At 64.9% G+C, this 57671-nt stretch carries 53 protein-coding genes (1 of these 53 running past the window's edge); 14 read left to right on the forward strand and 39 right to left on the reverse strand.

What is annotated here, in order from left to right; genetic code table 11:
• Positions 1-326 (forward strand): transposase (locus tag BM118_RS31775; protein ID WP_143099555.1); only part of this gene is annotated, 326 nt, incomplete at its 5' end.
• A gap of 847 nt (positions 327-1173) precedes the next feature.
• Here the strand turns inward: BM118_RS31775 and BM118_RS31785 are convergent.
• The 4 genes from BM118_RS31785 to thiD form a co-directional block, all read right to left on the reverse strand.
• The gene (locus BM118_RS31785; RefSeq protein ID WP_092190713.1) at positions 1174-2157 is read right to left on the reverse strand and encodes a threonine/serine dehydratase; all 984 of its coding nucleotides are present in this window, start codon (positions 2155-2157) and stop codon (positions 1174-1176) included.
• A 63-nt stretch (positions 2158-2220) separates the two neighbouring features.
• Positions 2221-3279, reverse strand: coding sequence for a glycosyltransferase family 4 protein (locus tag BM118_RS31790; RefSeq protein ID WP_092190715.1), 1059 nt, complete (start codon positions 3277-3279; stop codon positions 2221-2223).
• On the reverse strand, positions 3279-4091 hold the full coding sequence (locus BM118_RS31795) for a UDP-2,3-diacylglucosamine diphosphatase (protein ID WP_011088645.1): 813 nt from the start codon (positions 4089-4091) through the stop codon (positions 3279-3281). Before BM118_RS31795 ends, BM118_RS31790 begins: the two co-directional genes overlap by 1 nt.
• A gap of 213 nt (positions 4092-4304) precedes the next feature.
• Positions 4305-5105, reverse strand: coding sequence for a bifunctional hydroxymethylpyrimidine kinase/phosphomethylpyrimidine kinase (gene thiD, locus BM118_RS31800; protein WP_092190717.1), 801 nt, complete (start codon positions 5103-5105; stop codon positions 4305-4307).
• A gap of 309 nt (positions 5106-5414) precedes the next feature.
• Here thiD and BM118_RS31805 point away from each other — a divergent pair, with 309 nt between their 5' ends.
• Entirely contained in the window at positions 5415-7394 is a 1980-nt protein-coding gene (locus BM118_RS31805; protein ID WP_143099556.1) for a PAS domain S-box protein, read from the forward strand.
• 116 nt (positions 7395-7510) lie between these two features.
• Positions 7511-7756, forward strand: coding sequence for an Lrp/AsnC ligand binding domain-containing protein (locus tag BM118_RS31810; protein ID WP_018642903.1), 246 nt, complete (start codon positions 7511-7513; stop codon positions 7754-7756).
• A gap of 38 nt (positions 7757-7794) precedes the next feature.
• On the opposite strand, the gene BM118_RS31815 is transcribed toward BM118_RS31810, so the two are convergent.
• From BM118_RS31815 to BM118_RS31860, 10 genes are all read right to left on the reverse strand, one after another.
• A complete protein-coding gene (locus tag BM118_RS31815) occupies positions 7795-8286 on the reverse strand; it encodes a GlcG/HbpS family heme-binding protein (RefSeq protein ID WP_092190719.1) in 492 nt (163 codons plus the stop codon).
• Positions 8283-9482, reverse strand: coding sequence for an amidase (locus BM118_RS31820; protein ID WP_092190721.1), 1200 nt, complete (start codon positions 9480-9482; stop codon positions 8283-8285). The genes BM118_RS31815 and BM118_RS31820 overlap by 4 nt, the downstream gene beginning before the upstream one ends.
• Before the next feature lie 54 nt (positions 9483-9536).
• Positions 9537-11150: an ABC transporter substrate-binding protein gene (locus BM118_RS31825; protein ID WP_092191134.1), complete on the reverse strand. Its 1614-nt coding sequence runs from the start codon at positions 11148-11150 to the stop codon at positions 9537-9539.
• Between the two features lie 45 nt (positions 11151-11195).
• Positions 11196-12650, reverse strand: a complete 1455-nt coding sequence (locus BM118_RS31830) for an amidase (protein ID WP_092191136.1) — start codon at positions 12648-12650, stop codon at positions 11196-11198.
• Positions 12640-13632 carry an ABC transporter ATP-binding protein gene (locus BM118_RS31835; RefSeq protein ID WP_092190723.1) on the reverse strand — a complete coding sequence of 331 codons (993 nt, stop codon included), beginning with the start codon at positions 13630-13632 and terminating at the stop codon, positions 12640-12642. The genes BM118_RS31830 and BM118_RS31835 overlap by 11 nt, the downstream gene beginning before the upstream one ends.
• On the reverse strand, positions 13629-14591 hold the full coding sequence (locus BM118_RS31840; RefSeq protein WP_092190725.1) for an ABC transporter ATP-binding protein: 963 nt from the start codon (positions 14589-14591) through the stop codon (positions 13629-13631). The genes BM118_RS31835 and BM118_RS31840 overlap by 4 nt, the downstream gene beginning before the upstream one ends.
• Positions 14591-15442: an ABC transporter permease gene (locus BM118_RS31845; protein WP_092190727.1), complete on the reverse strand. Its 852-nt coding sequence runs from the start codon at positions 15440-15442 to the stop codon at positions 14591-14593. Before BM118_RS31845 ends, BM118_RS31840 begins: the two co-directional genes overlap by 1 nt.
• Before the next feature lie 3 nt (positions 15443-15445).
• Entirely contained in the window at positions 15446-16459 is a 1014-nt protein-coding gene (locus BM118_RS31850; protein WP_092190729.1) for an ABC transporter permease, read from the reverse strand.
• Positions 16460-16763: 304 nt separating this feature from the next.
• Complete coding sequence (locus BM118_RS31855; protein ID WP_283806386.1) at positions 16764-17339, reverse strand: cupin domain-containing protein; 576 nt, start codon at positions 17337-17339, stop codon at positions 16764-16766.
• Between the two features lie 469 nt (positions 17340-17808).
• Positions 17809-18735, reverse strand: coding sequence for a c-type cytochrome (locus BM118_RS31860; protein ID WP_092190733.1), 927 nt, complete (start codon positions 18733-18735; stop codon positions 17809-17811).
• Positions 18736-18889: 154 nt separating this feature from the next.
• On the opposite strand from BM118_RS31860, the gene BM118_RS31865 reads away from it, so the two are divergent.
• Positions 18890-19309, forward strand: coding sequence for a CHRD domain-containing protein (locus tag BM118_RS31865; RefSeq protein WP_092190735.1), 420 nt, complete (start codon positions 18890-18892; stop codon positions 19307-19309).
• A gap of 96 nt (positions 19310-19405) precedes the next feature.
• On the opposite strand, the gene BM118_RS31870 is transcribed toward BM118_RS31865, so the two are convergent.
• From BM118_RS31870 to BM118_RS31885, 4 genes are all read right to left on the reverse strand, one after another.
• A complete protein-coding gene (locus BM118_RS31870) occupies positions 19406-20689 on the reverse strand; it encodes a cystathionine gamma-synthase family protein (protein WP_092190737.1) in 1284 nt (427 codons plus the stop codon).
• Between the two features lie 303 nt (positions 20690-20992).
• Entirely contained in the window at positions 20993-21439 is a 447-nt protein-coding gene (locus BM118_RS31875; protein WP_092190739.1) for a c-type cytochrome, read from the reverse strand.
• Between the two features lie 161 nt (positions 21440-21600).
• A complete protein-coding gene (locus tag BM118_RS31880; protein WP_092190741.1) occupies positions 21601-23910 on the reverse strand; it encodes a xanthine dehydrogenase family protein molybdopterin-binding subunit in 2310 nt (769 codons plus the stop codon).
• A gap of 288 nt (positions 23911-24198) precedes the next feature.
• Positions 24199-24474, reverse strand: a complete 276-nt coding sequence (locus BM118_RS31885) for a DUF1127 domain-containing protein (protein ID WP_092190743.1) — start codon at positions 24472-24474, stop codon at positions 24199-24201.
• Between the two features lie 562 nt (positions 24475-25036).
• Between BM118_RS31885 and BM118_RS31890 the strand changes: the two genes are divergently transcribed.
• A complete protein-coding gene (locus BM118_RS31890; RefSeq protein ID WP_092190745.1) occupies positions 25037-26437 on the forward strand; it encodes a DUF1963 domain-containing protein in 1401 nt (466 codons plus the stop codon).
• A gap of 52 nt (positions 26438-26489) precedes the next feature.
• Here BM118_RS31890 and murJ read toward each other — a convergent pair whose 3' ends face one another.
• The 5 genes from murJ to BM118_RS31920 all read right to left on the reverse strand — a co-directional run bounded on the left by murJ (position 26490) and on the right by BM118_RS31920 (position 33044).
• On the reverse strand, positions 26490-28016 hold the full coding sequence (murJ, locus tag BM118_RS31895; protein WP_092190747.1) for a murein biosynthesis integral membrane protein MurJ: 1527 nt from the start codon (positions 28014-28016) through the stop codon (positions 26490-26492).
• A gap of 226 nt (positions 28017-28242) precedes the next feature.
• Positions 28243-29394, reverse strand: coding sequence for a DegT/DnrJ/EryC1/StrS family aminotransferase (locus BM118_RS31905; protein WP_177234878.1), 1152 nt, complete (start codon positions 29392-29394; stop codon positions 28243-28245).
• 51 nt (positions 29395-29445) lie between these two features.
• Positions 29446-30450 carry a Gfo/Idh/MocA family protein gene (locus BM118_RS31910; RefSeq protein WP_092190753.1) on the reverse strand — a complete coding sequence of 335 codons (1005 nt, stop codon included), beginning with the start codon at positions 30448-30450 and terminating at the stop codon, positions 29446-29448.
• Between the two features lie 184 nt (positions 30451-30634).
• Positions 30635-32047, reverse strand: a complete 1413-nt coding sequence (locus tag BM118_RS31915; protein ID WP_177234879.1) for a mannose-1-phosphate guanylyltransferase/mannose-6-phosphate isomerase — start codon at positions 32045-32047, stop codon at positions 30635-30637.
• A 7-nt stretch (positions 32048-32054) separates the two neighbouring features.
• Positions 32055-33044 (reverse strand): SDR family NAD(P)-dependent oxidoreductase, encoded by a 990-nt coding sequence (locus BM118_RS31920; protein ID WP_092190757.1) that lies wholly within the window; start codon positions 33042-33044, stop codon positions 32055-32057.
• A 212-nt stretch (positions 33045-33256) separates the two neighbouring features.
• Here BM118_RS31920 and BM118_RS31925 point away from each other — a divergent pair, with 212 nt between their 5' ends.
• On the forward strand, positions 33257-34216 hold the full coding sequence (locus BM118_RS31925) for a lysylphosphatidylglycerol synthase transmembrane domain-containing protein (RefSeq protein WP_092190759.1): 960 nt from the start codon (positions 33257-33259) through the stop codon (positions 34214-34216).
• Entirely contained in the window at positions 34213-35232 is a 1020-nt protein-coding gene (locus BM118_RS31930; RefSeq protein ID WP_092190761.1) for an MraY family glycosyltransferase, read from the forward strand. Before BM118_RS31925 ends, BM118_RS31930 begins: the two co-directional genes overlap by 4 nt.
• On the opposite strand, the gene BM118_RS31935 is transcribed toward BM118_RS31930, so the two are convergent.
• The 6 genes from BM118_RS31935 to rfaD form a co-directional block, all read right to left on the reverse strand.
• On the reverse strand, positions 35220-36167 hold the full coding sequence (locus tag BM118_RS31935) for an NAD-dependent epimerase/dehydratase family protein (protein ID WP_092190763.1): 948 nt from the start codon (positions 36165-36167) through the stop codon (positions 35220-35222). The two genes, BM118_RS31930 and BM118_RS31935, sit on opposite strands and share 13 nt — an antisense overlap.
• A complete protein-coding gene (locus BM118_RS31940; RefSeq protein WP_177234880.1) occupies positions 36164-37384 on the reverse strand; it encodes a glycosyltransferase family 4 protein in 1221 nt (406 codons plus the stop codon). The genes BM118_RS31935 and BM118_RS31940 overlap by 4 nt, the downstream gene beginning before the upstream one ends.
• Positions 37385-37386: 2 nt before the next feature.
• Entirely contained in the window at positions 37387-39300 is a 1914-nt protein-coding gene (locus tag BM118_RS31945) for an SDR family NAD(P)-dependent oxidoreductase (protein ID WP_177234881.1), read from the reverse strand.
• An 84-nt stretch (positions 39301-39384) separates the two neighbouring features.
• Positions 39385-40671: an O-antigen ligase family protein gene (locus BM118_RS31950; RefSeq protein WP_092190770.1), complete on the reverse strand. Its 1287-nt coding sequence runs from the start codon at positions 40669-40671 to the stop codon at positions 39385-39387.
• Entirely contained in the window at positions 40668-42152 is a 1485-nt protein-coding gene (gene rfaE1 / locus BM118_RS31955; protein WP_092190772.1) for a D-glycero-beta-D-manno-heptose-7-phosphate kinase, read from the reverse strand. Before rfaE1 ends, BM118_RS31950 begins: the two co-directional genes overlap by 4 nt.
• 12 nt (positions 42153-42164) lie before the next feature.
• Complete coding sequence (gene rfaD, locus BM118_RS31960) at positions 42165-43145, reverse strand: ADP-glyceromanno-heptose 6-epimerase (RefSeq protein ID WP_092190774.1); 981 nt, start codon at positions 43143-43145, stop codon at positions 42165-42167.
• Positions 43146-43304: 159 nt separating this feature from the next.
• Here rfaD and waaF point away from each other — a divergent pair, with 159 nt between their 5' ends.
• Positions 43305-44375 carry a lipopolysaccharide heptosyltransferase II gene (waaF, locus tag BM118_RS31965; RefSeq protein WP_092190776.1) on the forward strand — a complete coding sequence of 357 codons (1071 nt, stop codon included), beginning with the start codon at positions 43305-43307 and terminating at the stop codon, positions 44373-44375.
• Between the two features lie 214 nt (positions 44376-44589).
• Here the strand turns inward: waaF and BM118_RS31970 are convergent, their stop codons facing one another.
• The 4 genes from BM118_RS31970 to BM118_RS31980 form a co-directional block, all read right to left on the reverse strand.
• Complete coding sequence (locus BM118_RS31970) at positions 44590-45081, reverse strand: DUF6941 family protein (RefSeq protein ID WP_092190778.1); 492 nt, start codon at positions 45079-45081, stop codon at positions 44590-44592.
• Positions 45078-45521 carry a helix-turn-helix domain-containing protein gene (locus tag BM118_RS42790; RefSeq protein WP_143099558.1) on the reverse strand — a complete coding sequence of 148 codons (444 nt, stop codon included), beginning with the start codon at positions 45519-45521 and terminating at the stop codon, positions 45078-45080. Before BM118_RS42790 ends, BM118_RS31970 begins: the two co-directional genes overlap by 4 nt.
• The gene (locus tag BM118_RS31975) at positions 45499-45891 is read right to left on the reverse strand and encodes a hypothetical protein (protein ID WP_143099559.1); all 393 of its coding nucleotides are present in this window, start codon (positions 45889-45891) and stop codon (positions 45499-45501) included. The genes BM118_RS42790 and BM118_RS31975 overlap by 23 nt, the downstream gene beginning before the upstream one ends.
• A 626-nt stretch (positions 45892-46517) precedes the next feature.
• A complete protein-coding gene (locus tag BM118_RS31980) occupies positions 46518-47555 on the reverse strand; it encodes a glycosyltransferase family 4 protein (RefSeq protein WP_092190782.1) in 1038 nt (345 codons plus the stop codon).
• 126 nt (positions 47556-47681) lie between these two features.
• On the opposite strand from BM118_RS31980, the gene galE reads away from it, so the two are divergent.
• The 3 genes from galE (at position 47682) to BM118_RS31995 (ending at position 51352) form a co-directional block, all read left to right on the forward strand.
• Positions 47682-48695, forward strand: coding sequence for a UDP-glucose 4-epimerase GalE (gene galE / locus BM118_RS31985; protein WP_092190784.1), 1014 nt, complete (start codon positions 47682-47684; stop codon positions 48693-48695).
• 117 nt (positions 48696-48812) lie between these two features.
• A complete protein-coding gene (locus BM118_RS31990; protein WP_092190786.1) occupies positions 48813-50615 on the forward strand; it encodes an ABC transporter ATP-binding protein in 1803 nt (600 codons plus the stop codon).
• Between the two features lie 35 nt (positions 50616-50650).
• A complete protein-coding gene (locus BM118_RS31995) occupies positions 50651-51352 on the forward strand; it encodes a fumarylacetoacetate hydrolase family protein (RefSeq protein WP_092190788.1) in 702 nt (233 codons plus the stop codon).
• 174 nt (positions 51353-51526) lie between these two features.
• On the opposite strand, the gene BM118_RS32000 is transcribed toward BM118_RS31995, so the two are convergent.
• The 4 genes from BM118_RS32000 to BM118_RS32010 form a co-directional block, all read right to left on the reverse strand.
• Complete coding sequence (locus BM118_RS32000) at positions 51527-51985, reverse strand: YybH family protein (protein ID WP_177234882.1); 459 nt, start codon at positions 51983-51985, stop codon at positions 51527-51529.
• 11 nt (positions 51986-51996) lie between these two features.
• Positions 51997-52926 carry an aspartyl/asparaginyl beta-hydroxylase domain-containing protein gene (locus BM118_RS32005; protein ID WP_092190790.1) on the reverse strand — a complete coding sequence of 310 codons (930 nt, stop codon included), beginning with the start codon at positions 52924-52926 and terminating at the stop codon, positions 51997-51999.
• 145 nt (positions 52927-53071) lie between these two features.
• Positions 53072-53227, reverse strand: coding sequence for a hypothetical protein (locus tag BM118_RS41850; RefSeq protein WP_177234883.1), 156 nt, complete (start codon positions 53225-53227; stop codon positions 53072-53074).
• A 145-nt stretch (positions 53228-53372) separates the two neighbouring features.
• The gene (locus BM118_RS32010) at positions 53373-54296 is read right to left on the reverse strand and encodes a LysR family transcriptional regulator (RefSeq protein ID WP_092190792.1); all 924 of its coding nucleotides are present in this window, start codon (positions 54294-54296) and stop codon (positions 53373-53375) included.
• Between the two features lie 213 nt (positions 54297-54509).
• Between BM118_RS32010 and BM118_RS32015 the strand changes: the two genes are divergently transcribed.
• Genes BM118_RS32015 through BM118_RS32025 form a run of 3 tightly spaced genes read left to right on the forward strand, consistent with a single transcriptional unit; the run spans position 54510 to position 56738 of the window.
• Positions 54510-55220, forward strand: a complete 711-nt coding sequence (locus BM118_RS32015; protein ID WP_092190794.1) for an SDR family NAD(P)-dependent oxidoreductase — start codon at positions 54510-54512, stop codon at positions 55218-55220.
• A 16-nt stretch (positions 55221-55236) separates the two neighbouring features.
• A complete protein-coding gene (locus BM118_RS32020) occupies positions 55237-55473 on the forward strand; it encodes a tautomerase family protein (RefSeq protein WP_028173203.1) in 237 nt (78 codons plus the stop codon).
• A gap of 32 nt (positions 55474-55505) precedes the next feature.
• Positions 55506-56738: a YbfB/YjiJ family MFS transporter gene (locus BM118_RS32025; protein WP_177234884.1), complete on the forward strand. Its 1233-nt coding sequence runs from the start codon at positions 55506-55508 to the stop codon at positions 56736-56738.
• A gap of 25 nt (positions 56739-56763) precedes the next feature.
• Here the strand turns inward: BM118_RS32025 and BM118_RS32030 are convergent, their stop codons facing one another.
• On the reverse strand, positions 56764-57405 hold the full coding sequence (locus BM118_RS32030) for a hypothetical protein (RefSeq protein WP_244550285.1): 642 nt from the start codon (positions 57403-57405) through the stop codon (positions 56764-56766).
• A protein-coding gene (locus BM118_RS32035) for a ParA family protein (RefSeq protein WP_092190802.1) crosses the window boundary here: on the reverse strand, positions 57374-57671 show its 3' end. It continues 365 nt past the right edge of the window; only the last 298 of its 663 coding nucleotides appear in the window; its start codon lies off the right edge, out of view — the gene reads right to left on this strand; its stop codon occupies positions 57374-57376. The genes BM118_RS32030 and BM118_RS32035 overlap by 32 nt, the downstream gene beginning before the upstream one ends.

The raw sequence follows: 57671 nt of genomic DNA on the forward strand, positions 1-57671 counted from the left end.
AGATCGCGACCCTCTACAAGAGCCGATGGCAAATCGAGCTGTTGTTCCGTTGGATCAAGCAACATCTCGACATCCGCAAATTTCTCGGCGCCAACGACAATGCGGTCCGGCTCCAGGTGTTTGCCGCAATGATCGCCTACCTGTTGCTGCGTATCGCCGCCAAAGCCAACTGCCTCGCCATGCTTCCGATCAGGTTCGCTGAACTCGTCAGCCAGCTTCTATTCACGCGCCGGGCCATCGCCGCAATCGACAAGCCTCCACCCATCAACCCAAGCAAACGCAGATCCCACAGCCACCCAGACCAGATCGAGCTATCCTATGCCTAACTTCCCCGGACAGCCCTGCGCTTGCGGGGGAGGGCTGGGGTGGGGGGTCTCTCCGCAACGGGAAAGTTGATGGCCTACTGAGAATATCCCCGTTTGGAGAGAGCCCCCACCCGGCGCTGCGCGCCGACCTCCCCCGCAAGCGGGAGAGGTTGCACCGAGCAAGCGGCAAGTCCGAACCCAACATGACGGCAAATAAAGAAGGGGCAGAGCGGAAACGCTCTGCCCCTTCTTAGTGTTCGCGGCACGAGAACTACGGGCCGGCGAGAAGCTGGCCGCTCCGATAGTCAAATAGGTACACTGATCGATTAAAATCGACGACCTCGATGCCGTTCTCCAAGCATCTGAATCCTTCCGAGAAAATGTCTGCGCCATCAGCGCTCCAAATCTCGTCTCCTGCAAGGGAGAGGCGGGAAATTTGAAGTTCACCGTGGGATATGAGCGCTTCGTGAGGGCGATACCAATGGATTCCGAAGCATGTCGCAAAATCGACGCAACGTGACCACTCCATCAAACCTGTCGCAAGGTTTAGGCAGACCACTCGATTACCCACTGCAAGATATAACCGGCCGTCTACCTCGACGGCGGAGTATTGGTGGATAACGGTGTGCCCCCACTGGCGGCAACAACCGTGGACCACTTCCCGTCAATTCTCACGCCGTGAACGGTGCTTAGGTCCTCACCATCAAGACAGATTTCAGTATCGTACTTTCGTAGATTGTCCGTGGACATAAACGAGTATGTCGACTCATTGATAATCGTGACTTGGCCCTCAAGGGTCTCCAAAACGAGGCTGGTCAGCAGTGCTCCCATCGCAACGCTTCAGCGGTTAGCGGAGACTCTCAGACAATCAGGCCACCAGCTCCGCAAACAAATCCGCGTCGACATTACCGCCCGACAGCACGATGACCACGTTCTTGCCGGCGACGTCGAGACGTCCCGCAAGCAGCGCGGCAAGGCCGACGGCCCCTCCCGGCTCCACCACCAGCTTCAGCTCGCGATAGGCAAACGCAACCGCCGCGCCGACTTCCTTGTCCGACGCCGTGACGCCGCGCGCGAGCAGCTTGCTGTTGATCGCAAAGGTCATCTCGCCGGGGATCAGCGCCATCAGCGCGTCGCAGATGGTGCGGCCCGCGGGCCCATGCGGCTCGCGATGGCCTGCGGTCAGCGAAATGCCGTGATCGTCGAACGCCTCGGGCTCGGCCACCACGATCTCGGCCAGCGGATAGCGCGCCTTCACGGCCGTTGCGACGCCCGCGATCAGGCCGCCGCCGGAGGCCGGCGCCACCACGATGTCGGGGCTGAGGCCGAGCGTTGCCATGTCCTCCGCGATCTCGCGGCCGGCGGTGCCCTGCCCTGCGATCACGAAGGGATCGTCATACGGTCTGACCAGCGTCGCGCCGCGCTTCTCGGCGATGCCGCGCGAGATCGCCTCGCGGTCGTCGCGGTCACGGTCGTACAGCACGACCTCGGCGCCGTAGGATTTGGTGCGCTCGCGCTTGGACAGCGGCGCGTCCGCAGGCATCACGATGGTGGCCTGCATGTCGAGGATCTTGGCCGCCGCCGCCACGCCCTGGGCGTGGTTGCCGGAGGAGAATGCCACGACGCCGCCGGCGCGCTGGTCCTGCGGGATCGAGGCGACCTTGTTGAATGCGCCGCGGAACTTGAAGGAGCCGGTGCGCTGGAGCATCTCCGGCTTCAGAAACACTTTTGCGCCGACGCGCTCGTTGAGCACGGGAAAGGACAACAGCGGGGTGCGGATGGCGAAAGGCGCGATCACCCGCGCTGCGGCATCGATATCGGCAGGGCCGATCGGAAGGGGCTGCTCGGTCATGGCTGACCTTATCGCGGCGGACGAGGCGCGGGCAAGACACCTCCCCGCGAGGATTCCTCCTCTTCAGGCGACGAAGCGTGGCTGTTCCCCGCCGTTCCGGCCGGGCAGCACCGCGCCGACCGCCATTATGCTGTCGATAAAGGCCCTCGCCGAGGCTTCCCAGGTGTAGTTGGCGGCGAATTCGACGCAGGCCTGCCGGGAGATGTCGAGCGCGGCAAAGCAGGCATTGCGCAGATCGTGATCGAGGGCGCCGACCGGCGCATCGCCGATCACGTCGCGGGGGCCCTTCACCGGGAAGGCCGCGACCGGCAGGCCGCTCGCGAGCGCTTCCAGCAGGACCAGGCCGAACGTGTCGGTCTTGCTGGGAAACACGAACACGTCGGCGGCCGCATAGATTTCCGCCAGTGCCTCGCCGTGCTTCTCCCCGAGGAAGATCGCGTCGGGATAGGCCTCTTCGAGCGAAGCCCGTGCCGGGCCGTCGCCGACGACCACCTTGGTGCCGGGCAGCTTGAGGTCGAGGAACGCTTCGAGATTTTTCTCCACCGCGACGCGGCCGACCGAGAGGAACACCGGGGCCGGCAGGCAGAGATCGATCGCGCGGGGATGGAACAAGTGCGTGTCGACGCCGCGCGGCCACAGCACGACATTGTCAAACCCGCGCTCGGTCAGCTCGCCGGCGAGCGCCGGGGTCGCCGCCATCACGGCCCGGCTGGGCGCATGGAAACGGCGCAGCGCCCGCCAGATCAGCGAGCCCGGAACCGGCACCCGGGCGCGGACATATTCGGGAAAGCGGGTGTGGAAGCTGGTCGTGAACGGCAGCTTGCGCTGGCGGCAATAGCGGCGGACCATCAGGCCGATCGGCCCTTCGGTCGCGATATGGATGCTGTCGGGACGGGCTTCCGCGATCAGCTTCGCGATCCGCGCCGGGCGCGGCATCGCCAGCCGCACGTCGCGATAGCTCGGCATCGCGAAGGTGCGGAACGATTGCGGCGTCAGGAACGTGAACTCGACGCCAAGACCTTCAACGTTAAGCCCTTTGGCGGCGTCAGCAAGCTTGGTCAGCGTCCGAACCACACCGTTGACTTGCGGGTGCCAGGCGTCGGTCGCGACCAGGATGCGCATCAAGCGGCCCTTGCTGCGACCTGCGGGACGGCTGCCGGCTTTTGCGCCTGATCCGCCCAGGTGATGATCTCGAAATGGCCGTCGTCGTGCTCGACCAGCGCGGTGCAGCTCTCCACCCAGTCGCCGCAGTTCATGTAGCGGATGCCGGCCTCGTCGCGGATCACGGCATAGTGGATGTGGCCGCAGATCACGCCGTCGGCGTCGTGACGGCGCGCTTCGGCGGCGAGCGCCTGCTCGAACGCGCCGATATAGTTGACGGCGTTCTTGACCTTCTGCTTGGCCCATTGCGACAGCGACCAGTAGGGCACCTTGAACATGCGCCGGAAGAAGTTGACGAAGCGATTCATCTGGATCGCGAAGTCGTAGGCCTTGTCGCCGAGATGGGCGAGCCAGCGCGCGTTCTGCACCACGAGATCGAAGATGTCGCCGTGGATGACGAGATAGCGCTTGCCGTCCACGCCGGTGTGGACGGTGTTCTCGACCACGTCGATGCCGCCGAAATGCGTGCCGTAATAATTGCGCAGGAACTCGTCGTGATTGCCGGGGATGTAGATCACCTTGGCGCCCTTGCGCGCCTTGCGCAAAAGCTTCTGGACCAGGTCGTTATGCGATTGCGGCCAGTGCCAGCTCGACTTCAGCGCCCAGCCGTCAACGATGTCGCCGACGAGGTAGATCGTCTCTGCGTCATGGTAGCGCAGGAAGTCCAGCAGAAGGTCGGCTTGTGAACCGCGGGCTCCGAGATGAACGTCGGAGATGAACAAGGTGCGAAAGCGCCTTTCAGGGCTCTCGTCACTCACATCGTAGCTTCCCATGCGACAGCCTGTAACAATATCCCGTGACAGGGGGATGACCGATTGAACCTTTGAGGCACCTCAGATACGAATCAAACCTCGCCTCGCCCTCCCCGCGAATATCAGTCGCATGCGACAATCAGGCGACATGAAGCGGCCATGGCTGTCCGCAAAAGCCCGGCCCCCTCGCCTTATTGGTTAACGGCGGGGCCGGCGCGCAGCTCGAGGCCGGCGTCAGTAGAACTCGTGGAAATGATGGATCGGCCCGTGGCCGTGGCCGACGCTGAAGCTGTCGGCAGCCGCGATCGCGGCGCTGATCCAGGCCTTGGCGTTGCGCACCGCCTGCTCGAGAGTCTCGCCCCTGGCAAGACCTGCCGCCACGGCCGACGACAGCGAACAGCCGGTGCCGTGGGTGTTCTGGGTGGCGATGCGGGGCGCGGCGAGCGCGATCGTGCTTTCGGACGTGACGAGATAGTCGATGCTCTCGGCACCCTCGCCGTGCCCGCCCTTGATCAGGACGGCACGGCAGCCGAGCGCCAGCAGGCGGCGCCCCTGGCTTTCGATCCCGGCCTCGCTGGCCGCGACCTGCTCGCCGAGCAGAGCCGCCGCCTCCGGCAGGTTCGGCGTGATCACCGAGGCGAGCGGCATCAGTCGTGTGCGCAGGGCTTCCACGGCCTCGGACGCCAGCAGGCGATCGCCTGACGTTGCGACCATCACGGGATCGAGCACCACGTGGCGGGGCTTCCAGCGCGCCAGCGCGGCCGCGATCGCATCGATGCTGGCGGCCTGGGCCACCATGCCGATCTTCACCGCGCCGATGTCGAGATCGGAGAACACCGCGTCGATCTGCGCGGTGACGAAATCAGCCGGCACCGCGTGAATGCCGGTGACGCCGCGCGTGTTCTGCGCCGTCAGCGCCGTGATCGCAGAGGCGCCGTAGACGCCGAGCGCCGCGAAGGTCTTCAGATCCGCCTGGATGCCGGCGCCGCCGCTCGAATCGGAGCCGGCAATGGTGAGCGCCACGGGCGTGGTCATCGCAGGACACATGCGTTTGAGAGGAACACCGCCATGGCCTGTCCTAGCGCGCCCCTGCAACGCCAGCAAGCCGGACCGCCGCGGCAGCGGTGATTCGCGACACCACCGATCCGGGCCCAGGCGAACCAGGCGGAGCCGATCCGGCGCAGCATTGTCGCCCCCGAATCAGGAACATGCTGCAATATATGGCCCGACACGGCCTCGGCCCTTGGCCTCCACCACCGATGAGTGAGACCTTGGGCGGCAGAGCCGTCCAATGGCACCAATGCTGCGGGCCGACCCGACCTGCAAGCCTCTCGGGGTGGAATCATGTGGGCCTTCTTCGAACGTCTCCTCGACTCCTCGATGTTCTCGCCACACGGGATCTGCCTGCTCTGGGAGCCCGAACTGATCTGGCTGCACGTCGTCTCGGACGCCTGCATCGCCGCAGCCTATTTCTCGATCCCGTTTGCGCTCGCGATCCTCGTCACCAAGCGGCGCGACCTCAAATTCGGGTGGGTCTACTGGGCGTTCGCGGTCTTCATCATGGCATGCGGCCTGACGCATGTGCTGTCGATCTACACGCTCTGGGTCCCGGTCTACGGCATCGAGGGCATGGTCAAGGCGGCGACGGCCATTGCGTCGGTCTTCACGGCCGGTGCGCTCTGGCCGCTGTTGCCGAAGATCCTGACGATCCCCTCGGCGTTCGAGTTCCGGCAGGTCCAGGCCGCGCTCGAGGAGGAGGAGACCAAGAACCGGGATGCAGCCCAGCTGCTCGGACAGGTCCGTGAAGCCCAGCGCGCGCTGCGCGAGAGCATGACGCGCCTCACCGCCGTTGTCGAGACCGCGGTCGACGGCGTCATCCTGTTCGACGCGCAGGCCCGCATTCTCCTGTTCAATCCCGCCTGCGAACGGTTGTTCGGCTATCGCGCCGACGAGGTCATGAACCGCGACATCGGCATGCTGATGTCCAACGAGGAGAGGCCCTCATCCGCGGGTCATGCGCGGGGCTTCGCAACCGGGGAAGCCGGCGGCCTGCGCAAGGACGGATCGACCTTTCCGATGAATCTGTCGGTGGGCCAGGCGTGGCAGGACGGCGAGCTGATCTACGTCGGAATCGTCCACGACCTGACCACGCGCAAGCTGACCGAGCAGCAGCTTCAGCAGGCGCAGAAGATGGAGACGGTCGGCCAGCTCTCCGGCGGCATCGCCCACGACTTCAACAATCTGCTCACCGTCATCATCGGCAACGCGGAATTTCTCAGCGACCAGCTCAGGGCCCGTCCCGACCTCAGGCGTTTCGCCGACGATATCTGCCTGTCGGGCGAGCGGGGCGCGGAGCTGACGCAGCGGCTGCTCGCGTTCAGCCGCCGCCAATTGCTGCAACCGCGGGCGATCGAGTGCCGCGACCTCCTCGAGTCCATGCACAAGCTGCTCAAGCGTACCTTGCGCGAAAACATCGAGATCAAGACGGCGTTCGGCCCCGGCTCCATCATGGCCTTCGCCGACCGCGCCCAGCTCGAATCCGCAGTCCTCAATCTCGCGCTCAATGCGCAGGACGCCATGCCGGCCGGCGGGCATCTCACCCTGAGCACCGAGCTCGCCGCGATCGACGACGACTATCGCGCCCTTCACCCGGAAGTGGCGTCCGGCAGCTATGCCCTGATCTCCATCACCGATGACGGCGAAGGCATGACGCCTGACGTCATCGAGCATGCTTTCGAACCGTTCTTCACCACCAAGGAAGTCGGCAAGGGCTCGGGCCTCGGCCTCAGCATGGTCTATGGCTTCGCCAAGCAATCCGACGGCCATGTCGCGATCTATAGCGAGCAGGGCCTGGGCACGACGGTCCGGCTCTACCTGCCGCGCGCCGGCGCCGGACAATCCGTGGCCGACGTGCCGGAGAGCGAGGAGGCGGCGCCGCGAGGCTACGAGACGATCCTGATCGCCGAAGACGATCCGTTCGTGCGCTCCTCGGCCATCCGCAGGGTGGAATCTCTTGGATATCGCGTGATTGCGGCCGTCAACGGCAAGGAGGCCCTGCAGCGACTGCGCACCGATCCCAGCATCGACATGCTGTTCACCGATATCGTGATGCCGGGAGGCATGAGCGGCTGGGAGCTCGCCGATCAGGCCCGGCTCATTCGCCCCGGTCTTCCGGTCCTGTTCACGTCGGGCTACGCGCTGGAGACCCTCGTCGAGCAGGGCCGAGCGCGCACGCAATCGATCCTTCTGACCAAGCCCTATCGCAAGATCGAGCTTGCGCAGCGGCTCCGGGACGCATTCGCCGCGGCGGCCCTGGCCTCGTAGGGCAGGACCGGCGTCCGCGCACGAGGCGATCTCTCCCGGGCGCCCAGCAAGTTCGCTTGCCAAGCCCGGCCGGTTTTGGCCTATTAGCCGTCAGATATGCCTTCGGAGTGACTGCAATGGTTCCTTTTTTCGTCCAGATCAAATGCAAGCTCGGCCAGTCCTACACGGTCGCCAATGCGCTCGCCGAAGCCGAGATCGCCTCCGAGATCTACTCCACCGCCGGCCAATACGATCTGCTGGTGAAGTTCTACGTCGACAAGGACACCGACATCGGCCACTTCGTCAACGAGAAGGTGCAGGTGCTGCCCGGCATCCAGGACACGCTCACCATCATCACCTTCAAGGCGTTCGGCACGGGCTAGGACGCGGACTCGTTAGCGCGCAGCCATAGCCGCTGGCTTCAGACCTTCGGCTGAGGCGTCGTACCCCTGATGATCCCGGTATCTTCCGCGCCCATCGGCTTGAAATCGACGCACATGTCGGCTCCCGGGATCGCGGCCGCACCGGCCCGGGCGACAGCGAGATCCTGCGTGCCGGACCCGGAGCCCGCCGCCACTGCGCCGAGGATGAAGCCATCGACGCGGATCGGGAGACCACCGATCAGATTGGTCCAGCGGTTTTCATGCGCGAGCGTGACCTGGATTTCCACATCCGCGTGAGCGCCGCCAGTCGGCGAGCCCGACAACGCCGACGTCCGTGCCTTGTTGATGGACGAGGTCACGCTCAGTCCCTTCGAGCCGTCCATGCGCCCGAACGCCAGCAGATTGCCGCCGGTATCGACCACCGCGATGCACATCGGCTGCCCGATGCGGGTCGCCTCGGCGATTGCCGCGTTGAGCACCTTGAGTGCGCCTTCGAGCGTCAGCGTCCTTGTTTCCTTGACGTTGGTCATCGTCGTTCCTCGGACAGTCCAATTGAAAATTCCCGCGCCAGGGTGCGCGCTGCTGCGACCAGCGCCGCATCGCCGCCGCGCCAGCCGATGAGGGACAGCCCGACCGGAATAGAGCCGGATGTCGCGACGGGCAGGCTGACCTGCGGAAGGCCCGTCAGGCCCGCGATACCGGTCAGGTCGACAATCCGGTGCACCGCCGCGCGGATGTCCGACAGGCGCGCGTCGCGGCCGATCGGCAGGATCGGCGATGTCGGCAGGCAAAGCATGCGGCGCTCGTTGAGCAAATCGTCAAGCCGTTTCGATGCGCATTCACGGAAAGTCCTGGCCGCCGCGAGGTCGCTCGATGGAATGCGGCCTTCGTCGGCAAACGCGCCGGCCACCTCCGACGAGAAGCGTGGGTTCACGCGATCGATCCAATCCCGAAACGTGTCGTGGAATTCGCATCTCTGCAGGATGCGCTGGTGGCGCCCCCAGTCGAGAAGCTCGCCTTCGGCCAATGGCGACACGGTGATCGCCGCGGCTTGGCGCAGCCGATCAACAGCCGGCTGCAAGGCGCGCCTTATCGGCTCGTCGGCGAGAGCAAAACAGTCAGCCGCAACGATGATCTCGGGTGGCAAGGCATCGGGAATTTGCTCTCCGAGCAGCACCGCGCCAACCCGGCCGAAAGTCAGCGCATCGCGGGTGAAATAGCCGGCAGTATCGAACGATGGCGCCTGGGTCATCATGCCGGCGACGGAGATACGACCATGAGTCGGACGCAGGCCGTAAATTCCGCAAAAACTCGCGGGGATGCGCACCGAGCCGCCGGAGTCAGTTCCTAACGCAACATCGACCAGGCCGCCGGCAACGGCAGACGCGGAGCCGCTCGAGGAGCCGCCCGGTACACGGTCCGGCGCACGCGGGTTCAGCGGCGTACCGTAAAACTTGTTGATGCCAAGCAGCCCGAGCGAAATTTCGTCGGTGATTGTCTTGCCCGTCAGCGAGGCGCCGGCGCCCAGCAGGGTGTCGACGGCCCAGGCGTCGGCCTCTGCCGCCTTATGGGTCGCCGCCCAGTCGGGATTGCCGCAGCCGGTCACGCCGCCTGCAACATCGAACAGGTCCTTGGCCGCGAAGCTCAGGCCCGAAAGCGGGCCTGAGCGGTGCGGCGCCCGTTGGATGATGGGGCCTGGAACGAAAGCGCCGAGCGTGTCTTGCACGGTGTTTCCCCGATCAATGGCAAGCGCGCCCGATCGAGCGCGCTTGCCGTCCTCTCATTCCTTGTAGAGCTTGCGGAAGTCCGGATGCGTGTGAAACCAGTACTCAAAGCCCTTGACGTTCTTCTGCACCGCATAGTCGGCAAAGCGGGTGTAGAGCGGGATGCGAGGCAGGTCGGTCATGACGATGTCGACCATCTTGTTCAGGCTTGTCTTGTAGATCTCGGGATCGCGGGTGAAGCGCGCCTGGTCAATCACCTTGTCGAGGTCGGGATTGACGTAGTTGGCTGTGTTGAACACGGAGTTGTTGCCGCCGTGGAAGGTCCAGAAGAAGAAATAGTCGGGGTAATCGAGCCAGCCATAGAATTCGGCGATGACCATCGGCATCGTCTTGCTGGCCATCTGGGCAAACCAGTTCGAGCCCGGGACCTTCTCGATCGTGAGTTCGACGCCGATCGTCTTCAGCGCCTCCTGGATCAGGATGGCAGTCGGTTCGCGCACGGTGGATTCGCTGAGATCGATCGACAGCGTGGTCTTGAAGCCGTTGGGGAAGCCGGCCTCGGTCAGCAGCTGCTTGGCCTTCGCGAGATCCTGGCCATGCTTGACCGGAACCGGCCACGTCGCGTCGGGATAGGGTTTTGCGGGGTCGCCACCGAACATCGGCTTGGCGCGGTTATAGAGAGCGGAGCTGACGATCTCCTTGTAGGGGATGGCGTAGGAGATAGCTTCGCGCACCTTGGGATTGTCGAAAGGCGCCATCTTGACGTTCATGTCGACGAACACGAGGTCGTTCTGCACCGGCACGCCGATGATGGTGACCTTGCCCTGCTCCGCCAGCTCGGCGTAGTCCTTCGGCGGCAGACCGACCGACATATCGACGTCGCCCTTCTCCAGCAGCGCGCGACGCGTACCAGCCGAGGCGATCTGCCGATAGACGACGCGCTTGAGTTGGGGCAGCGGGCCGGACTTCCAGGCATCGAACCGGGTGAAAACAGTCTGCTGGCCGGGCGACCAGGATTCCACCTTGTAGGCGCCGCCACCGCAATCGTTGCGTGACACCCACTCGAACGCCCACGGGTCCTGCGCGGTCGCGTGCTTCTTGGCCAGTTCGGAATTGACGATGACGGGCACCGGCACGACGAGGTCAGGCATCGTCAGCTTGTTGAACTGATCGAACGTTGCCTTGAAGGTGTGATCGTCGATCACCGTGAACTGTTCGGGCTTGACCAGGGATCCCGCCGCCATTTGCACCGCCGGAAAGCCGCCGGCGGCGATGGCGCGATCGAACGACCATTTGACGTCCTTGGCGGTGACCGGGCTGCCATCGTGGAACGTCGCGTCCTTGCGCAGATGGAAAATGTAGGTCTTGCCGTCCTCGCTGGCTTCCCAGCTCTCGGCCAGCTCCGGCGTCATGACCTTGGCATCGTAGGATACCGTGCCGTCGGCCAGCTTTTTCTCGCCGTGGCTGACGAGCCGGTCGTAGGCCTGCCACACCACCATGCGGCTGTGATCGTTGGCGGTCGGCACCATCGTGTCGAGACCGTTGGGGCCCATTTCGGACACGATGACCATCGTGTCCTTGGCAATTTCCGCCGCATGCGCGGCAGCGCCGGGCAAGACAACGGACGCTGTGAGCAACGCCGCTCTAATGAGACTACGATCGAGCTTCATATCGTGCATCCTTTCTGGATTTTCGGGTGAAAAGTCGAGGCAGTGTCAGAGGCCGAGATCGCCCAACAGTTTCGGCCATTTGTGAGCCCACGGACGCGCTTGTTCAAAGGCGCCGGAGGCGGCGAGCACGGTACGATCCGCCAGATGGCGACCGATGATTTGCATGCCGACTGGCAAGCCGGTCTTGGTGAAGCCCGCGGGAATGGTCGCCGCCGGCTGGCCGGTCAAATTGCAGATGAAGGTGAAGCAGAGCCAGTCGCCGGTAGAGACCATCTTCTCTTCGATGATCTCGGGCCCCTGCATGTAGAGCGGGAAGGCCGGCACCGCGAGCGTCGGCGTGATCAGGAGGTCGTAGTTGGCCATGAACCGCCACATGCGGTTGCAGACCATCTGCCGGATCATCTTGGCATCGGTAAATTCTTCCGCCGTCCATTGCCGCTGCAATAGTCCGACGAGGTGCGGCGACATTTCCTTTTCACGTCCCTTCATCATGCGGCGCATGCCGGTGAGATCGGTGTCGCCGGCGACGATGGTCCAGAAATGCGGGAACGGATCTTCCCATCCCGGATGGGCGCGCTCGACCGTGCAGCCGAGATCGGTCTCGAACACGCGCACCGCTTCAGACACGACGCGGCGGACTTCCGGGTCGACCGGCGCGTAGCCCCAGTCTTCGCTGTAGGCAATGCGAAGGCCCTTGATGCTCTCCTTCACGGCACCGACATAGTCGAAGTCGGCGGCCGGGATGGAATAGCGATCGCGCGGATCTGGTCCGGTGATCGCCTTCAGCATCAGGGCCGAGTCGGTCACGGTGCGGCTCATCGGGCCGACGTGCTCGAGCGATTCCCAACTCGAGACGCCGGGATAGCGTTCATCCCGGCAACCAGGGTAGAGCGGCACCCGGCCCATCGAAGCCTTGATCCCGTACAGGCCGCAAAGCGCGGAAGGAATGCGGATCGATCCGCCGCCGTCGGAGCCGATTGCGAAAGGCGCGACGCCGGCCGCAACCGAAGCTCCGGAGCCGGCGCTCGATCCGCCGGATGTCATGTCGAGATTCCAGGGATTGCGCGTCGCCGGAAAAACCGGATTGTGGCCGACGCCGCTGTAGCCGAATTCCGGCACGTTGGTCTTGCCGATGATGACTGCACCGGCGTCCTTCAGCCGCTCGACGACGATGTCGTCCTCATCCGGCACGAAGTCCCGGTAGAGCGGAGAACCCATCACCGTCAGGATGTCCTTGGTGGCGACGAGGTCCTTGATTCCGATCGGCACGCCCGCCAGCAGGCCGGGATCCTTGCCGGCTGCGATCTTGGCGTCGACCGCGGCGGCTGCGGCGCGCGCCACGTCGGGCGTCGGTGTGCAGAAGGCATGGATGTGCGGTTCGAGTTTCTCCATGCGGCGCAGAACGGCCTCGGTGACCTCGGCGGCGGATAGCTCCTTGCTCCTGACCTTCGCCGCGACGGTCGCGGCGTCCATGCGGCAGATCTCATTGTCAGCGCTCATCGGTTCCTCCATCGGGTGAAAGAGCGAAGTGGCAGGCGGCGAAATGATCCGGGCCGACCGCGCGAAGCGGCGGCATGGCCTTGGTGCAGATGTCGGCCCCCTTGGGACAGCGGCCGTAGAAGCGGCAGACGTTGGGGTCCGGATCGATCGGGCTGGTCGGACTGCCGTCGAGCCGGGGCCGCGCTTCACCGCGCCGCGCCGGATCCGGTATCGCGGCGACCAGCGCCTGCGCATAGGGATGACGAGGCGCGGTGAACAGCGTCTCCGCCGGCGCGATCTCGACGATCTTGCCGAGATACATCACGACCACGCGCGAACACAGAAGCCGCACCACGTTGAGATCGTGCGACACGAACAGGTAGCTCATCGCCAGTCGGGCGCGCAGGTCGGCGAGCAACCGCAGGATCACCGCTTGCACCGACACGTCGAGCGCCGAGGTCGGCTCGTCGAGGATCAGCAGCGATGGCTCGACCGCAACGGCGCGCGCGATGCCCACACGCGCGCGTTGGCCGCCCGACAATTGATGCGGGTAGCGCTGCAGCAGTTCTTCCGGCAGTCCAACCAGCGCAGCGGTGGCGCGAACGCGCCTGTCCAGCTCGGCACCGTTGTTCATGCCGAGTAGCCGCTTCAACGGATCGGCGATTGCCTGGAAAGCGCGGAACGAGGGATTCAGGCTTTCGGTCGCGTCCTGGAACACCACCTGAATGCGCCGCCGGCTCGCCGAGGACGCGAACTTCGCCTGCGCAATCGCGGTGAGATCCTCACCGCCGAGCAGGATCTGGCCCGCCGTGGGATCGATCAGCCGGCCAAGCAGACGAACCATGGTGGATTTGCCGCAGCCGGATTCGCCGACCAGGCCGACGCTTTCTCCGGCGCCGATCGTCAGATCCACGTCGTCGACCGCGTGGAGCCTGGCGCCGCGCGCCGCCCGCTTGATCGGGTATGATTTGGACAGCGACCTGACTTCGAGCAGCGGCGTCATGACAGGGGAAACCGGCAGCGCACGACATGCGCGGGCGACAATTCGGTCCAGGGCAGCGCCGCCTCGTCACAGATCGGCTGCCGCCGCTCGCAGCGTCCGCTGAAGCGGCACGGCGGCAACGTGCCGCGCAGATCGGGCAGATGGCCGGGAATGGAATTGAGGTCGTCGAGACGCGATTCCGGAACGGGCGTGGCGGCGAGCAACTGGCGTGTATAGGGATGGGCCGGGTGATCGAGCAGTGCCTCGGTCGACGCGATCTCGACGATGTGCCCGGCATGCATGACGGCGATCCGGTCGCAATATTCGCCGGCGAGCCCGAGATCGTGGGTGATCAGCAGCGTCGACATCCGCGTCGAGCGGCTCATGTCCCTGATCAGGTCCATGATCACGGCCTGGGTTGTCACATCGAGCCCCGTCGTGGGCTCGTCCGCGATCAGGACCGACGGTGTGCAGGCCAGCGCCATGGCGATCATCACGCGCTGGCACATCCCGCCCGAGAGCTCGAACGGATAGGCTTCCGCGCGGCGTTCGGGATCGGGAATGCGGACCCGCGCCAGTGCGGCAATCGCCGCTTTCCTGAGATCGCGGCTCGGCAGCCCGGCATGCTCCTGCAGCACGTCCTCGATCTGCTTGCCGACCTTGCGGATCGGATTGAGCGCGGTGCGGGGGCTCTGGAAGATCATCGCCATCTCGCGCCCGCGCAGCTCGCGCATCGCTTCCGGCCGGGCCGCCAGAAGATCGATGCCGCCCATCGTGATGTTGCCTTTGGTGATCTGCGCTGCCTCATCGTTGAGGCCCATGACGGTGTAGGCCGTGACGGACTTTCCGGATCCGCTTTCACCGACCACGCCGACGATCTCGCCGCGGCTGACCGACAAGCTCACGCTGTCCAGCGCCCGCACCACGCCGTGACGGGTGCGAAACTCCACTGACAGATTGTCGATCTCGAGCTGCGCCATTACACGCGTTTCCTCGGATCGAGCAGATCGCGCAGTCCGTCGCCCAGCATGTTGAATGAGAACACCGCGAGCACGAGAGCGGCGCCTGGGAACATGAAGGCCCACCACTCGCCGGAAATGATGTAGCTGGCGCCTTCCGAGACCATGATGCCCCATTCCGGCGTCGGCGGCCGGACTCCGAGCCCGATGAAAGACAGGCCGGCGGCGTTGAGGATCGCCCATCCCATGTTGAGCGAAGCCTGCACCATCATCGGCGGCAGGACGTTGGGGACGATATGGTTGAGCAGGACGCGCAGCGAGCCGTTGCCGCCCATGCGCGCCGCCTCGACATAGCCGAGCTCGCGCCGCACGTTCACCTCGGCGCGCGCGAAGCGGCAATAGAACGGCAGATTGATGATCATCGTGGCAATGACGATGTTGGCGACGCTGTTGCCGAGTGCCACCACGATCCCCATGGCCAGCACAAACAGCGGGAACGCCATGATGGTGTCCATCGCACGGCCGATGATGCGATCGGTCCAGCCGCCGAAATAGCCGGCGAGCGAGCCGAGCCCTAGGCCGAGCACGAACGACAGCGCGACGGCCGAGACCGCCATGCCGAGGTCGAGGCGCGTCGCGACGATGACACGGCTGAGGATGTCGCGTCCAAGCGCGTCGGTCCCGAACGGATGCAGGGCGCTGGGCCGCGCCAGTTTGGTGGTGGCCGAGGTGACCAGAGGATCGTATGGCGCGATGTAAGGTCCGAAAATCGCGCACAGCGCCAGCAGCGCCAGGATGATCACCGCCATCAACGTCAGGCGGTTTTCGCCGAAGGCATAACCGGTGTTGCGGGCAACCGTGATCAGACTCATCGCTCAGCCCTCGAACCGGACGCGGGGATCGACCAGTGTCGCGAAAATGTCGACGGCGAGATTCAGCAGCACGTAAAGCACCGCCATCATCAGGACGAAGCCCTGCACCGCTGCGTAATCGGACGCGATGACGGCCGATACCGCGTAGGCGCCGACACCCTGCCAGCCGAACACCTGCTCGATCAGGACGTTGGACCCAAGCAGGAAGGAGAACACCATGCCGAGCACGCTGCTGACCGGCAGCAGCACGTTGCGGAATGCGTAGGTCATCAGGATCTTGCGCACCGGCAAGCCGCTGGCGCGCGCGGTACGGATGAAGTCGCTTCCGAGCGCCTCCAGCATGGCCGCCCGCGTGATGCGCGCGATCGGCGCCAGCGCGAACAGGCCGAGTGATATCGCGGGCAGGATCAGCTGGGCCAAGGACGCGCGGAGCACCGGCCAATCGCCCGCGATGAGGGCGTCGATGGTGTAGGCGCCGGTGACGTGCGGTGGCGGCGAGAAGGCGATCTCGTTCAGGCGGCCGAGCGGCTGCGGCGCCCAGCCGAGCAGGAAATAGAACACATAGACGAACAGCAGGCCGACGAAGAAAGTCGGGAAGGCGGCGCTGACGGTGACCAGCGCGCGGCAGGCATGATCGACCGGTCCGTTGATGCGGGTCGCGGCCCACACGCCCATCGGGATGGCGATGCTGATCGCGAACAGGAGCGCGAAGGACGACAATTCCAGCGATGCAGGCAGCCGCTCGAGCAGATCGGTCAACACCGGCTGTCCCGTGGTGAGCGAACGGCCGAGATTGCCCTGCGCGAGGTCACCGACATAGTGCACGAACTGCACCGGAAGCGGACGGTCGAGTCCCAGCGTGGCGCGGATGTTCTCGATCGAGGCGGCGTTCGCGGCCGGGCCGGCGAAATACGCCGCCGGATCACCCGGCAGGGCGTGCGAAATGAAGAAGGTGAGAACGACGACGCCGATCAGGCTCGGGATGGTGCCAAGCAAACGTTTCCAAACGAAAGCCATGAGCGGTTCGCCTGCCGTTATTCGCCGGTGCGACGGCCTTGCCGGAGCGCATCAACGTGTTCGGACCCCATCGACATCGGATACAGCCAGGGGCGATTGGCATGCATCACAGTCATGTCCAGGTTTAAGCAAGCGTTATGCCAGTCGGTCTTCTGGGCGTTTGAGCGCGAGAGCCGAGGAATCAGCGCATTCTGCTGCAAAGTTGCGGCGCGCGTGCACCAGGAAATGAAGCGGTTTTGAAACGCCCTGCTCCAGTTTTCGCCACATGCATGAAATTCATGCAACGTGAACCTGATCGCTCGGCTCAGTGAACCTGCGGGGTGTTGACCCAGACGATCCGCGCTTCGTCCGGCCCGACGTTGCGATAGCTGTTGGTCAGATACGCCTTGAAGAAGAAGGAATCGCCTGCCGTCATCAAATAGGTGGTGTCGTCGATGGTGAGCTCGATGGTTCCGGACACGAGATAGCCCACCGCCTCGCCCTGATGGGTGATGAGGTCGATCTTCTCGCCTCCCGGGGCCACCACGTGCACGTTGGCTTCGAGCAGATTGCCGGCGGCTACCGGCACCAGCCGCTCATACACGACGCCCGTGCCGCCGCGCAGCGCGTCGACAGGCACCTTGAGCCGATCCTCGGGCTTCTGCACCAGCTTGTATTCGTCGATCCTCAGACCAAAGAACGAGGCCATGTCGCGGTCGAGCGCGTCGACCATCTTGGCGAGCATCGGCAGCGACGGCATGACCTTCCCGGCCTCGATCTTGGAGATCATGCTCTCGTCGCACCCGACGACCTGCGCCAGGTCTCGCATGCGCAGGCCCTTGGACAAGCGGGCGCGCCGGAGACGCGGACCAATATTCAAAGTGCCGTTTTCAGAGCTCACGCAGCGTTTTCCAGCGATTTGGACCGGGCAAATGTATGCATTATAATCACATGATTTACCAGCATGTTGAGGCAAATCCAGAGGGGACGTTGGGAGACCGGGCGCTTCGCCCGCGTAAAGGCGAGGCTCGCCCTCGAGGCGGCACGCAAGAGTCGTTGGCTTCCATCGTCGAGGGGTCTTGGTCTCGCCAACGTCAACCGCTTTGCCTCGAGCGGCTGCCCATCAAGTCAAGGGCCCGCGAGCCAAGTCAAACAGGCCGGGTGCGCGAGCGGTAACTTGCTGGGTCAGGTTGTGGCCCGAAGGCTAGGTGCCGCGATGTCCGCTCCCGCGCCGCTGTTCGGGGAGAAGCAGACATCAGGTGGTCGACTCGCAGCAACCGACTTTATGAGTACGCCCCTAGCTGCCCGGAATCGACGCAAGCAATGGATGCTGGCGGATCCCTGCGTGCCAATCGGGGGAAGGACCGGCCTCAGGCGCCACCCTCCTTGCGTTTCGGGCGCGGCGGACCATCCACCGGCGGCAGCGACTTGACGTAATCCGCCATCGCCGCGATGTCCTCGTCCGACAATTGCGAGGTGTTCTTGATCACACGCGTCATCGCGCCGCCGACGCTGTCGCCGTCGGGCAATTCGCCGGTCTTCAGGAGATAGGCGATATCCTTCGCGCTCCACTCGCCAAGGCGCTTTTGCGTGACGTTCGGCACCCATCCCTCGCCTTCCGGATTGGGCCCGCCGGCAAAGCGCTGCGCGGCGATAATGCCGCCGAGCGGATTGCGCGGGCTGTGACACTCCGCGCAATGGCCGAAACCGTTGACGAGATAGGCGCCGCGATTCCATTGCGGCGACTTCGCACCGTCGGCGACGAGCGGCTTGCCGTCCATGAACAGCAATTTCCAGATGCCGACATTGCGGCGGATGTTGAACGGAAACGGCAGGTCATGGTCGCGCACCGTGCCGGACACCGGCGGCAGCGTCTTCAGATAGGCGAAGAGATCGCGAACGTCCTCCACCTTCGCCAGATGGTAGGATGTGTAGGGAAAGGCCGGGAAGTAGTGCTTGCCCTCGGGCGACACGCCGCGCATCACGGCACCGACGAAATCGGTCTCGCTCCAGCGCCCGATGCCGTCGGCGGGATCGGGGGAAATGTTGGGCGCATAGAACGTGCCGAATGGCGAGCGGAGCGCCAGGCCCCCGCCGAGCCGCAGGCGGTCGGGCTGGTTGGGCACGGCATGGCAGGATGAGCAACCGCCGACGTTGAAGATCGCCTGCCCGTTGGCGAGATCCGGCGCGCGGGATGGCAACGGCACGGCCGATGCAGCCGGCGCGGTCAGCCACCAATAGACGCCGAAGCCTGCAACGGCGGCCATCAGCATGACAAGAATTGTTCGTCGCAGCATCGAGGTATCCCATGGAGATCAGGCGAACTTACGGATTCGGCGGCGGCCGCTCCAGCCACGAATAATTTAGATGGTTTGAGCCCGATCCGGGAATAAACTCAAACGCGCACTGTTTGCAGGTTAATAGCGATCAGGCGTCAACAGGGAGAGACACATGAACAGAGCCCTTTTTGCCACGCTGGCACTCGGAGCTGCCGTCGCGTTCGCCGCGCCGGCCAGCGCGGAGAAACTGAAAGCGACGCTGAACGGCAAGTCCGAAGTGCCCGCCACCACCACCAGCGGCACCGGAACGGCCGACCTGGACTATGACGCTGCGAGCAAGAAGCTCTCCTGGAAGGTGACCTATTCGGGCCTCTCCGGCCCTGTCACCGCCGCTCATTTCCATGGGCCCGCCGAGGCCGGCAAGAACGCCGGCGTCTCGGTCGCGATCCCGAATGCGGCGTCGAGCCCGGTCGAGGGCTCCGCAACGCTGACCGATGCGCAGGCCGCCGATCTGCTGGCCGGCAAGCTCTACGTCAACATTCACACGGCGGCCAACCCGGGCGGCGAGATCCGCGGTCAGGTGACGAAGTAAGCTTTGACGGCGGCTTCGTCGGCGAAGGCCGGGTGCTGGAGGGGGCGCCCGGCCTTTTCGATTCAAGAGAAGCATCTGAAATCAGTGGCCCCGAGCTTAAGCCGCACTCAGCGCCTGCGCGAGGTCGGCGATCAGATCCGACGGATTCTCGATGCCGATCGACAGCCGGATCGTGGAATCGAGAACGCCGATTTTCTGGCGGATGTCGGCGGGAACGCCGGAATGGGTCATCGTCGCAGGCAGGCTGGCAAGGGACTCCGTGCCGCCAAGGCTCACCGCAAGCTTGAGGATTTGCAGCGCGTTGAGGAATTTGACCGCGGCTTCCTTGCCGCCGACGATGTCGAACGAGAACGTCGAGCCCGCCCCCAGGCACTGCCTTGCGAACACGCGTCCGGCCGGCGAGGCCTCTTCATGGTGACCGAGATAGTGGACTTTCGCCACCTTGTCGTGATCGCGCAGGTAATCCGCGACGAGCCGCGCATTCGCATCGGCTTTTTCCATCCGCAGGCTCAGCGTCTCGAGCGAGCGGTTGATCATCCAGCAGGAATGCGGATCGAGCTGGGTGCCGATGGCGCCGCGCAGCGCCTTGATGCCCTTCATGATCGCCTTCGCGCCGAGCGCGGCGCCCGCGATCAGGTCGGAGTGACCGCCGACATACTTCGTCAGCGAGTACAGCGAAAGGTCGGCGCCGTGCTCGATCGGCCGCTGAAACACCGGGCCGAGCAGCGTATTGTCGCAGGCGATGATCGGCGTGTGTCCCTGGGCCTTTCCGATCGCATCGGCGATGCGGCGAATCATCGCGACGTCGACCAGGCCGTTGGTCGGGTTGGCCGGGGTCTCGATCAGGATCATCGAAACCCGGCCCTTGCGCATCGCCTCCTCCGAGGCCTGCTGGACCACCGTCTCGTCGATGCCGTCGGCAAAGCCGACGGCGCCGATCGACAGGCGCGCAAGCGTGTTCGTCAGCAGGGTTTCCGTCCCGCCATAGAGCGGCTGCGAGTGCAGGATGACGTCGCCGGGGCGGACGAAGGCGAGGATCGTGGTCGCGATGGCCGCCATGCCGGAGGAGAACAGCGCGCAGCTCTCGGTGCGCTCATAGACCGCGAGCCTGTCCTCGACGATTTCGCTGTTGGGGTGGTTGAAGCGCGAATAGACCAGGCCCGCGCCCATGCCTTCCGGCGGCTCGCGCCGGCCGGCGACGAAATCGAAGAAGTCCTGCCCGTCCTCGGCCGTCCTGAACACGAAGGTCGAGGTCAGGAACACCGGCGGCTTGATGGCGCCCTCCGACAGCTGCGGATCATAGCCATAGGTCAGCATCAGCGTTTCCGGATGCAGCATATGGTTGCCGATGTGGGTCTTCGACGGGAACGGTTTGACCATGGCCTGTCTCGCTGTTCTTGATTGAGGTGCTCGTCGCGCATTGGAGCCCTCGCGATGGTGAAGCAATCAGAATCGGACGCGCTGGTTCCGACAGCTCACATCAACGCCGCGGCGGCTGGAGTGAAGATAGCTGCTCCGACAGCGATCCGTCAGGCCTCGCGAACAGTATTTCCTGTCCGCTCCACACCGACGCAAAAAGGGCGGCCGCTTTCGCAACCGCCCTTTCGATCCGTATCAGCCCATCATCGGGCGGCGCTTCGCGCCGACCCGTTGGCTCCATCCGGCTACGAACCTTTATTTCCCTCAGCCGTTCTTCACACGAAACGTCTCGTGGCAGCCGCCGCATTCCTTGCCGACGGCGGGGAAATTCGTCTTGAGCGAATCCAGGTCCTTGATCTTGCCCTTGGTCTCGCTGACGACCTTGGCGAAGCTCGCGATCTTCGCGTCGAAGCCGGCCTTGTCCTCCCAGATCTTCGGCGAGGCGCTGTAGTCGCCCTCGGGCTTCACGCCCTTGGCGCTGGCCGGAAACAGGTTCGGCAGCTTCTTGGCGGTATCCTCGAACTGCGCCAGGGCGCTATCCACTGTCGCCTGGTCGTAGGGCTTCTCGCCCTTGACAATCGCCGACACCGCGCCGGCGTTCTTGCCGTTGCCCTTCATGAGGGTCTGGACCTCCTTGACGGAGTCCTGCTGCGCCCAAACCGCGCCCATGCCGAGCAGCAGCGCGCCCCCAACGACCAACACTCGCTTCATTCGCAAAATCCCTTTCCCTGATGCAGGATCGTGCCGACCCCTCAATGGGCCAACACCGCTTGGCAGATTTCATTCCATCCAAAGCGAGACGATAAATCGTCGCACTTTGGATGATTGGTTGGCATGATTTCCCCGCAAACGCGTCCCGCGTCTGCTCGATATCACAGGCTGTGACGGCGGCGGTGCTCGCTGATGGCGATCCACACCCGCTCCGGGGTTGCCGGCATGTCGATGTGGTCGATCTTGTACTCGCGCCAGAGCCCGTCGACGATGGCGTTGACGACGGCCGGACAGGAGCCGATCGCGCCGGCCTCGCCCGCTCCCTTCACCCCCAGCGGATTGGTCTTGCAGGGGACGTTGTTGGTCTCGAACACGAAGGCCGGCCCGTCCGCTGCGCGCGGCAGCGCGTAGTCCATGAAGGTCGCGGTGATCAGCTGGCCGTCGCCCGCACCATAGACCACCTGCTCCATCAAGGCCTGGCCGATGCCCTGCATGGCGCCGCCATGCACTTGCCCGGCGAGCAGCAGCGGGTTGAGCGTCTTGCCGAAATCGTCGACGATCACGTAGTTGACGATCTTGATGATGCCGGTGGCCGGATCGATCTCGACTTCCGCCAGATGCGTACCGTTCGGATAGGTGCCGTCGGCGCTGGCGAAGGTCGCGCTGCCGTTCAGCTTCGACGGATCGGCGCCGGGGCGCTTGGCGAGGTCGGCGAAGGAGATCGAGCGGTCGGTGCCGGCGATCCGGATCACGCCGTCGGTGATCTCGAGGTCGCCCGCGCTCGCTTCCAGCGCCTGCGCTGCGAACTCCTTCAGCTTCTTGCCCAGATCACCCGCAGCGCGCTCCACGCAGACGCCGCCCGTGGGTATCGAGGCCGATCCGCCCGTGCCGAGACCCGTCGCGATCTCGTCGGTGTCGCCCTGGCGGATATGCACGCGCTCCGGCGGCAGCCCGAACTGCTCGGCGACGATCTGGGCATAGGCGGTCTGATGGCCCTGCCCGCTCGATTGCGTGCCGATCAGGACGGTGACGTCGCCATTGGGATCGAGGCGGACGTTGGCCGTCTCCTCACCCATCACGCCGCAAATCTCGACATAGCTCGCAAGGCCGATGCCGCGGATCAGGCCGCTCTTCTTGGCCGCCTTGGCGCGCTTGGGAAATTCCTTCCACTCGGCGATCTCCATCGCGCGCTTGAGATGCGCGGCGAAGTCGCCGGAATCATAGACCTTGCCCGTCGCGGTCTTGTACGGCAGAGCCTTCGGCTGGATGAAATTCTTGCGGCGGATCGCATCCGGCGTCATGTCGAGCTTTCGCGCGCAGGCATCGACCAGGCGCTCGATGACATAGGCCGCCTCGGGCCGGCCCGCGCCGCGATAGGCATCGACCGGCACGCTGTGGGTGAAGATGGTGCGTACCCGGCAATGGAAAGCCTGGATGTCGTAGAGGCCCGGCAGCATGCCGGCGCCGCCATGCGGAATGTAGGGCCCGAAGGTCGACAAATAGGCGCCCATGTCGCCCATCAGGTCGCAATCCATCGCGAGGAACTTGCCGTCTTCAGTCAGCGCCATCTTCGCGGTGGTGACGTTGTCGCGGCCCTGCGCGTCGCCCATGAAATGCTCGGAGCGGTCGGCCGCCCATTTCACCGCCTTCTTCAGCTGCCGCGCCGCAACCGCCATCAGGGCGTATTCGCGGTACGGAAACAGTTTTGTACCAAAACCACCGCCGACGTCGGGGCAGATCACCCGCATCTTCTCGGTCGGGATGTTCAGCACGTTCTGGCAGAGAATGTCGCGCAGGCGATGGCTGCCCTGGCTGCCGACCGTCAGCGTCAGATGGTCGCGCTTGGCGTCGTATTCACAGACCGCCGCGCGCGTCTCCATGAAGCTTGCGACCACGCGCGGATTGACGATGGCGATTTCGGCGACCGCATGCGCCTTGGCAAAGGCGGCTTCGGTCGCGGCCTTGTCGCCGATCGAGACGTCGAACAACACGTTGCCGGGCTTGTCCGGCCAGACCTGCGGCGCGCCCTTCTTCACGGCATTGACGACGCCGGTCACCGCCGGCAGCGGGCTCCATTTGACCTCGATCGCCTCGATCGCGTCGCGCGCCTGGTCGATGGTCTCGGCCACCACGAAGGCAATGGAATCGCCGACATGGCGCACTTCATCCTTCGCGAGGATCGGGTATGGCGGGCCGGTGAAGGGATCGGTCTCGAGATTGAACAGGCAGGGCAGATTGCCGAGATCCTTGACGTCGTCGGCGGTCAGAATCAGCGCGACGCCAGGCAAGCCGCGGGCGCGGCTTGCATCGATGGTGTATTTGGCATGCGCGTGCGGCGAGCGCAGCATCAAGCAGCGGAGCGCCGCCTGCGGCGCGTAATCGTCGGTATAGCGGCCCTTGCCGCGGATGAGCGCGTCATCCTCCTTGCGCAGCACACTTTGGCCGACGCCGAACTTGATGGGGGCTGCCATTTTTTTCTCGTCCCGTCCTATGGTTGTTTTGCCGGCATATTGCCGTGGAAAAAGTGGCAAGGCAAACGGGTTTAGCCATGCACAGCCCGCGAAGACGCGCCCGGCGCCTCGCCCGTCAAAGCGGGATGCGCCGAAAAGTCCGCAGCTTGGTCATTTCCCTGTGAAGAACGGTCCGGTTGATGGCATGATAGTTGCCGAACTCGTCCCGCAGTGCACTCCTAAAAAGAGCTAGTCGCGCTGACTCCCGCTTGTTCGCAAAGCGCATCTCCGCTTCTAACGGTTGATCACTTACATCACCCCTCGGCTCCATAGGGCCGTGGCGCGATCTCTCAGCGTATCGATAGCGCGTTCCGGCGTGATGTAGTCGATCTCGCCGCGCGTCAGGCCGATATCCATCAGCTCCCTGTCACTCAGGTCCTGCAATGTGACCGTGGGGCTCCGGCGCCGCTCTCGAAACGCGCGCCAGTATCGCTTGAGCAGGCTCAAGACGATGGAGAGGTCGCGGCGAAGCCGCGCGGCGTCGACCTCCGTCTCGCTTGTGATGTTCGTCTGTTGGGGTGGCATCGGATGCTCCTGCTTTTTTGTGCCGGCAGGGAGCGTGGCCAAAGAAAAGGCCCCGTCCGATGCCGGCGGGGCCTTGGTGGAAAGATGTCGTCGTCGAAATCCTAGCGCACGACTCCTTCCACGGCCCAGCCGAAGCGGGTCATGTGGTTGCGGTTGACGGTGCGCGAGCATTTAATCATGGGACGCATGTACCACAGCGATTGCGAGATATCAAGGGATGTGCGGAGGCCGGTTGCATCCTGGAGGCGAGCCCCCTCATGCTGGTGACGTTCCAGGCGCGCGCGAATACTTCGCGAGACCTACGGCTGCCAAAATCGCCAGGGTCACTTCGTCCCGGTAGTGCATCGCGCCCAGCAAAGAACCACTGAAGCGCAGATCGGCCAGAAGGGGCTGCGAGAATGAGGCCGGTCACCAGGAATTTGGAAGCGACACAAGTCGGGCACGGTCCACCACAAGCCCGTCACGACGCAGGACGGATAAGGTGCACTGCAATCTGAGGATGCTTTGTTAATCGATTGTAGCGTAATGACATGCCAACTCCTGGTTGAACAGGCCGATTGCGATGAGCTTTCTCAAGAACTCGCTTGGCAATCCTTCGCGCTATCGGAAGGTGGCGAGCGACGAGGACATACGCGCCCTGCTGCACGGGACGGCCGAGGAGTCGGTTGCCTTCAAGCATCAGTTCCCGCCGCGTTTCCCGATCGCCGGTCGCACCTATTTCGGCGGGCTGCCGACGGTCCCGGCGGATTTTCGCTGGCCCCGCGCACCGGGCGGCACGCCCTTCACGTTCATGGCGCAAGTCGATTGTTCGGAGCTTCCCGACTTCAGGCTGCGCAAGTTCCTGCCCGACAGCGGCGTGCTGCATTTCTTCGTGAATTGGGACCTCTTCAACGGTTTGCTTGAAGCCCAGTGCTGGCCGAACCAGGTCATTCTCAGCCGCGGCGCTGCCGAGCCTTGGGGTGAGGCGGCTCCGCCCGCCGATTTGCCGCCATGCTATGGAGCCGGGAACGCGGGATACCATTTTCCCTGGCTCAGATATTCCTTGGGCACCTATCCGAGGACATTCGCCAAGAAGGCCGTGACAATGGGCCTGCTCCGCAACTTCACCGAGGAATGTCCGCCCGAAGTGGACGATGCATGGACCTCGCGATACCAGGAGCTCTGGGAGCACGAGCAGACCGCGGAGCTCGCTCGCTTCTATGGCGACCCAGTCATCGCAGCGCAGCTCCCGCAACCGACAAGTGAATCTCCAGTCCGGCGAACGGCCGTTCAGCGACCGACCGCAACGTTTCCCGCCGCCTGGATCGATATCGAGATTTTTTGCGGCCTCCTGATCAAATGGCTGATCGAAACAGGCGCCAGACAACTCGACCGCGGCAAGAATGCCGGCGGCATCCCGTGGCCTCCAGACGCGGCTTCCGTCCGGACGGCTTATGACGATGCAACGACGAGGTCCCACGCTTGGATCGGGCAGGCGCGCAGTGCCGGACTCATTAACGCCGTGCCGGAGGCAGACCGGACGGCCTTCTGGAGTTGGCTCGAGGATATGAACGCTGCAACCGTCGACGAAATATCCGACATCAGGGCCGGTCAGCGACTGAACGAGTTGCTGTGGGAAGCAGTGCGCGCCAGCGCCCACATCCTACTGTCGGCGGGTGAAGCCGCGTCGTCCATGGTACCGGCGGAGATGATGGGGGAGTTGCAGATGGAGCACAGCGTGCTGGTGGCGGGCAGATGGCCTCGCCCGTCCGGGCGCCACCAGATGCGCGGTGCCGGCCGCGACGTGCAGGGCGCACCGCGCGAGGCGCTCGCAGCGGGCGACGTGTTGCTGCTGCAGCTCGATAGCGATTGGTCCATGCCGTGGATGATGGGCGATGTCGGCGTGCTGCAGTACTGGATTTCCGTGGGCGATCTTCGCGCCGGGAGATTCGACCGGGTACGCGTCACCCTCGAAGGGCACTGACCACCCCTCGCCGATGCCCAAAGGGATATGACGACAAACTTATTGGGACGGCCTAGCCGCGCACCAGCGAGACCAGCCAGCGGCGGCCGAACAACGCGAGAATCGCGACCGCGTAGACGATCGTGCCGCCGACCGCGAGCAGCACTAGCATCAGCTCATCGTGGAAGTGCATCGAGGCCAGGTAAGAGCCGCTGAAGCGCGCGATCAGCCAGAAAGCGGCAGCCAGGATCAGTCCGGTCAGCAGGAATTTGGCAAGCGACATCAGCCAGGCGCGGTCCGGCACGAGAAAGCCGCGCCGCACGGCGAAGAACAGCACCAGCAAGAGATTGGTCCAGACGCCGACGGCGGTTGCAAGCGCAAGGCCGATCTGGGCGAGCGATCCCATCAAGGCGAGTTTCAGGGCGACGTTGACCGCGATACCGGTCAGCGAGGCGCGCACCGGCGTCGCGGTGTCCTTGCGGGCGTAGAAGGTTGCGACTGCGCTGCGGATCAGCACGAAGGGGATCAGGCCGATGGCGTAGGCCGCGAGCGTGGCGCCGGCGGCGGCGGCATCGGCCTTCGAGAACGCGCCGCGGGCGAACAATGCGCGCATGATCGCGTCGGGCACGGTGATGAAGGCCGCGACGAAGGGCACCGAGAACAGCAGCGTGAAGTCGAACGCGCGGCGCTGCGCCTTCATCGCGCCGTCATGGTCGTTGGCGGTGATCCGCCGCGACATCTCCGGCAGCAGCACCGTGCCGATGGCGATGCCGATGACGCCGATCGGCAACTGGTTGAGGCGGTCGGCGTAATACAGCGCCGAGAGCGCACCCGCAGGGAGGAAAGTCGCGATGATGGTGTCGGCGAACAGCGCGACCTGCGTGCCCATCGAGCCCAGCGTCGCAGGTCCTAACGCCCTAAAGAAGCCGCGGACGTCTTCGTCGAGCTTGAGTGGCGCAAAGCGCGGCAGGCCGCCATGGCGGGCGAGATCGCCCGCGAGCAGGAAATACTGGAGGAAGCCCGAGATCAGGACGCCCCAGGCGGCGGCGTGGCCCGCGGTCGGAAACCAGGCGGCGAGCGCCAGCGTCATCATCATCGCGACGTTGAGGAAGATCGACGCGGCCGCGGCACTGGCAAAGCGCTGCATCACGTTGAGCATGCCGCCATAGAGCGTCACCAGCGTGATCAGCAGCAGATAGGGAAAGGTGATCCGGGTCAGCTCGATCGCGAGCTTGCGCTGCTCGGCGTCTTCACCGAAGCCGGGCGCAAGTAAGCTCATGGCCTGCGGCATGAACAGCCAGGCGGCGATCAGCAGCACGATTTGCGAGGCCAAGAGCAGCGTGAAGATGCGGTCGGCGAACAGTTTTGCCGCCCCCTCCCCGCGCTCGCCATGGACATGCGCATAGGCGGGCACCCAGGCCGCGTTGAACGCACCCTCGGCAAAGATCGCGCGAAAATGATTGGGCAGCCGCAGCGCCACGAAAAAGGCGTCGGCCACCGGGCCGGCGCCCAGGATCGCCGCGAGCATGATGTCGCGGGCAAATCCCGTCAGCCGCGAGAGCAGCGTGTAACCACCGACTGTGAAGATACGTCCGAGCATGCGTCTGTTCTAAAGACTTATCGGACAGAGGTCGATTGCATCTTGCGATGCGCATTGCTGTGCCCTCTCCCCTTGTGGGAGAGGGCAGCGCCGCGAGTAGACACAAATTCATTGGGGTGAGGGGTCTCTCTCCGTGCATTCCGTACGGAGAGAGACCCCTCACCCGTCTCGCCGCTTTGCGGCGAGCCACCCTCTCCCACAAGGGGAGAGGGTAAGAACGGCGAAATCAGCCCGCAATCGCGCCGCGCACGGCGGCGATGATTCGCTCCTGGTCGGCTTCGGTCAGGTAGGCGTGCATCGGCAGGCTGATGACGTCCTGCGACAGGCTCTCGCAAGCAGGCAGGCCGCCCTCGGCGACCGGATACTGCTTGTAGGCGGTCTGCTGATGCATCGACTTGCCGTAATAGATCGCGGTCGGCACGCCCTGGGCCTTCAGCGCGGCAGCAAAGCCGTCGCGGTCGGTCCCCTTCGGGAGGCGGATCGTGTACTGCGCCCAGACCGAGGTGTTGCCCGGCGCCAGACGCGGCACGGTGACGACGTTGGACAGCCCACGCGCGTAGCGCTCCGCAACCCTGTTGCGGGCGGCGATCTCGTCGTCGAAGATCTTCAGCTTCTCGATCAGGACCGCGGCCTGCATGGTGTCGAGCCGGCCGGTCAGGCCGAGGCGGACGTTGTCGTATTTGTCCACGCCCTGCCCGTGCACGCGAATGCTGCGCAGCTTAGCTGCGAGCTCGTCGTCGTCGGTCAAGATCGCACCGCCGTCGCCGAAGCAGCCGAGCGGCTTTGCCGGGAAGAAGCTGGTGGCGGTGGCGAGCCCGAAGGTGCCGAGCTTGCGGCCCTTGTAGCTCGCGCCAAAACCCTGGGCGGCGTCGTCGAGCACGAACAGGCCTTCGGCCTTGGCGATCTCGGCGATGGAATCGTGATCGGCGGGCTGGCCGAACAGGTCGACCGGAATGACCGCGACGGGCTTGAGGCCGGCCTTGCGTGCGGTCGCGATGCCGCGCTTCAGCGATTCCGGGCTCATGTTGAAGGTCGCCTCGTCCACGTCGACGTAAACAGGCGTCGCACCGGTCCGCGCCACCGGCGAGGCGGTTGCGATGAAGGTGAAGGACGGACACAGCACGGCATCGCCGGGGCCGACATCCTTCGCCATCATCACCATCAGGATCGCGTCGGTGCCGCTGGCGCAGCCGATGACGTGCTTGGCGCCGCAATAGGCCGCGAGCTGCTTCTCGAGCTCGGCCACTTCAGGGCCGTTGACGAACTGGCAATGGTCGAGAACGCGCTTGACGGCGGCATCGAGCGAGGCGCCGAGCCGGCGGCGCTGCGAGCCGACGTCGATGAAGGGAATGGGTTCGGAGCGCAGATGCTGGTTCATGGCGCCTTGCTGATTGTCCTGCGAAGTTGGAGAAGCCGACATGGATGGAGATCAGCCGGCGACGCGGCGCGGAGCCTTGCGGGCGGGCGACGTCGCGGCGGGGCGCGACGGCGTCTCCAGGCACTGCGTGGCGATCTCGAGGCTGGCGACGCCTTCGTCGCCGGTCACCGCCGGCGTCTCGCCGTGGCGCACGGCCTTGAGGAACGCGATCAGCTCGGCGCGCAGCGGCTCGTCGTGGCCAACCGGCAGATGCCGCATCGAATAGCTGCCGTCGGGCTTGAAGCCGAAGCACTCGGTAACCTGGCGCGTCAACAGATCGCCCATCACGTATTTGCCGCGGGTCGCGACCGTGACGCTGCGCGCCTTGAACGGCGTCAGCCAGTTGGTGTTGATGTGGGCGAGCACGCCGTTGGCGGTGCGGAACTGCAAGAGCGCGATGTCCTCGCGCTCGGCGACCGCGCTCGACAATTGCGGCTGCACCTCGACGATGTCGGATTCGGTGAACCAGCGGATCAGGTCGATGTCGTGCACGGCAAGATCGATGACGACGCCGACATTGGACATGCGCGGCGGGAACGGACCGACGCGGGTGATCGCGATCGAGAGGATGTCCTCGCCCGCGATCGCCTGCTTGACGGCGGCGACCGCCGGATTGAAGCGCTCGACATGGCCGACCATCAGCGTGACGCCGGCCTTTTGCGCGGCGGCGACGATCTCGCGGCCTTCCGCGACCGTGGAGGCGATCGGCTTCTCGACCAGCACGTGGATGTTCTTGGCGATGCAGGCGAGCGCGACCTCGTGATGCAGATGGGTCGGCGCTGCGATGGTGACGGCATCGACGCCGGCGGCGAAGAGCTGGTCGAGCGTCTCGAAGCCCTGGCAGTTGGCAAGCTCGCTGGTGCGCGTCAGGTGCGCCGGCGAGGGATCGACCACGCCGACGAGGGTGACGCCGGGAAGACCCGCGAGCACGCGCGCGTGGTTGCTGCCCATCACGCCGGCGCCAATGACGCCGACGCGCAAGCCTGCCTTGGCAGGTGCTGACCCTTTGGAACTCATTTGAGCAAACCCCGATTCAACGCAAATCCCCGGGCCGCTTCTAGCACGGGCGCCACATTTGTGGCGAATGCACAGCTTCCGGTCCGGACACGATTTGATTCAAAAAGTTACACGTTCCCCGGGCCTTAAGCCGCTGAAAGATACCGCTCTTTCGGCCCGGGTCGCGTGATTCGGAGTCTGCTGGTTACGACCTTTGATAGTCGTCTTCAATCCGGATGATGTCGTCTTCCCCCAGATAGCTGCCGGTCTGGACCTCGATGAGCTCCAGCATGATCTTACCGGGATTCTCCATCCGGTGCACCGCGCCCATCGGGATGTAGATCGACTCGTTCTCGTGCACCGTCTTCACGGTCTCGTTGACCGTGACCCGGGCGGCACCACGCACCACGATCCAGTGCTCGGCACGATGATGGTGCTTTTGCAGCGACAGCCGCCCGCCGGGCTTGACCACGATGCGCTTGACCTGGTGACGCTCGCCATTGTCGACCGACTGGTAGCTGCCCCAGGGCCGGTGCACCTTGAGATGCTCCTCGGTGACCTTCGGCGCGACCGCCTTGAGCTTGGTCACCAGGCGCTTCAGGCCGTTGGCATCCTTCTGGCGCGACACGAGGACCGCATCAGCGGTCGCGACCACGACGAGATCGTCGACGCCTTCGAGCGCGACCAGCGCGGCATCGGTGGTGACGTTGCAGTTGCGGGAATCCTCGAACACGGCGGCGCCGTGCGCGGCGTTGCCTAGCGCGTCCTTCTCCGACAATTCCCACACCGCGTGCCAGGAGCCGACGTCGGACCAGCCGCATGACACCGGCACGACGGCCGCGCGCGCGGTCTTCTCCATCACCGCGTAGTCGATCGAGATCGCCTTCGCCGAACCGAACGCCTCGGGCTCCAGCGTCACGAAGCCGAGGTCGCGGCCGGCGTTGTTGACCGCATTGGAGACCGCCTCCACGCTGGCCGCATCGACCTTGCGGTATTCGTCGAGCAGGACGGTCGCCGGGAACATGAAGTTGCCGCTGTTCCAGAGATAGCCCGAACTGACGTAGTCGGCCGCCTTCACCGCGTCCGGCTTCTCGACGAAGCGCGCAACCGCGTGCACCTCGCCGGAGATCACCTCGCCCGGGCTGATATAGCCGTATTCGGTCGCCGGCCGCTCCGGCTTGACGCCGAAGGTGACGATGCGCCCGGCGCTCGCGGCGGTGAGGCCTTCGCGGCAGGCCGCGACGAAGGCGGCTTTGTCCTGCACCACGTGATCGGCGGCGAGCGCGAGCACGATCGCATCACTGGCGCGGTTCTGCGCGAACACCGCGCCCGCGGCGATCGCGGGGCCGGAGTCGCGCCGCATCGGCTCGAGGATCACGTCGGCCTCGATGCCGATCTCGGCGAGCTGCTCCAGCACCATGAAGCGGTAGGACGCATTGGTGATGACGATCGGACGATCGAACAGCGAGGCGTCCGAGACGCGCAGCAGCGTGTCCTGGAAGGTCGAGCGCGAGCCGAACAGCGGCAGGAACTGTTTTGGGCGCACCTCGCGCGAGGCCGGCCACAGCCGCGTGCCGGCACCGCCGCACATGATCAGGGGGATAATGCGTTTGTCCATCGTCATCTCAAACCTTGAAGTAGTCCCGATACCAGGTGACAAAATTACGAACCCCGTGCTCGATCGGCGTTGACGGTGCAAAGCCGGTGTCGCGCATCAGGTCCTCGACATCCGCGAACGTTTCCAAAACGTCTCCCGGCTGCATCGGCAGCAATTCTTTGATCGCCGTCCGACCCAGCTCCTGCTCCAGAAGTCCGACGACATGCATCAGCTCCTCGGGGCGGTGGTTGCCGACATTGTAGACCTTAGACGGCGCATTTGCGGCAGCCGGGTCATCGGCGGGCACCCGATCGATCAGCTTGGACACGACACGGGTGACGTCGTCAATATAGGTGAAGTCGCGGCGCATCCTGCCATGGTTAAAGAGCCGGATCGGCCTCTCCGCCATGATGGCGTTCACGAACAGAAACATGGCCATATCGGGCCGTCCCCACGGGCCGTATATGGTAAAGAAGCGCAAGGCCGTGACCGGCAGCCGGTAGAGATGGCTGTAGGACTGCGCCATCACCTCGTTCGCCTTCTTGGTCGCGGCGTAGAGGCTCACCGGATGATCGGTCCGGTCCTGCACGGCAAATGGCAGTTTTGTGTTGGCGCCGTAAACGGAGGATGACGAGGCGTAGACCAGATGATGGCAGCCGTTGTTGCGGCAGCCTTCCAGCACGTTGAGAAAGCCCTGGAGATTGGAATCGGCGTAAGCCTGCGGATGATCGATCGAGTAGCGCACGCCGGCCTGGGCGGCCAGATGTACGACCTTGGCAAACCGGTGTCGTCCGAACAGCGCTGCGATCGCCTCGCGGTCGGCAAGGTCAGCCTTGACGAAGGAGAAGCGGGAATCGCTGCACAACAGCTCGAGCCGCGCCTGCTTCAGCGCCGGGTCGTAATAGCTGTTGAGATTGTCGAGCCCGATCACGGGCCGGCCTTCGGCGAGCAGCTGCCGGGCGACGTGAAAGCCGATGAAGCCGGCGGCACCCGTGACCAAAATCGCCTGATCCGTCATCCTGTTCCCAAGGGGACCTCTGGCCCGCGCCGCCTCTTTAGCCGGTATCGAGGCGGTCGCAATAGCCCCGCCGTACGTCATAACGGCCGTTCATAACCGCTCTTCGTCACCGCTATTGCAAGATCGGCGCCAAAACCATACCAAAGCGGCCTAATTCGGCGCCTCGCGTCGGGTTGCCTCAAATCTTCGCAAACCCTGCTCATGCGGACGAGATGCGCCGAATCCTGCTGTCGACGGCCAAAATCCTGATTTCCGCGGCGCTGCTCTACCTGGCGCTGCGCAAGGTCGATCTGACCGAACTGTTGTCGCGCTTCACGGTGACCAGCCTGTTCTGGATCGGGGTCGCGATCGCCATCATCTTCCTGCAGATCTTCGTCGGCGTGCTGCGCTGGCGGGAGATCAGCGCCGAATGCGGCGCGCCGCTCGAGCTCGAGCGGGCCATGCGCTACAACGTGATCGGATCCTTCTTCAACCAGACCCTGCCATCGGCGATCGGGGGCGATGCGGTGCGGCTGTGGCTGGTCGCGCGCGCCGGCGCCGGATGGCGTGCGGCCACCTACTCCATCTTTGTCGATCGCGCGATCGGCCTCATCGCGCTCGCGATCCTCATCGTCGCGAGCCTGCCCTGGAGCTACACCCTCATCACCGATCCGCACGGTCGCTCGGCATTGCTGCTCGTCGACCTTGCCGCGCTCGCGGGCGGCCTCGGCTTCCTGGTCTTCGGCGCGCTGAAATGGCGCTGGCTGAAGACGTGGTGGGCCACCCACCACATCCACGCCTGCGCGGTGATCGCGAACCGCGTGATCTTCAGCCGCAGGCGCGGGCCGATCGTCGCGATCCTGTCGCTGATCGTGCATGTGCTCGCCGCCGTCGTCGCCTGGTGCGTCGTGCAGTCGATCGCCGCTCCCGTCCGCTTCAGCGACGTCTTCCTGCTCGTGCCGCCGGTGATGCTGATCACGATGATGCCGATCTCGATCGCCGGCTGGGGCCTGCGTGAAGCCACCATGGGCCTGGCGTTCGGCTTCGCGGGACTTGCCGCAAGCGAGGGCGTCAATGTCTCGCTGCTGTTCGGCGCCGTGTATTTCATCGTCGGCGCGATCGGCGGCCTGGTCTGGGTCCTCAGCGCGGAGAAAGCCGCGCAAGGGTCGGCCCCGCTCGGAGTGCCGGAGTGAACCCGGCCGCCGACACGCTCGCCGCCGCACCCTCGCTGCTTGCCGTTGCGATCGCCGCGCTGGTGTCGGCCGTCATCACCTGGAGCAGCCGTCCCCTGCTCCAGCGCTACGCGCTGGCGCGGCCCAACGCGCGGTCCTCGCACCGCGTTCCGACCCCGCAGGGTGCGGGCATCGCGGTGATATCAGCGACGCTGCTGGTCGCATTGGCCTGGGCAGCCTGGGCAAACGTCGCGATCCCGCCGGCGCTGATGGCTGCGACGGTCTTGATCGCCCTGGTGGGATTTGCCGACGACATCGTCTCGCTGCCGGTGCTGGTTCGGCTCGTGCTGCAAGCCGCCGCCGTCGGCGCCGTCGTGTTCACCGCGCCCGAAACGGCGCGCATCGTGCCCGCGGTGCCGCTCGCGCTGGAGCGCGGCCTCGTCCTGCTCGCCGGAATCTGGTTCGTGAACCTCGTCAATTTCATGGACGGGCTCGACCTGATGACGGTCGTGGAAGTGGTGCCGGTCACCGCGGCGCTGCTGCTGCTGGGATGGCTCGGCGAGCTGTCCTGGCCGGCCGCACTGCTCGCCACCACCCTGTGCGGCGCCATGCTCGGCTTTGCGCCGTTCAATCGTCCCGTCGCGAAGGTGTTTCTCGGCGATGTCGGCAGCCTGCCGATCGGCCTTCTGCTCGGCTGGTGCCTGCTGGAGCTCGCCTGGCACGGGCAGCCGGCCGCGGCGCTGCTGCTGCCGGCCTATTACCTCGCGGATGCCACCATCACGCTGTTTCGCCGCATCGCCCGCCGCGAACAATTCTGGTCGGCGCACCGCTCGCACTTTTACCAGCGCGCGACCGACAATGGCTTCAAGGTCCCGCGCGTGGTCGGCGAGGTGTTCGCGCTCAATCTCGTGCTGGCACTGCTGGCGATCGTCACCGTGCGCGCCGCTTCGATGCCGGTCACGCTGCTCGCGCTGCTCGCAGGCGCGATCGCGGTCGGCTTCGTCCTGCGCCGCTTCTCCCGCCCTCAGGCGTCCTGAGCCGACAGCGCGAGCCGCAGGCCCTCGTCGAGGGAGACCTGCGGCTCCCAGCCGGTTGCGATCGCCTTGGAGATGTTGAGCTCGAGCGAGCCGATCAGGCTGTCGTGCGTATCCTGCCGTCCCATCACGCTGAGCAGCGTGCCGAGCAGGTCCGGCGGCACGCTGAACAGCCGCGGGCTCTTGCCGGATGCTTTCGCCAGGCGCTCGATGAATTCGGGCGTCGAGACCTGCTCCCGGTCCGCCACCAGGAAGATCTCGAAATTGCTGGCGGGGTCGGGATGAGCGAGCCGGCGCAGGATGAACGACGACAGGTTCTGCACGGCCAGGAAGGCGCGGTGATTGCGGATCGCGGCAAAGGGCAGCGGCAGCCCCAGGCTCACCGCGCGCGTCAGCAGCGCGAAATTGCCCTTGGCGCCCGCGCCATAGACCAGCGGCGGCCTGATCACCGAGATGCTCATGACGCTGTCGCGCGCCAGCGTCCTCAAGCCCGCCTCCGCCGCGGCCTTGGACATGCCGTAGAAGCCGCGCGGCGTCAGGATGTCGTTCTCGCTGAACGGCGCGCGGCCCTCGTTGCTGCGGCCGTGCACGAGAACGGTGCTGACGAAGATGAACTGGCGCACGCCGGCCGCCGCCGCGCAGCGCGCCAGATGCAGCGTGCCGGCGATGTTGACGTTGCGGTAGAGCTGGACCGCTTGCTCCTCGTGCTTGTGGTGCACGCGCGCGGCGAGATGGACGACGGCGTCGACGCCTTCGAGCGCGGCCGTCCAGTCGGTCTCAGGACCGATCGTTTCAATCACGACCTCGTCGTCGGCCCCCGTCAGACTGCGTACGGCGCGGCGGACCGACCACCCCTCGCGTGCGAGGGCGGGCACGACATGACGGCCGACGAAGCCGCTCGCTCCCGTGACCAGCACGACCGGTTTGCGTTCGCTCATCGTTGCTCCGAAAGATCCGGGTTGCGCAACAATTCGTCGACCAGGGCGGCGTAGGCGTTCATCGCGGTGGCGCGGTCGAACTTCGATGCCGCCTTCACCGCGCGCTCCGCCATGGCGCCGTCGTCGGAACGGGACGCCGCGCGGATCGCCTCGGCGAGCTGGTCGGCGCGGCCCGGCGTCACGACCCAGCCGAGCCCGTTCTCCACCACCGTCAACGCGGCTTCGGCCTCCGGCTCGGACACCAGCACCACGGGACGGCCGACCGCAAGCAGATTGTAGAACCGGCTCGGCACCGACACCCCCGCAACGTCCTTCCGGTACGGAATGATCCAGAGATTGGCAGCCGCCAGGAACGCCTCGAGCTCGGCATCCTCGACCCGTGCCACGAAGGAGACATTGGGCAGGTTCGCGGCCGCCTGCAACTGCTTCAGCCGCGCAAAGCCGATGCCCCAGCCGGAGAGCAGGAAGTGAATGTCCGCCTCGTCCTTCAAGAGGCGCGCCGCCTCGAACACGATCTCCGGATCATGGGTGAAGCCGAGATTGCCCGACAGGCCGACGACGAAACGCGCGGAGAGCGGCTCGCGGAACGGATTGTCCGGCGACAGCGGGCGCGGCCCGGGCGCGAGCGTCGCCCAGTTCGGGATGAAACGGATCTTGTTCCGCGTCATGCCGGCATAGCTCAGCAACGGCCGCTCCGCATCGCGGCCGATGGTGATGACGGCATTGAGCGCGCGGAACATCAGGCCGTTGGCGAAGCGCATCGTCCGCGTCACCATCGAACCGGGCTTCAGCAGGCCCGCCGTCACCAGCACGTCGGGGAAGAGGTCGTGCAGGATCAGCGCCGAGCGGGCGCGCTTCAGCCTTGCGGCCGCCGCGACCGCGTAAGGCAGCATGAACGGCGCGGTGACGGTGACCACGACGTCGCCGGGCCGGAGCTCTCGCATCAACGCAAGGAACGTGCGCGCCGCGAACAGCAGTTCGGCCGCGCCGCGCCGCACCAGCGCCGCCTTGCCGGTCATGCGGTTCTTGATGGCGACGATCCGCGGCTTGCCCGCGCCGGTCTGCGCCGCCGGCAACGCGCCGGGCGAGCCCGACAGCACGATGACCTCGTGGCCTGCGGCGAGACGGCAGGCGATCTCGGCCATGATCGACGCCGTCGTGCTCGGATCCGGTGGATAATGCTGGCTCGCAACGACGATCTTGCCGGGAGACTGCATGGTCAGGCCGCGGTCGATCCGAATTCCGGAACTGCGTCCTTCAGGATGGTCCTGATGGTGGCCCGATCGTCGCGCGCAATCGCCTGCTCGAGCGCCGCGATCCACTTGCGCAGCGTCTGCATCGGCGGCTCGTTCGGCTGCGCGGCCATGATGCCGGCCACGCCGATCTCGCGGGTCGGCTCCTCTGAGGCGAACAGGATCTCGTGCAGGCGCTCGCCCGGCCGCATGCCCGTGAACACGATCTCGATGTCGTAGCCGGGCTGAAGGCCGGAAAGGCGGATCATGCGCTCGGCGAGATCGACGATCTTCACCGGCTGGCCCATGTTGAGCACGTAGACCGAGACGTCCGAACGCTGCGTTCCGAGCGCATGCGTCGCCGCCGTGATGACGAGATCGCAGGCCTCGCGGATGGTCATGAAGTAGCGGACCATGTCGGGATGCGTCACCGTCACGGGACCGCCGGCCTCGATCTGGGCCTTGAACTTCGGCACCACCGAACCGTTCGACGCCAGCACATTGCCGAACCGGACCGAGATCAGCCGCATCGGCGGCCTGGCGCTGCTGCTGCCTGCGGCGAGATCATGGTCGAGCGCCTGGCAGTACATCTCGGCGAAGCGCTTGGTCAGGCCGAGCATCGACACCGGCTCGATCGCCTTGTCGGTCGAGATCATCACCATGGCTTCGGCGCCGGCGCCGTGCGCGGCGTCGGCAACGTTGATCGAGCCGAAGATGTTGGTCTTGACGCCCTCGCTCCAGTCGCGCTCCAGGATCGGCACGTGCTTGAGCGCGGCGGCGTGAAACACGATGTCCGGCTTGAACTCGGCCATCAGGCGCATGATGCGCTCGCGGTCGCGGATGTCGGCGATCCGCCCTTCGATCGCAGCCGCCGCGCCCTGCGCGGCGAGCGTCTCCGTCACCGCGTAGAGCGCCGGCTCGGAATTTTCCACGATCAGGAGGCGCGCGGCGCCGAACGCGACGACGCGCTCGCAGATCTCGGAACCGATCGAGCCGCCGCCGCCGGTGACGATCACCGCCTTGCCCCTGATCAGGGCTTCGAGCCGCGCATAGTCGATTGTCTCGCTCGGCCGCAGCAGGAGGTCCTCGACCGCGACGGCCGTGAGGCGCGGCGTGTCGCCGCTCTCCAGCGACGGCATGCGGTTGACGATCACGCCGAGCTTGCGCGCCCGCATCAGGATCGATTCCGGGTGCGCCTCCGGCTCGAACGCCGACGGCGTCATGACGATGCGCGCAATCGGCTTGTTGCGCTTGGCAAAGTCGCCGATGACGTCCTCGATGTCGTCGATGCCGCCCAGCACCGGAACGTTGCGGATGAACTGGCCGCGATCCGAGTTCGACGGCGACAGCACGCCGACCGGCCAGATCCGCTTGATCGCTCCGCTCTCGATGCCGCGGAGCAGCACCTCGGCATCCGCAGCGCGGCCGATCAGCAGCGTCGGAGCGGCGTCCTCGCCCCTCGCATGGCGCCGCACCCGCGTATAGCGGAAGTAGCGGTAGGTCATGCGCAGCGCGCTGAGGAAGGAGACCTCGAGGAACCAGTACAGGACGATCGTCACCTTGCCGAGGAAGAAGGCACCGCGGACATTGGGGGCGACGAAGATGTAGTCGAGCACCAGGAGGGCAACCGTCAGCACGCTCGCGACGCGGAGGATGTTCAGCGCGTCGGGCAGCGAGATGAAGCGCCATTTCGTCGTGGTCAGGTTGAAGACGAAGAAGACGACCACGCTGAAGGCGAGGAAGTAGGGCAGGATCTGGAGCAGCAGCGGCAGGCGGTCGTAGAAGCCGTCGCCGCCCTCGAAGCGCAGATAGAAGGCTGCGAACAGCGCCGCGGTGGTCGCCAGCAGGTCGTGGAGCGCGATCAGGAAATTGCGCAAGGTGAGATGCGAAAGACGCGTCATCCGACGACCGATGAATATCCCGTTAGGTGCAACCTGACCGCGCTGATAACCCATCTCGACCGGACTTGCCAGCCGCGCGGCCGTTCAGGAACCGGCTTCCCCCACCTTCGCCTCGGCCTGTTGTGCCTGGAGCACGATGCCGCCGGCGACACCGACGCCGATGACGTACATCCAGCCCTCGTGGAAGTCGAACAGATGGGAGTTGAACAGCGAGGTGAAGACGTTCTGCACCACCACCAGGAGCCCGACCCAATTGGCCAGCCCGTCGCCGCGAAACAACAGCAGATGCAGGATCCAGATCGCGTAGAGAACGACGATGCCGATGGCGCCCCATTGCACGGCGACATTCAGCGTCTGGTTATGCGGGTTGCCGATTACCTCGGCGGACGCCTGATACTGGACGCCGGGTGTCGCGACGCGCTCGAACAATCCGCGCGTCGAGCCCGTACCGTGCCCCATGACCGGCGCCTCCGCGAAGAAGCGGAGGGATTTCCGCCAGAATTCGAGCCGCAGGCCCATCGAGGTCGGCTCGCCCTTCTCCACATAAAGCGTGTAGTCGCTGGCAAAGGTGTCGACGGTCCTGCGCAATTGCGGCGAGGCCTGCCAGGCGATAGCGGCGCCGGCGAGCAGAGCGGCCGCGATGATCGCGATGCTGCGCCACCTCAAATGAAGCAGCGCGAACACGCCGAACATGATCGGAACGGTGACGAGTGCCGTGCGCGACACCACCACGAAGACCATGTTGACGAAGAAGCTCAGCGCCAGCGCCGTGAGCAGCCCGGCGAACCAGTAACGCTTCTGGCGCAGCAGCATCACGACCGGATAGGCGAGCGCGACGGCGCACAGCGTGAATTCCTGGCTCTGGTCGATGTAGTTCTTGACGAAGATGCCGCGCTCGGGCGGATCGATCTTGAGCGCGAGGTTCGGGTAGAAGGCGACCAGCCAGGACATCACCGACAACAGCGCGCAGGACACCAGGAAGGCGGTGAAAATCCAGCGTCCGCGCGGCGAGCGCTCGAAATGGTAGAGCAGGACCGGAAGCACGAGCAGCTTGACGGTCGGATTGACGGCATAGAGGCGCGCGCCCCAGGTCGCGTCCGACCACAGCGTTCCCACCAGCGCGAGCAGGACCAGCGCGATCGGCGCAACGCAGATCGGACGCTTGAGCGATTGCAGGAACGCGCGGACGTCGAGGAACGGCACCATGCAGAGCAGCATCAGGGCGTTGAATATGCCCGCAAGCGACGTCGACCAGGGCAGCGCGGCCGCGGTGAGGATGGCAAACAGATCGACGGTCTCGCTCCAGGCCGCCGGGCTGCGCAGGCGCCGCCCCAGCATCTGGCCCGCCGTCTCCCGGGCAAGTGCCGTCACTTGGCCCCTCCCCGCGCGCGATGCACCAGCGCCGTCGTGCTGAAACCCTGGAGAATGTCGACCAGCACGACCACACCGCCCGCGGCCTCGACGACCTCATGGCCGACCACCTGCTCGCGGGTGTAGTCGCCGCCCTTCACCAGCACGCCGGGCTTGATCCGGGTGATCAGGTCTATCGGCGTGTCCTCTTCGAAGATGACGACGAGATCGACCGCTTCCAGCGCGGCCAGCACCTCGGCGCGGGCGCGCTCGTCCTGGACCGGACGGTCGGCGCCCTTCAGCCGCCGCACCGAGGCGTCGCTGTTGAGGCCGACGACCAGGCGGTCGCAGGCGCCGCGCGCCGCGGTCAGCACCTTGACGTGGCCGGGATGCAGGATGTCGAAGCAGCCATTGGTGAAGCCGACCCGCAGGTCCTGCCTGCGCCATTCCGCGAGCTGCGCGTCGAGCGCCGCCGGCTCGAGCACGATCTTCTCCTCGGCCGCGAGATAGGCGTGCGGCAGGATCTTTCGCCGCAGCTCGGCCGTGCTCACAATGGCGGTGCCCTGCTTGCCGACGGCGACGGAAGCGGCGGCATTGGCCACGCGCAGCGCCGTGTCCCAGTCCGCGCCCGCCGCGAGCGAGACCGCGAGCGCGGCGGCGACGGTGTCGCCGGCGCCGGAGACGTCGCGCACCTTCACGGGGACGGCCGGAACGTGAACGGCCGCGCCATGGCGCGGCACCAGCGTCATGCCGTGCTCGCCTTGCGTGACCAGGATCGCCTCGCAATCGGCGAGCCGCATCACGTCCTCGCTGGCATCGACGATGCTCTGCGGCGTGTCGGCGCGGCTGCGGGTCGCCTCGGCAAACTCCTTGCGATTGGGCGTGAGCAGCGTCGCGCCGCGATAGATCGCCCAGTTCAGGCTCTTGGGATCGACGATCACGGGCTTGCCGAGCTTTCGCGCGGCGTCGATGGTGTGGCGGATCACCCGCGCCGTCAGCACGCCCTTGGCGTAGTCGGAGAGCAGCACGACGTCGGCGCGCGCGATCTGCGGCAGGATCGCCTCGATCAGCTTCGCCTCGACCTCGTCGGAAGCAGGCTGCGCCTGCTCCCAATCCGCGCGCAGCATGTGGGTGGAGAAATGCTCGGAGACGAAGCGGACCTTTCGCGTGGTCGGCCGCGACGGATCGCACACCAGCGCGCTTTCGATGGCCCCCTGCTCCGCAAGCGCGGCCGCGAGCCGCTTGCCCGCATCATCCTCGCCGACGAGGCCGACGAAGATGCAGCGCGCGCCAAGGGAGGCGACATTGCGCGCGACGTTGCCGGCGCCGCCGATATGGATCTCGCTGCGCTGGGCAACGATGACCGGCGTCGGCGCTTCGGGCGAGATCCGCGACACCTCGCCATAGACGAACTCGTCCAGCATGATGTCGCCGATGCAGAGCACCGTGCGGCCTGAGATCGTTTGCGCGAGGGCGTCGAAATCGAGAATGGGCGTCGGCATGATCCTGGAGCCTCAGCGGAAGCGGTCGGGCCGGTCGAGATAATCCCCGACATAGGCCTTCACCGCATCCTCGAGCGTCGTGAAGCCGCCGTTATAGCCGGCGCGGCAGAGGCGATCGACCTCGCTCTGGGTGAAGTATTGATAGCTGTTGCGGATCTGTTCGGGCATGTCGATATATTCGATGTTGGGCCTCGCCCCGAGCGCAGCATAAGCTGCGAGCATCAGATCCTTGAAGCTGCGCGCCTTGCCGGTGCCGACATTGAACAGCCCGGACACCGAGGGCGTTGCCAGCAGCCACATGATGACGCGCACGACATCGTCGACATAGATGAAATCGCGGCGCTGGTCGCCGTCGGCAATGCCCTCGCGATGCGACTTGAACAATTGCACGACGCGGCCCGCCCTGACGTCGTCGAAGCGCCGCGCCAGCACGCTCATCATCGAGCCCTTGTGGTACTCGTTGGGGCCGAACACGTTGAAGAATTTCAGGCCCGCCCATTGCGGCGGCAGCTCCTCGCCGCGCGCGACGCGCTCGGCAACAGTGAGATCGAACAGGTGCTTGCTCCAGCCGTAGAGATTCATCGGCCGCAGTTTTTTCAGCGCGGGCAGCGACGCATCGTCGTCAAAGCCTGCCTCGCCGTCGCCATAGGTCGCCGCCGAGGAGGCGTAGATCAGCGGCACCGCATTCGCCGTGCACCAGTCGAGCAGGCGCGTGGAGAGGCGGAAATTGGTTTCGAACACGAGATCGCCGTCGGTCGCGGTGGTCGCGGAAATCGCCCCGAGATGGATCACCGCGTCGAGCTTGCGGCCCTTCAGCCAGTCCAGCAGCTCGGCCGGGGGGACGATATCCACAAGCTGGCGCTTGGCCAGATTGCGCCACTTGCCCTCGGTTCCGAGGAAATCACAAACGACCACGTCACTGCGGCCGGCGTCGTTCAACGCGGCCACGACATTCGACCCGATAAAACCGGCTCCGCCGGTCACCAGCAACATTCCAACCACCCTGCCCGATCTTCGCGGCCCGATCCCTGCCGTAGCGCATCATCTGCCAAAGTGTAAGCATTTTGGGACCAACGCGCTCCCGGCTTTACCTGCCGGCCGGGAGCGGCTAACCGAACCGCCAGATCAGCCCGCCTTCGGTCCTATTAACAAATGAACATAGATTCGCAACTTAGTGGAAGCGCAGACCGGAGCGACAGGCGCCCGATCCTGATCGTTCCCTACATGTGGATCGGCGATTTCGTCCGAAATCACACCGTGGTCCGGGTCCTGAAGCAGCGCTGGCCGAACCGGCCGGTCGATCTCCTGACCACGTCCCTGTGCGCGCCGCTGGTCGACTACATGCCCGGCGTGCGCGCTGGGATCGTCTGGGACCTGCCGCGCAGCCGGCTCGCCGTCGGCCGCCAGTTCGGCCTGGCGAAGCTCCTGCGCGAGCGGAACTACGGCACCGCCCTGGTGCTGCCCCGGACCTGGAAGGCCGCCATTGCGCCCGCGCTGGCCGGGATCCCCGAACGGGTCGGCTTCGTCGGCGAGTTCCGGTTCGGCCTGCTCAACCGCTGGCGCTGGGGCGAGAAAAAGCTGCCCCGCTTCATCGACAAGAACGCAGCCCTGGCCCAGCCCGACGGCGCCCCCCTGCCGCCGGAATGGCCGGTGCCGCAATTGCGGGTCCCGGCCGAGGACATCGTCCGCTGGCGGCAGGCCAATGGCCTCAGCGCCGGCGCCGCCGTGGCGCTTGCCCCCGGCTCGGTCGGCGTCTCAAAGCGCTGGACCTATTATCCGGAGGCCGCCCGGCTGCTGGTCGAGCGTGGCCTGGAGGTCTGGGTCGTCGGCGGCCCGGCCGAAAAGGGCCTCGCCCAGGAGATCGTCGCGGCCGGCGGCCCTGATGTCCGGGACCTCACCGGCACCGATTTGCGCAACGGCGTGCTGGCCATGGCCGCGGCCGGCGTCGCCATCTCCAACGATTCCGGCCTGATGCACATCGCAGCCGCGCTGGGCACGCCCACCATGGGCATCTTCGGCCCGACCAGCCCCTATCTCTGGGCCCCCCTCAACGGCCTCGCCGCCACCGTGGTCCAGGACAAGAGTGTGCTGTCGTGCCAGCCCTGCCAGAGCACGTTCTGCAAGATGAACGACCACCGCTGCATGCGCGATATCGCAGCGTCGGAGGTGGTGGCGATTGCGGAGAAGGTGCTGAGTGAGGCGGCGGCGCGGGCCGAGACGTGACGAAGGCACTGCGGCCTAGCCAATCGTCTCGCCACCATCCTCGTGTAACCCACCTTCTTGAAGACCTTCCCACCAGCGGTGCCGAACCGTGGGTGTCCGGAAATGCTAGTGGTGTCTTAATTTGAGATATATTGCATGCACGGTGATGGTCACTGGCGGTCTGACGCTTTCAAGAGGCGATGCCGCCATTCCATCCTAAAAAAGCGAGCCGGTTTTATGAGCCACGAGCGACGGGCGGAGATTGCTCGGAAGACGACTGAGAGTCGTTGGAAGCGATAGCTTCTACGAACAGGCTGCCGAGCTTGTAGAGCTTGCCGTCGCGTATCATTCGAACTTTTATTGGCCCGGTTGTCGGCAACACAAGCGGAGAGAGAACAACATTCGCGATTGTGCCGACCACCGACATTGTCGGCGGCAGGCCGTCTACGGCGTCGGGCGGGCTATCCATTTCAATTTCGAAGGAGGCCTTCTCCTCCGAATCTCCAGGCAAGAATATCAACAGTTTTAAACCGGAAGCGTAGGCCGATTTATGCTGTCGAAAATTGACATGGATTCCAAACTTGGGGAGCGTTGTGGGAAATTCGCCGTGAATGATCAATGACCCGCCATAGATACCGACGAGTGTAATTTTCCCTTGTTGTTCAAAACGGATATCGTCGCAAAAGATTGTATATCCGTACACTTCTGGCGTATCGACTTCGATCATCCTGGCACCGCGGTAACAGCCGTCTCCACTTTGACTTCCGTCTGCGCCCGCTTAACTACGGTCGATTTATATCTTCTTTGCTGAGACTCTGTTGTCACCTTTGCATTCTGGTGGACCGTTTGCGCAACAAGTGGATGCGCATAATTTGGCCTGGCGCGATCGGAAAATCGAACAATCCTATGATCCAGCTCCGCATCAAGTGCTAGCAGGAGATCGCTGAGTGTATCCAATTCGAAATTGCTCGGGGATGAAAGCCATCGTGTAACCTGCGATGGGTCCTTCGACAGACTTTCGGCAAGTTGTTTTTTGGTAATTCCCCTTCGTTCTGCCTCCTGCGCAAAGAACTCAACGAGAGCAGTAAAGACCCGGTTCTTCTGACGTTGCCGATAATAGGCTACGTCCCTGCGCTTCATAGGATTAAGTTTTGAAGTATTTACCATCGATGCTACCCGTTACAAGATCGCTGAGGTTTGTTGAGATAAGTGGTCGATGCGTATGAAAGAGATGCCCCCAACGCGTTCTTGCTGAGCGTTTTACATCCTTCCACGCTCGCGACTCCCATCCACCCAGATTCTCCCGGAGCGCGATATTTGTTGCGATGAAGACGTCCTTCTTTGCAAAGAAGCCGAGCACGCGAATAGAAGGGGCGGGCCTCACACTGCGGATCTCCCAAACGCCTTCCGAAGCGGGATAGAGCAAGAATAGATATTTGGGGTCGATCGGCTGGCCTTCCGCAAACAACTCCAAGTCCGCTTGTAGAGCGCCGAGACGCTCCTCCATGTCGTCTTCTTGATGCTCGATCGAGAGCAAGGACCATATGTCCTCCGAAAGAAACATGGCTCTCCTCGGAGAGCTGCCAGCAGAGCGAGGGATTAGAGGGAAAAGCATCCCAATCCCCACTTTGTGCTTTATCAAATCGTCGATTGACATATAAGTCAATTATTCCTTGTGTCAAATGCGTGTGACACACTGACTCACTCAACCAGTAGTTAAAAGGAGGCCTTTCGTCTCAATTGGTTGAACATTGTTTCTGATGCAAACGTAACAGCCGCGATACCGCGCACGCTATGGGTAGGGGATCGCCCCGCGCTCGCTCTCCCCGGGTAACGGGCGCGCTCCGACTAATATGATCTCAAAGCTGCGATTGTCCCCGGACTGGCATGGGGCAGCTTCCAGGACAAGACGGTACGCAATGTGGCCGCCCAAACCGCCGAGTGCGATGGGCTCCGACTCTGAGCTGGCAAAAGCAAAGCCGATGGCGCGTGATGATTTTTGCTATGGTACACGTTTAGCGGTGTTTTGCCCGACGAGTCAACCGAACTCCGTAAAATCCGAAAATCCTCGCACCGACCGCCAAGCTGTTGATTCAATTGGCCCCGGCTACTGTGCATGGGGTTGTTTTCGCGCTTTTTGTTTGGGGGCGCGACAGCGGCGGCTCAGAGCAGCGGACGGTAGACCTCGCCGATCCGCGCCGCTTCGGCATCGAGGCTGAACCGTTCGAGCACCCGTGCCCGTCCGCGCTCGCCCATCGCGGTTGCGGCAGCCACATCGCGCATCAGCAGCTCCAGGGCCACGGCAAGCGCATCGGCATTGCCCGTCGGGATCAGCACGCCGGTGACGCCATCCTCGACCACGAGCTCGGCTGCACCGGCGCGCGCGGCGACGAGCGCACTTCCCGCCGCCATTGCCTCGATCAGCGTCAAACCAAAACCTTCGTTGCGCGAGGTGAAGGCGTAGATCGTCAGCCGCTGGTACCAGCGCTGCACCGCTTCGATCGGCAACTCGCCGGTGATGACGATGCGCGATTGCAGGCCGGCGACCTCGATGCGCTTCTTCAGGTCGTTCGCGAAGGGCGTCTGCTCGGGCGTGACCTGACCGACGATGATTGCAGTGAAGTCAGGATAGCGCGGCAGCAACCGGCACATCGCATCGACGAACACGTCGGTGCCCTTCTGCGCGCGCACGCGGCCGAAGCAGCCGATCGCGTAACGCCCCGGCAACCCGCTTTCGGCGAACGCCGCGGCGCGATCCATCGGCGGCGCATAGACGTCGGTGTCGACGCCATGCGGGATCACGGTGGCCTTCACCTTCAGGAACGAGGCCGAGAGATCTGACGTCGCGATGATCGCGTCCATCCGCCGGATCAACCAGCGCGTGATCCAGCTGTGGTGCCGCTGCGCCGCCGAGGTGAAGACCAGCTTGAGCGGCCAGCCGAGTGCGCGCAGCACGACGCCCGCGATCATCTCGTTGTTGCGGCGCGCATGCCAGATCAGCGGCGTCTTGCGGCGCCATAGCTTGAGGAAATCGGCCACGCTCAGCCGCGCGATCCCCTCCGGCGCGTCCGAGCCGAACCACGCCGCGCGATACAGTCTTGCCAGCCGCGGCGCCACCATCCGGTTGGTCGCGGTGACCCCGGAATAGCGCCTGTGCAGATTTGGCACGATCACTTGCAGATCGTCCGGGGAATTCGCCACGTCACGCTCCGTTTAGCAGACCCCCTATACGCAACATTAAGCATAGTGACCAGTTCAGCCGCGCCGATACCCCCTCTTCACCACGCAAACGGTAGCTTGGCGCGTTGATCGAAGACGGGTGAGATCATGACTGTGCTAGTCACCGGCGGCGCCGGCTATATCGGAAGTCACACGGTCCTGGCGCTGGCGGAAGCCGGCGAGGACGTCGTCGTGATCGACGATCTCTCGACCGGTTTCTCCGCCTACCTGCCGGAAGGCGTGCCGCTGTTCATTGGCGATGCCGGCGACGAGAACCTGCTCGAGGGCGTGATCGCCCAGCACAACATCGAGAGCATCATCCATTTCGCCGGCTCGGTGGTCGTGCCGGAGTCGATGCGCGATCCGCTCGGCTACTACCGCAACAATTTCATGACCGCGCGCAACCTGCTCAATGTCGCAGTGAAGCGCGGCATTGGCCGCTTCATCTTCTCCTCGACCGCCGCCGTCTACGGCAACCCGGACCAGGTGCCGGTGCCCGAGCACGCGCCGACGCGGCCGCTGTCGCCCTACGGCTCGTCGAAGCTGATGACCGAGATCATGCTGCACGACGTCGCCGCCGCCTACGGCATGCAGTACGTGACCCTGCGCTATTTCAACGTCGCCGGCGCCGATCCGCAGGCGCGCATCGGCCTTGCCACCGTCGGCGCCACGCATCTGCTCAAGATCGCGGTCGAAGCCGCAACCGGCCAGCGCGCCAAGATCGACGTGTTCGGCACCGACTATCCGACCCCGGACGGCAGCTGCATCCGCGACTTCATCCACGTCACGGACCTATCGCAGGCGCACCGCTCGGCGCTGGCTTACCTGCGCAATGGCGGCGCCTCGACCACGCTGAATTGCGGCTATGGCCGCGGCTATTCGGTGCTGGAGACCATCGACGCGGTGCGCCGGGTGTCCGGGCGCAGCTTCGCCGTGCAATACGCCCCGCGCCGGCCCGGCGACATCATGACCATGGTCGCAGACACCAGCCGCATCCGCGGCCTGCTCGACTGGAAGCCGCAATACGACGACCTCGAGACCATCGCGGCCCACGCGCTGGCCTGGGAGGACAAGCTGTTCCGCGAGCGCCATGGCGAGCTCCGCCACGCCGTCTCGGCCTAGATTCCATCCGGACGCAAGCCCTTAATTGGGCTTGAAAAGCCCCGCTTTAGCGGGCACAGAGGCCCATCGATCCCTGACGCGCGGGCAGGCTTTCCTTGCGCCGTCAATGGACTACGGATGGCCCAGTTTCCAAAGAAAATCACCGACGATCCCTATACGGCAGCGGTCCTGATTCGCCGCCTGGTCACGGAACAGGGGATCGTCTACTGGCGGCGTTACCTCGTCGCCTTCGCCCTGATGGCGCTTGCCGCCGGGTCGACCGCGGGCGCGACCTACGTGCTCGGCCAGGTCATCAACCAGGCCTATGTCGACAAGAACATCCCGGGCATCGCGATGTTCTCGGGCATCACGGTGATCCTGCTGTTCATCAAGGGCGTGGCGACCTACGGCCACATGGTGATCCTGACCAAGATCTCCAACGCCATCCTCGCCACCAACCAGCGCCAGCTGTTCGCCAAGCTGATGCGTGAGAACATCGGTTTCTTCTCCGAGCGGCATTCGTCCGAATTCCTGGCGCGGCTGACGGCCGGCGCCAAGTCGATCACCGACGTGCTCAACATGCTGGTCAACGCCATCGGGCGCGACCTCTTGATGCTGCTCGCGATGATCGGCGTGATGGTGTGGCAGGATCCGCTGATGTCGTTCATCGGCCTCGTCGCGGTGCCGCCGGCGATGCTGGTGCTGCGCAAGCTGGTCAAGCGCATCAAGGGCCTCGCCTTCAACCAGTTCACCGGCACCGCCGACATCATGGAGACGATGCAGGAATCGCTGCAAGGCATCCGCACCGTCAAGGCGTTCACGCTCGAAGAGACCATGCAGAAGCGCATCGACGAGAACATCGCGATCGTCGAGCGCAACGCCAACAAGATGGCCCGCGTCGCCAACCGCTCCAATCCGCTGATGGAGATGCTAGGGGGCTTCGCGGTCGCCGGCTGTCTTCTCTACGGCGGCTACAGCGTGGTCGCGCTCAACGCCACGCCCGGCGCGTTCTTCTCCTTCATGACCGCCTTCCTGATGGCGACCGAGCCGGCCAAGCGGCTGGCGCGGCTGAATATCGACCTCAACAGCCAGCTCGTCGGCGCGCGCATGCTGCTGGAAGTCGTCGACAGCCCGGCGAGCGAGCATTCCGACGACGACAAGCCGGCGCTGAAGCTGTCGGACGCGCGGATCGAGCTGCGCGATGTCAGCTTCTCCTACCGGACTGGCGAGACCGTGCTCAACCGCATGAGCTTCGTCGCCGAGCCCGGCAAGGTCACCGCGCTGGTCGGCCCCTCCGGCGGCGGCAAGTCCACCGTGCTGGGGCTGCTGCTACGCTTCTACGAAGTGACGCAAGGCGACATCGTCATCGACGGCCAGTCGATCGGCGCGGTCTCACGCAAGTCGCTGCGCATGCAGACCGCCTATGTCGGCCAGGACGTCTATCTGTTCCGCGACACCATCCGCAACAACATCGCCTTCGGCAAGCCCGGCGCGACCGAAGACCAGATCATCGACGCCGCGAAAGCGGCCTGCGCGCATGATTTCATCATGAGCTTCCCGCTCGGCTACGACACGCCGGTCGGCGAGCACGGCACGCAGCTCTCCGGCGGCCAGCGGCAGCGCATCGCGGTGGCGCGCGCGCTGATCAAGAACGCGCCGATCATCCTGCTGGACGAAGCCACCGCCGCGCTCGACTCCGAGTCGGAGAAGCAGGTGCAGGAGGCGATCGAACATCTCTGCCAGAACCGCACCACCATCGTGATCGCGCACCGCCTGCACACCATCATGCACGCAGATAGCATCCTGGTGGTCGAGGGCGGCGAGATCGTCGAGCAGGGCCGGCACGACGAGCTGATCCGCCGCTCGGGCCGCTACGCCTCGTTCTTCCGCCTGCAGCATCACGACGCCGGCACTCTGGCGCCGATCAGCGCAACCGCATAGAATTCCCTTCACCTCAAGAGCAGCGAGACCGCTTCATGAACGCCGCCTCCTACGTCATCCCGCTTCCGCCGCAGGCTTCGCTTCCCGTCGTCGGGGAAAGCGGCCGTTACCCGGTGCGCCGCATCTGGTGCGTCGGCCGCAACTATCTCGAGCACATCCGCGAGATGGGCAATGACGAGCGCGCGCCGCCGTTCTTCTTTGCCAAGCACGCCGACATGCTGGTGCCCGATGGCGCCACCATCCCCTATCCGCCGCTGACCAAGGACCTGCATCACGAGGTCGAGCTGATCGTCGCGATGAAGAGTGGCGGCCTCAACATTCCCGCCGACAAGGCGCTCGACCATGTCTATGGCTACGCCGTCGGCATCGACCTCACCCGCCGCGACCTCCAGATCGCCTCGCGCAAGAAGGAGCGTCCGTGGGAGATCGGCAAGTCGTTCGACTATTCCGCGCCCTGCTCCCCCGTGCAGCCGGCCGCGAAGATCGGCCATCCCGCCAAGGGCAAGATCTGGCTCACGGTCAACGGCAAGGAAACGCAGAAGGGCGACCTCACCGAGCTGATCTGGAACGTGCCCGAGATCGTCTGGCAGCTCTCGCAGCAGGTGAAGCTCGCCGCCGGCGACATCATCATGACGGGTACGCCGGCCGGCGTGTCGCAGCTCCAGCCCGGCGACAAGCTCGAATGCGGCGTCGACGGCGTCGGCACGCTGAAGGTGAGCATCGGCCAGCCGGAATAGGCCTGCACACCTCGGTGCTCACCTCTCCCCAGCGGGGAGAGGTCGGATTGCGCAGCAATCCGGGTGAGGGGCCGCGGCATTCGGTGAGATCGTAACCCCTCACCCGGATCGCATCATTCGATGCGATCCGACCTCTCCCTACGGGAGAGGTGAAGCACAAACGCCGGCTTCGATCTACCAGGCCTTCACCGGCCGATTGGCGTGGCTCACCTGCGGGACGCCGCGATTGAGCGACATGTGGGAATGCACACACAGCCAGCCGTCGGCGGTTTTGGAGAACACCATCGTCGCCCGGCCCGGACGCGGAAACGTGCTGCCGTCGGGATGATAGCCCGTGCTCGTCCACGGCGCGATCACGGTCGCCATCGCACCATCAGGAGATGCCAGAACCGAGGTCTGCTCGAGCACGAAACGGAAGTCGGCCGTCTTCGGCCAGACATTGTCCCATTGCGTGGTGACCCATTGGTCGAGGCCTGGAATGACATCGTTGTGCGTGCCGAAGGCAAGCACCTCCGGATGAAACAGCGGCCTTGCCGAAGCGTAGTCGACCTCGCGGACATAGCCGGCGAAGGTCTCCAGCCATTGGCGGAAGAATTGTGCTGTCTCTGTGTTCGCGGTCGGCAAGGGGGCCATTCGCACCTGCTTCACCGCAGCGCTGACATCACGATGAGGCCGAGGATCAGCGCCGTCAGCGAGTATTTCAGCGTGTAGTAGACGTTGCGATTCCACTCCTTGACCTTGCGGCTGGCGAGGTGGATCTCGTAGAGCTTGCCGAACACCTTGTTGAGCACGCCGACGCTCTCGCCGTCGACGTTCTGGGTCGCCGACGCCTTGACGATGTGATGGCTGACCCAGCGGTTGATCGCGGTCATGAAGCCGAACTTCATCGGGCGCTCGACGTCGCAGAACAGGATGATGCGGTTGACGTCGGTCGCATTCTCGGCGCTGTGGATGAAGGTCTCGTCGAACATGAAGGCCTCGCCGTCGCGCCAGACGCATTCGACGCCATCGACCAGGATGCGGCACTTGTTCGAGTTCGGCGTGACGAGGCCGAGGTGATAGCGCAGCGAGCCGGCGAACGGATCGCGGTGCGCGCCCAGCTTGCCGCCCGGCGGCAGCATCGCGAACATCGCGCCGTGCACGCTCGGAATCGAATTGAGCAGCTCCACCGTCTTCGGGCACAGCGTGCGCGCCGAGGGCAGGAAGTCGTCGTACCATTTCAGGTAAAAGCGTTTCCAGCCGCTCTTGAAGAACGAGTAGAAGCCCCAGTCGTTGTTCTTGGCGGCCGCGCGGATGAAGCCTTCGTCGAACATGCGCACGGCCTCGTCGCGGATGGTCTCCCAGTTCTCGCTGAGGGGCTTGAGTTCCGGAAACTGCTCGACCGGGATCACCGGCTTGTTCGGCACCGCCGAGCCCGCATACATCAGCACATTGTAGGGGGCGAGATAGGTCGAGTGATCGCCAAGCTGGCGCGCGAAGCGCAGCCGCTGCTTGCCGCGGAAGTGAACGTAGATCGTCGATGCCGCGAGCACATACAGAATGACCAGTTGCGGCGCAAAAAGCTGTTTCAGCATTTCCCCAGTTCCCGAGTGACCCAGCCGGGGACGTCATCTACTCCGAGCCGGCCCGAGCGGCAAGATATTCACCGCTGGGTTGCAATCACGCTGGGGAGAGCGGCGGCACGGAACCTGGGGTTGAAACTGGCCGAAACGAGCCGAATTACCCCCGCGCCAGCGCCTGGAGACCCTTGAAGGTCAGGCGCTTGGGGTCGGTGACGCCGGCGAGATAGAGCCGGCGGATGAACGCGATGACGGCGTCGCGGTCGCAATCGGTCAGCGCGACGACGGCGTCGACCGCAATCTTCTGGGCTTCCATTGGGCTCACCTCGGCCTTGCGAGTAACCCCGGCCGAGACAGGCTAGGACTCGTCGGTTAATCCGGCGTTAACCGTTCGGGCAGCATCGCCGATTCAGGCCGGCGGCCGTATACGCAAAACAACGCATTGCCGGGCGCACAGCGGCTCAGCGCGCAGTGATGCTCTTCTTCAGCAGCGCGAACTGCTTCTTCAGCCGAGGCACGGCAAAGTCGGTGAATGCCCGCACCTTGGGCACCGAGAGCCGCCCCTGCGGGCAGATCAAATGCGCGGGCATCTCCGGGTCCTGGTCGGCGGCCAGCACGATCTCGAGCTCGCCGCGCGCGACCTGCTCGGCCACCTGGTACGAATACATCCGCGCCACGCCGCGCCCGGCGACCGCGGACGCCACGGCCGCATAGGTGCTGTTGACGACGAGGCGCGGGGTGAACTGGACCGTGCGGGCTGCCGACGAGCCCGCCTGTGGCGCGAAGGTCCAGGAATTGGGCAGATGCGCCATCGCCACGATCTGATGCTTGGCGAGATCGCCGGGTTCAGTGATGCGCGGATGCTGCTTCAGATAGCGGGGAGCAGCCACCACGACGCGGCTGATCTCGCCGATCCGCATCGCCACCATCGCCGAGTCCGCGAGATGGCCGATGCGAAGCGCGATGTCGACGCCCTCCTCGATCAGGTTGACCGCACGGTCGAACAGCAGGAGCTTTGCCGACACGGTCGGATGGGCGTCGAGAAACGCATCGAGGATCGGCCGCAGCACCATCTCCCCCGAGACCACCGGGGCGGTGATCGTGAGCAGGCCACGCGGCGCCGTGCGCGGTCCGGCCGCGATGTCGTCGGCCTCCTCCAGCTCGGTGAGTACGCGGCGGCAGATCGCGACATAACGCTCGCCCTCCTCGCTCAGCTTGATCGACCGCGTCGTCCGGTGCAGCAGCTCGGCACCGACGCGCTCCTCGAGGAAGGCGATGGCGCGGCTCACCGCCGCCGGCGAACGGCCGAGCTTGCGCCCCGCCGCGGCGAGGCTGCCCTCGTCCACCGCAAGGACGAACACCTTCATCGCATCCAGACGATCCATGCGCTTCCCGCCGCCCCCTGAGATTCCGGCTAAAAGCTAGGCGTTCGCGCCGGCCGCCACAACTGCCGCCGGGCGCCGATCCGGCATTCGTTCGCGCCGCGAAACAGTGTCTGCCGGACAGCGCGTATTCGCAGCCGGGCCGCGGCGGCGTACTTCACCGACCAAGCCGGCCGCTGCCGGCGCAGGTCCTCAACTCAACAACAGGAGCCCATCATGGGTATCGAGCAGAAGGTCGCCATCATCACCGGTGCATCGCAGGGCATCGGCGCCGCCCTGGTCCAGGGTTTTCGCGATCGCAACTATCGTGTCGTTGCAACGGCGCGCTCCATCAAGCCGTCAGGCGACGACGACGTCCTCGCCGTTCCCGGCGACATCGCTGACCGGGCCACCGCCGAGCGCGTGGTTTCGCAAGCCGTCGCTCGCTTCGGCCGCGTCGACACGCTGGTCAACAATGCCGGCATCTTCGTCGCAAAGCCGTTCACGCAGTACACCGCCGAGGACTATGCGGCGGTGATGGGCACCAACGTCGCCGGCTTCTTCAACATCACGCAGCTCGCCATCGCCGAGATGGAGAAGCAGGGCTCTGGCCACGTCGTGCAGATCACGACGACCCTGGTCGATCACGCCAATTCGAACGTGCCCTCGGTGCTGGCCTCACTGAGCAAGGGCGGCCTCAACGCCGCGACCAAGTCGCTCGCGATCGAATACGCCAGGCGCGGCATCCGCGTAAACGCCGTGGCGCCCGGCGTCATCAAGTCGCCTATGCATCCGGTTTCGACGCATGCCGAGCTCAGCGCGCTGCACCCGGTCGGCCACCTGGGCGAGATGTCCGACATCGTCGATGCAGTGCTCTATCTCGAGCAGGCGAGCTTCGTCACCGGCGAGATCCTGCATGTCGACGGCGGCCAGAGCGCCGGCCATTGAGACAAGGAGAACCACCATGCCCATCGTCACCATTCAAGTGACCCGCGAGGGAACGACGCCGGGCGCGGCGTCGCTCACCGCGGAGGAGAAGGCGGCGTTGATCAAGGGATCGAGCCAGCTCCTGCTCGACGTGCTCGGCAAGCCGCTCGATTCCACCTTCGTCGTGATCGAGGAAGTCGACACCGACAATTGGGGCTGGGGCGGCCTGCCCGTGCCGGAATTCCGGCGCCGCCGCGCCGCCCAGACAGGATGATCCGCGCGCGACCGAGCGCGCTGGAGGATGACATGACCAACGCAGATACGAAGCAGCACGTCGAGACCCGGCCGCATCAGCGGCCGGGATCGGCATCACAGCAAACCTGGCGATATGCGGTGGCAGGATTGTTCGCATCGCTGGTCGGGCTCGGCCTTGCCCGCTTCTCCTACACGCCGCTGATCCCGGCGCTGATCGCCGCAAAGTGGTTCAGCGCGTCGGATGTCGTCTATCTCGGCGCGGCGAACCTTGCCGGTTACCTTGCCGGCGCGCTCGCGGCACGGGCTGTCGCCACCCGCATCGGCGCGGTCCGCGCGTTGCGTGCGATGATGCTGCTCGCCACGCTCTCTTTCTTCGCCAGTTCAACCCCGGTGTCTTTCAGCTGGTTCTTCGCCTGGCGTTTCCTGTCGGGTCTCACCGGCGGCATCATCATGGTGCTGGCGGCCTCCGTCATTCTGCCGCACATTTCGGCCGCGAGGCGCGGCATCGTCGGCGGCGTGATCTTTGCGGGCGTCGGCCTTGGCGTCGCCGCGTCAGGCACGCTGGTGCCGCTGCTCCTGCAACAAGGCCTGCAGCAGAGCTGGTATGGCCTCGGCGCCCTCTCCGCGCTCCTCACCCTCGCAAGCTGGTGGAACTGGCCTGCGGAGGCCAAGGCCGATACTGCGCCTTTGCATCACGCGAAGCACCACCATGCATCGACGGCTGCCCGCGCGCTGCTGGTCCAATACGGCCTCAACGCGGTGGCGCTGGTGCCGCACATGGTCTTTATCGTCGATTTCGTGGCGCGCGGCCTCGGCCAGGGCATTGCTGCGGGATCGCGCTACTGGGTGCTGTACGGTCTCGGCGCGATCGTCGGACCGCTCGTCACCGGCCATCTCGGCGACAGGGCAGGTTTCGGTCCGGCCCTGCGGGCAGCCTTCCTGATCGAGGCGGCGGCCGCGCTGCTGCCGACCGTCAGCATCGCGCCGGTTTCGCTGATCGTGTCGAGCGTCGTGGTCGGCGGCTTCACGCCCGGCATCGTGCCGCTGGTGCTCGGACGCATCCATGAGCTTCTTCCACATTCGACCGGGCAGCAGAGCGCGACGTGGAGCCACGCCACAACCAGCTTTGCGCTGTTCCAGGCGGCCGCGGCTTACGGCTTCTCCTGGATCTATGCGCAGACCGGTGGCGACTATCTCGTGCTGTTCGGTTTAGGCGGCGGCGCAGTGGTCCTGGCGCTCGCGATTGATCTCGGCCTCGCACTGAAAGTCCCGCGCAGATCCTGAGCGCGATGACGGCAGGCGAGCGGTGCTACCCGGCACCGGGCTTTGTCATGATTTGAGTAAGCGATCTCAGCAACTCGGTTTGCTTCAGGACCAACTCACATTGCTGTCGCGCATGCGTGCTCGACAGCTCAACCAACTCCGCCAGCGTTCTCGCACGGCCCAACTCCCGCGCATACTCCAAGGTCGCGCCCGCATTGACCTTCATCAGTTCGAGCACGACAACACGACACTCAGCTGCCGTTCCAATCGCCTCGATGAGGTGGCTTTCTGCGGCCGTCATTCCATTGGCCTCCGATGCCACATCGGCCAGCTGTGGCTTGGCGAGGTCCCTGGCATAATCCAGCGCAGCGTGAGCACCAACCTTCATGCCGTCCAACGCACGCGCCTGATAATCCTTGGCCATGTCCACGATGAGATCAATGGTCGTACTGCCCGGAGGTTCAGGTGTTGCAACGATGACGCTGGCCGCTTCCCGTACCGGAACGGTCATCGGAGCAGGCGCTGCTTGCGCAATCTGCGGCGCATCTTGCATGACGACGGTGACCGGGCCCGGCGGCATGGCCAAGCCCTCGTCAACGGCACGGCTCACTTCCGCCGCCAGCTCCACCAGCGAGCGACGCCCGGCGCGTGCAACGTCAGCAGGCTGTCTTGAGCGCGGCTTGCCCATGATCATTCGACTCCACGATAAGGCGTTCCGAGATCCAACCCCACAGGGCCGCAATTTCCTCCGAGGCTTTTCCCTCCGGCGCGAACTCGGTCACGCCCAGCCCTGCCCCGAGCGCATCCTGGTGGTCGTTGCGCTGCCCAATGAAGGGGAGCGCAAGCACGCCAAGCGAGTTGAGCGACGTGGCAGCTTCGCTCAGCCGGCCTCCCCGTGTGGGCGTCTGATTGAGGATGAAGGCAAACCGGCGATCGAGCCTGCGAGTAGCGATC

Origin of the sequence: Bradyrhizobium sp. cf659, assembly GCF_900113725.1 — a bacterium.
Lineage (GTDB): Bacteria > Pseudomonadota > Alphaproteobacteria > Rhizobiales > Xanthobacteraceae > Bradyrhizobium.

Coding starts and splice junctions, on each gene's coding strand:
- BM118_RS31785 (WP_092190713.1), bottom strand. CDS start 2,157: ATGACCGAGCAGCCCCTTCCGATCGGCCCTGCCGATATCGATGCCGCA.
- BM118_RS31790 (WP_092190715.1), bottom strand. CDS start 3,279: ATGCGCATCCTGGTCGCGACCGACGCCTGGCACCCGCAAGTCAACGGT.
- BM118_RS31795 (WP_011088645.1), bottom strand. CDS start 4,091: ATGGGAAGCTACGATGTGAGTGACGAGAGCCCTGAAAGGCGCTTTCGC.
- thiD (WP_092190717.1), bottom strand. CDS start 5,105: ATGACCACGCCCGTGGCGCTCACCATTGCCGGCTCCGATTCGAGCGGC.
- BM118_RS31805 (WP_143099556.1), top strand. CDS start 5,415: ATGTGGGCCTTCTTCGAACGTCTCCTCGACTCCTCGATGTTCTCGCCA.
- BM118_RS31810 (WP_018642903.1), top strand. CDS start 7,511: ATGGTTCCTTTTTTCGTCCAGATCAAATGCAAGCTCGGCCAGTCCTAC.
- BM118_RS31815 (WP_092190719.1), bottom strand. CDS start 8,286: ATGACCAACGTCAAGGAAACAAGGACGCTGACGCTCGAAGGCGCACTC.
- BM118_RS31825 (WP_092191134.1), bottom strand. CDS start 11,150: ATGAAGCTCGATCGTAGTCTCATTAGAGCGGCGTTGCTCACAGCGTCC.
- BM118_RS31830 (WP_092191136.1), bottom strand. CDS start 12,650: ATGAGCGCTGACAATGAGATCTGCCGCATGGACGCCGCGACCGTCGCG.
- BM118_RS31835 (WP_092190723.1), bottom strand. CDS start 13,632: ATGACGCCGCTGCTCGAAGTCAGGTCGCTGTCCAAATCATACCCGATC.
- BM118_RS31840 (WP_092190725.1), bottom strand. CDS start 14,591: ATGGCGCAGCTCGAGATCGACAATCTGTCAGTGGAGTTTCGCACCCGT.
- BM118_RS31845 (WP_092190727.1), bottom strand. CDS start 15,442: ATGAGTCTGATCACGGTTGCCCGCAACACCGGTTATGCCTTCGGCGAA.
- BM118_RS31850 (WP_092190729.1), bottom strand. CDS start 16,459: ATGGCTTTCGTTTGGAAACGTTTGCTTGGCACCATCCCGAGCCTGATC.
- BM118_RS31860 (WP_092190733.1), bottom strand. CDS start 18,735: ATGCTGCGACGAACAATTCTTGTCATGCTGATGGCCGCCGTTGCAGGC.
- BM118_RS31865 (WP_092190735.1), top strand. CDS start 18,890: ATGAACAGAGCCCTTTTTGCCACGCTGGCACTCGGAGCTGCCGTCGCG.
- BM118_RS31870 (WP_092190737.1), bottom strand. CDS start 20,689: ATGGTCAAACCGTTCCCGTCGAAGACCCACATCGGCAACCATATGCTG.
- BM118_RS31875 (WP_092190739.1), bottom strand. CDS start 21,439: ATGAAGCGAGTGTTGGTCGTTGGGGGCGCGCTGCTGCTCGGCATGGGC.
- BM118_RS31880 (WP_092190741.1), bottom strand. CDS start 23,910: ATGGCAGCCCCCATCAAGTTCGGCGTCGGCCAAAGTGTGCTGCGCAAG.
- BM118_RS31885 (WP_092190743.1), bottom strand. CDS start 24,474: ATGCCACCCCAACAGACGAACATCACAAGCGAGACGGAGGTCGACGCC.
- BM118_RS31890 (WP_092190745.1), top strand. CDS start 25,037: ATGAGCTTTCTCAAGAACTCGCTTGGCAATCCTTCGCGCTATCGGAAG.
- murJ (WP_092190747.1), bottom strand. CDS start 28,016: ATGCTCGGACGTATCTTCACAGTCGGTGGTTACACGCTGCTCTCGCGG.
- BM118_RS31905 (WP_177234878.1), bottom strand. CDS start 29,394: ATGAACCAGCATCTGCGCTCCGAACCCATTCCCTTCATCGACGTCGGC.
- BM118_RS31910 (WP_092190753.1), bottom strand. CDS start 30,450: ATGAGTTCCAAAGGGTCAGCACCTGCCAAGGCAGGCTTGCGCGTCGGC.
- BM118_RS31915 (WP_177234879.1), bottom strand. CDS start 32,047: ATGGACAAACGCATTATCCCCCTGATCATGTGCGGCGGTGCCGGCACG.
- BM118_RS31920 (WP_092190757.1), bottom strand. CDS start 33,044: ATGACGGATCAGGCGATTTTGGTCACGGGTGCCGCCGGCTTCATCGGC.
- BM118_RS31925 (WP_092190759.1), top strand. CDS start 33,257: ATGCGCCGAATCCTGCTGTCGACGGCCAAAATCCTGATTTCCGCGGCG.
- BM118_RS31935 (WP_092190763.1), bottom strand. CDS start 36,167: ATGAGCGAACGCAAACCGGTCGTGCTGGTCACGGGAGCGAGCGGCTTC.
- BM118_RS31940 (WP_177234880.1), bottom strand. CDS start 37,384: ATGCAGTCTCCCGGCAAGATCGTCGTTGCGAGCCAGCATTATCCACCG.
- BM118_RS31945 (WP_177234881.1), bottom strand. CDS start 39,300: ATGACGCGTCTTTCGCATCTCACCTTGCGCAATTTCCTGATCGCGCTC.
- rfaE1 (WP_092190772.1), bottom strand. CDS start 42,152: ATGCCGACGCCCATTCTCGATTTCGACGCCCTCGCGCAAACGATCTCA.
- rfaD (WP_092190774.1), bottom strand. CDS start 43,145: ATGTTGCTGGTGACCGGCGGAGCCGGTTTTATCGGGTCGAATGTCGTG.
- waaF (WP_092190776.1), top strand. CDS start 43,305: ATGAACATAGATTCGCAACTTAGTGGAAGCGCAGACCGGAGCGACAGG.
- BM118_RS31970 (WP_092190778.1), bottom strand. CDS start 45,081: ATGATCGAAGTCGATACGCCAGAAGTGTACGGATATACAATCTTTTGC.
- BM118_RS42790 (WP_143099558.1), bottom strand. CDS start 45,521: ATGGTAAATACTTCAAAACTTAATCCTATGAAGCGCAGGGACGTAGCC.
- galE (WP_092190784.1), top strand. CDS start 47,682: ATGACTGTGCTAGTCACCGGCGGCGCCGGCTATATCGGAAGTCACACG.
- BM118_RS31990 (WP_092190786.1), top strand. CDS start 48,813: ATGGCCCAGTTTCCAAAGAAAATCACCGACGATCCCTATACGGCAGCG.
- BM118_RS31995 (WP_092190788.1), top strand. CDS start 50,651: ATGAACGCCGCCTCCTACGTCATCCCGCTTCCGCCGCAGGCTTCGCTT.
- BM118_RS32000 (WP_177234882.1), bottom strand. CDS start 51,985: ATGGCCCCCTTGCCGACCGCGAACACAGAGACAGCACAATTCTTCCGC.
- BM118_RS32005 (WP_092190790.1), bottom strand. CDS start 52,926: ATGCTGAAACAGCTTTTTGCGCCGCAACTGGTCATTCTGTATGTGCTC.
- BM118_RS41850 (WP_177234883.1), bottom strand. CDS start 53,227: ATGGAAGCCCAGAAGATTGCGGTCGACGCCGTCGTCGCGCTGACCGAT.
- BM118_RS32010 (WP_092190792.1), bottom strand. CDS start 54,296: ATGGATCGTCTGGATGCGATGAAGGTGTTCGTCCTTGCGGTGGACGAG.
- BM118_RS32015 (WP_092190794.1), top strand. CDS start 54,510: ATGGGTATCGAGCAGAAGGTCGCCATCATCACCGGTGCATCGCAGGGC.
- BM118_RS32020 (WP_028173203.1), top strand. CDS start 55,237: ATGCCCATCGTCACCATTCAAGTGACCCGCGAGGGAACGACGCCGGGC.
- BM118_RS32025 (WP_177234884.1), top strand. CDS start 55,506: ATGACCAACGCAGATACGAAGCAGCACGTCGAGACCCGGCCGCATCAG.
- BM118_RS32030 (WP_244550285.1), bottom strand. CDS start 57,405: ATGGGCAAGCCGCGCTCAAGACAGCCTGCTGACGTTGCACGCGCCGGG.